Genomic DNA, 55,537 nt, shown 5'->3' on the forward strand with positions numbered 1-55,537 from the left:
GTGTCGCTGGCTCTCTGGCAACAGTGTCTGGATACCCTGCAGGACGAGTTGAGCTCACAGCAGTTCAACACCTGGATTCGCCCGCTCCAGGCGGAGGAAGGCGATGGGGGAGAGCTGTGCCTGCTGGCACCCAATCGTTTCGTGCGTGACTGGGTGAGCGACAAGTTCGCCAAGCGGATCAGCGAACTGTTGCGTGAGCTGTCGCCGGCGCGGCCGCCCAAGGTGGTGCTGAGTGTCGGCAGCCGACGTGCCGCGCCGCGCCCCCAGCCACGAGAGCTTGGTACGCCGGTGTCGGCAACTCCGCGTCGACCGGCGGCCCCGGCCGTGCATACCCGGTCGAGTGGCGAAATGGTCGACGAGGCCGAGATCGAGGCCAGTCGGGAGGAGCCGACGGCCCGGCGGCCAGGTGGCGAGCGTCAGGTCCAGGTGGAGGGGAGCCTCAAGCACACCAGCGGCCTCAATCCCAACTTCACCTTCGAGACCTTCGTGGAGGGCAAGTCGAACCAGCTGGCCCGAGCCGCCTCCCGACAGGTGTCGGAGAACCCTGGTGGTGCCTATAACCCGCTGTTCCTCTATGGCGGGGTGGGCCTGGGCAAGACTCACCTGATGCATGCCGTGGGCAACGCCCTGGCCGGACGCCGCGAGAATGCGCGCGTGGTCTATCTGCACTCCGAGCGCTTCGTGGCCGACATGGTCAAGGCGCTGCAGCTCAACGCGATCAACGACTTCAAGCGTTTCTATCGTAGTGTTGATGCCCTGCTGATCGACGATATCCAATTCTTCGCCGGCAAGGAGCGCTCACAGGAGGAGTTCTTTCACACCTTCAATGCCCTGCTCGAGGGCGGTCAGCAGATGATCCTGACTTCCGACCGCTATCCCAAGGAGATCAGCGGCGTGGAAGAGCGCCTCAAGTCCCGCTTCGGCTGGGGCCTGACGGTAGCCATCGAGCCCCCGGAGCTCGAGACCCGAGTCGCCATCCTGATGAAGAAGGCCGATCAGGCCAAGGTCGACCTGCCCCATGATGCCGCCTTCTTCATCGCCCAGAAGATCCGCTCCAATGTGCGCGAGCTGGAAGGGGCGCTGAAGAAGGTGATCGCCGACTCTCACTTCATGGGCAAGCCGATCACCCAGGACTTCATCCGCGAATCGCTCAAGGACCTGCTGGCCCTGCAGGACAAGCAGGTCGGGGTCGACAATATCCAGCGCACCGTGGCCGAATACTACAAGATCAAGCTCGCCGACCTGCTCTCCAAGCGCCGCTCGCGTTCGGTGGCGCGCCCTCGCCAGGTCGCCATGGCCCTGGCCAAGGAGCTGACCAACCACAGCCTGCCGGAGATTGGCGATGCCTTCGGGGGGCGCGACCACACCACGGTGCTGCACGCCTGCCGCAAGGTGAAGCAGCTCCAGGAGGAGAGCTCCGATATCCGCGAGGACTACAAGAACCTGCTGCGGCTGCTGACCAGCTGATCGCTCTGCCCTCCGAGACACCGCCGGCTTGTGGTTTAATGGTCGCTATGCCGTTCGGCCGGACCCCTGCCGGCTGCAACCCTTCAGGACAAGACGTGGAGCCGACATGAAATTTTCCATCTCCCGCGAAGCGCTGCTGCGACCGCTGACGCTGGTGGCCGGCGTGGTGGAGCGCCGCCAGACCCTGCCGGTCCTTTCCAACGTACTGATTCAGGTAGGGCAGGAGGAGGTCGCGCTGACCGGTACCGACCTGGAAGTGGAACTGATCGGGCGCACCGTGGCCACTCGGGTGGATGAGCCAGGCGGCGTCACCGTGCCGGCCCGCAAGCTGATGGATATTTGCAAGTCGCTGCCCGACCAGGCCGAGATCCAGCTCTCCCTGGAGGAGGGCCGGGCGGTGCTGCGCAGCGGGCGTTCGCGCTTCACGCTTTCCACCCTGCCGGTCGCGGAGTTCCCGAGCATCGAGGACAGCCAGGGCAGCACCGAGCTGAGCCTGCCGCGGGGCATGCTCAAGCACCTGATCGACGCCACCTCCTTCGCCATGGCCCAGCAGGATGTGCGCTACTACCTCAACGGCATGCTCCTCGAGATGCGTGACAACCTGATCCGTGCGGTGGCGACCGACGGTCACCGACTGGCGGTGTGCTCGCGGCCGGCCGAGCTGCACGTGGCAGCGCCCCAGAAGCTGATCGTTCCGCGCAAGGGCATCCTCGAGTTGGTGCGACTCCTCGATGACGGCGAGGACCCGGTCAGCCTGACCCTGGGGGCCAGCCACATCCGCGCCCACACCGGTGACTTCACCTTCACCTCCAAGCTGGTCGACGGCAAGTTCCCCGACTACGAGCGCGTGGTGCCCCGCGGTGGCAACAAGGTCTTCATCGCCGACCGTGCCGTGCTGCGCCAGGTGCTGTCACGTACCGCCATCCTCTCCAACGAGAAGTATCGTGGGGTGCGTCTCCATCTCGAGGAGGGCAACCTCAAGGTGATGGCCAACAACCCCGAGCAGGAAGAGGCCGAGGAGAACATCGTCATCGAGTACAGCGGAGACTCCCTGGAGATCGGCTTCAATGTCGGTTACCTGGTCGATGTGCTCAATGCCATCGATGAAGATCGCGTGCAGATGACCCTGGCGGATTCCAACAGCAGTGCGCTGATGGAGGAGCCGGGTGGCGGCGATGCCCTCTACGTCGTCATGCCGATGCGGTTGTGACCCACCCAGGGCGGCCCGAGCGGGCCGCCGCGTTCTACCGCTCCCCCCATGCCTCTTGATCATCTCGTCTTCCATGGTCTTCGCAATCTGCAACCTGTTGATTTGAAACCAGGTTTTCAAGTCAATCTGATCGTTGGCGAGAATGGCAGTGGCAAGACCAGCCTGCTGGAAGGCATCCATATCCTGGGAATGGGGCGCTCCTTTCGCACCCGCAACATGCGCCATGTCATCGCTCATGATGGCGATGAGCTGATGGTTCATGGGCGGCTTGCCGGGGAGCCTCCGGTACCGTTCGGCGTCCGTCGAAGGCGCAGCGAGGACGAGCTGGAGATCCGCCTCTCCGGCGAGCGCGTCGGCCGTCTATCGCGCCTGGTAGAGACGCTACCCCTACAGCTGATCAACCCCGATGCTTTCCGACTCCTCGAAGGTTCCCCGGCCGGGCGCCGCGAATTCCTGGACTGGGGAGTGTTTCACGTGAAACACGACTTCCTGGAGGCCTGGCAGCGGACCCGCCGTGCGCTGAAACATCGGAACGCTCTGCTGAGGCATGGTAGAATGGACGCTGATTCCATGGCGGCCTGGGAGCGAGAGCTGGTGCACTGGAGCGAGCGAATCGATGCCATGCGCGCCGCCTGGGTCACCGCCTTTCTGCCGGTCTTCGAGGAGACCCTCAATGGCCTGTTGCCGCTGAAGGATCTTCAGTTGCGCTACTCCCGCGGCTGGGATCGACGGAGATCGCTGGGCGACCTGCTGCGGCAGGGGCGCGACGTCGATCGCCAGATGGGATTTACCCAGCAGGGCCCGCAGCGGGCGGACTTGGCCATTCGCCTCGGCAAGCGCCCCGCTATCGAGGTGCTCTCCCGTGGGCAGCAGAAGTTGGTGGTCAGTGCCCTGAAGCTGGCGCAGGGGCGGCTCCTGGAGGCCAGTACGGGACGCCGCTGCGTCTACCTGATTGACGACCTTCCGGCGGAGCTGGACGATTCGCATCGGCGACTGTTCTGCCGCTGGCTGGAAAACATGCGCTGCCAGGTGTTCATCACCACCATCAACCACGATGCCCTGGCGGATCTGTGGCAGGCCGAGACCCCGGTCGAGATGTTTCACGTGAAACGCTCGGCGTCCGGAAGCGGCAAGTTGCTGCCACTGGAACGACAGATTTCATGACGGAGCAGTGTCAATGAGCGAACAGGCCTACGACTCAACGAGCATCAAGGTACTCAAGGGGCTGGATGCCGTACGCAAGCGTCCCGGCATGTATATCGGGGATACCGATGACGGCACCGGGCTCCATCATATGGTGTTCGAGCTGGTGGATAACTCCATCGATGAGGCGTTGGCCGGATACTGCAGCGAGATCCGCGTTATCATTCATCCCGACGAATCGATAACGGTGAGCGACAACGGCCGCGGGATCCCGACGGATATCCATGAGGAGGAGGGGGTTTCTGCCGCCGAAGTGATCATGACGGTGCTCCATGCCGGTGGCAAGTTCGATGACAACTCCTACAAGGTCTCCGGTGGCCTGCATGGCGTCGGGGTCTCGGTGGTCAACGCACTCTCCGAGGAGCTTCGCCTGACGGTGTGGCGTGCCGGTGCCGTCTACGAGCAACTCTATCGTCACGGGGTGCCCCAGGCGCCGCTGTCGGTGGTAGGCAAGACCGAAAAGTCTGGTACCCGGGTGCACTTCCGCCCCTCGCCACAGACCTTCGGCAATATCGAGTTCCATTTCGATATCCTGGCCAAGCGTCTTCGCGAGCTCTCCTTCCTCAACTCCGGGGTGGCGATTCGCCTGATCGACGAGCGCTCCGGCAAGGAGGAGCTGTTCCACTATGTGGGCGGCCTCAAGGCCTTCGTCGACCACCTCAACACCAACAAGACGGTGCTCAACCCCGTCTTCCACTTCAACGCCGAGCGCGAAGATGGTGTCGGGGTGGAAGTGGCGATGCAGTGGAGTGACTCCTTCAACGAGAATATCTTCTGCTACACCAACAACATTCCGCAGCGCGATGGGGGTACCCACCTGGCGGGCTTCCGCGCCGCATTGACCCGTACCCTCAATAGCTACATCGAGTCGGAGGGGCTGCTGAAGAAGTCGAAGATCAGCACCGCTGGCGACGACGCCAGGGAAGGGTTGACGGCGATCATCTCGGTGAAGGTGCCGGACCCCAAGTTCTCCTCCCAGACCAAGGACAAGCTGGTCTCTTCCGAGGTGAAGACGGCGGTCGAGCAGGAGATGGCGCGCCTGTTCGGCGAGTACCTGATCGAGAGGCCCAACGAGGCCAAGGCGATCGTCAACAAGATGCTCGATGCCGCCCGCGCCCGTGAAGCGGCACGCAAGGCGCGTGACATGACGCGCCGCAAGGGGGCGCTGGATATCGCCGGACTCCCGGGCAAGCTCGCCGACTGCCAGGAGAAGGACCCAAGTCTCTCCGAGCTGTTCCTGGTGGAGGGTGACTCCGCAGGTGGCAGCGCCAAGCAGGGCCGTGACCGTCGTACCCAGGCGATCCTGCCCCTCAAGGGCAAGATCCTCAACGTCGAGAAGGCCCGCTTCGACAAGATGCTCTCCTCTGCGGAAGTTGGCACCCTGATCACCGCCTTGGGTTGCGGTATCGGTCGCGAGGAGTTCAATCCCGACAAGCTGCGCTACCACTCGATCATCATCATGACCGATGCCGATGTGGATGGCTCGCATATCCGCACCCTGCTGCTGACCTTCTTCTTCCGTCAGATGTCCCAGCTGATCGAGCGTGGTCATGTGTTCATCGCTCAGCCTCCTCTCTACAAGGTGAAGCGCGGCAAGCAGGAGCTCTATCTCAAGGATGAGCAGGCGATGACCGACTACCTCACCACCACGGCCCTGGATGGTGCGCGCCTCTACGTCAACGCCGATGCCCCGGGGATTAGTGGTGCCCAGCTCGAAGCGCTGGTCAACCAGTATCGAGATGTCATGCGCCGTATCGATCGTCTGTCGCGGGTCTATCCCAACGAGGTGCTGCGCAAGATCGTGCATGCGGCGCCGCTCGACGGCGAGGCGAGCCTACGTGACAGGGTCACCATGCAGAACTGGATCGAGGGGCTGCAGAGGGAGATGGATGCGTTGCTCGCCTATGAGGGCGGTCCGCGCTATACCTTCCGCCTCGAGGACGATAGTGAGCGAGGTCTCTTCTTGCCGGCGGTGACCCTTGCCGCGCATGGCGTGGCCACCGACTACGTGTGTGGCGTCGACTTCTTTACCAGTGCCGATTATCGGGCCATGACCGGCCTGGGGGAGACCCTGGACGGGCTGCTGGAGGAGGGGGCCTACGTTGCTCGCGGCGAGCGTCAGCGCAGCGTGGCGAGCTTCTATGACGCTCTCGAGTGGCTGATGAACGAGGCGCAGCGCGGCCTCTCGATCCAGCGCTACAAGGGCCTGGGCGAGATGAATCCCGACCAGCTCTGGGAGACCACCATGAATCCCGAGACGCGGCGCATGCTGCGGGTCTCCATCGAGGATGCCGTTGGTGCCGACATGATGTTCAACACCCTGATGGGTGACGAAGTCGAGCCGCGGCGTGACTTTATCGAGCGCTTTGCCCTGGTGGCCAATCTCGACGTATGATGCCATGTTTCACGTGAAACACGCTTGAGCGCCAAGCGAAAAGCCCGCCATCGATGGTTCGATGGCGGGCTTTTTCGTCGAGGGCCGCCTTGAGTGGCGATCTTGCTGGGCCTGGTGCCTCGTTATCCCTCTCGAGCCAGTAGCCAGTCGGCGAATTCGCCCAGATCTTTGAAGACGTGTGCCTTGCTATCCGCTGTCGTCAGCTCCGGATGTTTGGCGAGTGTCGTTTCCCCCTTGCCGCTGCGTACCAATACCGGCCGGCAACCCATGGCGTCGCCTGCCTGCAGGTCACGCAGGCTATCACCCACCATCCAGCTTCCGGACAGGGTGGCAAGCCCGAGGGTATCGCGAACCTGCTCCAGCAGCCCGGGAAGCGGCTTGCGGCAGAGGCAGTCGTCATCCGGGCCATGCGGGCACCAGGCGATGTGGGCGATCTGGCCACCGGCTTCGGCAACCAAGCGGTGCAATTCGGCATGCATCTCGGACAGGGTGGCCTCGGTATAGTACCCGCGGGCAATCCCCGACTGGTTGGTCGCCACTGCCACCGTCCAGCCGGCCCGGCTCAGCCGAGCGATGGCGTCGATGGCGCCGGGGTAGGGGATCCACTCCGCCAGTGACTTCACATAGTCATCGGAGTCGTGATTGATGACGCCGTCGCGGTCCAGGATCACCAGGCGTTGGGGGGAAAGCATCCGATAGGGCTCCTGTGTCTGGTGTATAGGGGAGTGTTTCACGTGGAACATCACCTGCCAAGGAGCAAGGAGCAAGGAGCAAGGAGCAAGGAGCAAGGAGCAAGGAGCAGGGAGCAGGGAGCAGGGAGCAGGGAGCAGGGAGCAGGGAGCAGGGAGCAGGGAGCAGGGAGCAGGGAGCAGGGCATCGCCGCGAATGGTGACATATGCCGCTGGCTCTGTTGTGCTTGTCCTCGGGCGTGATGTTCCACGTGAAACATCGTTGGGTACAGCAGTACATCCTTGATGGACGGCATGTTTCATGTGGAACACCCCAGCCATGAAAAAGGCCGGCAGCTGTTGCTGCCGGCCTCGATGGTGCTGTGGGGGTGCGGTTACTGCTGGAGTTGCGCGATATCGGCAACCTCGAGGAACAGTGCACGCAGGTCGGCCAGCAGGGCGAGGCGGTTGCTGCGCACGCCTTCGTCATCGGCCATGACCATCACCTGGTCGAAGAAGGCATCCACCGGCTCGCGAAGGCCAGCCAGAGCGTCCAGGGCCTCCTGGTAGCGGGCCTCGGCAAACAACGGTGTGACGATGTCACGGTGGGCGTTGACCGCCTCGTGCAGGGCCTTCTCGGCAGCCTCCAGCAGCCGGGTGGTGTCGACGGCACTACCCACCTCGTCGGCCTGCTTGGCGAGGATGTTGGAGACACGCTTGTTGGCGGCGGCGAGGGCAGCGGCCTCCTCACGGCCGGCGAAGGACTGTACCGCGCGCAGGCGACGGGCGAAATCCAGCGGGCGCGTGACCGGGCGAGCGCGCACCGCCAGATAGGCCTCGGTAGAGATACCCTCGTCATGTCCCCAGGCGCGGAAGCGGTCGAGCATGTAGTCCAGCACTTCATCCACCAGCTTCTCGGCGTAGGGAAGCTCCTGATGCTGGGCCGCGGCCAGGTCGAGCAGTTCGCGCAGGTCGAGGTCGAGCTCACCCTTGATCAGGATGTTGAGGACACCGATGGCGGCACGCCGCAGCGCGAAGGGATCCTTGGTGCCGGTGGGGCGGGCGCCGATGCCGAAGATCCCGGTCAGGGTGTCGAGACGGTCGGCCAGGGCCAGCGCCTGGCCGGTACGGCTCTGCGGAATGGCATCGCTGGCGAAGCGCGGCAGGTACTGCTCCTCCATGGCCTGGGCGACCTCGGCGGGCTCGCCATCCTGGGTGGCATAGTAGCGCCCCATGGTGCCTTGCAGCTCGGGAAACTCGAGCACCATCTCGGTGACCAGGTCGCACTTCGCCAGTTCGGCGGCGCGGCGTGCATGGCTGGCCTCGCCATCGATCTGGCCGGCAATGAAGGCAGCCACCGCGGCGCTGCGGTGTGCCTTGTCGGCAAGGGTGCCGAGCTGTTTCTGGAAGACCACACCGGCGAGCTCATCGGTGCGCGAGGCCAGGCTGCGCTTGCGGTCGGTGTCGTAGAAGAAGACGGCATCGGCCAGGCGCGGACGGATCACCTTCTCGTTGCCTTCGATGACCCGCGAAGGGTCGCTGCTGTCGATGTTGGAGATGGTGATGAACAGCGGCTTGAGGCGGCCCTGGTCATCGAGCAGGTGGAAGTACTTCTGGTTCGCCTTCATCGAGGAGATCAGGCACTCGGCGGGCACCTCGAGGAAGCGTTCATCGAAGCTGCCAGTGAGTGCCACGGGCCACTCGACCAGACCGCTGACCTCGACCAGCAGAGTCTCGTCGATCACCGCGCTGGCTTCCTGGACCTCGGCCTCGGAGAGCACCTGTTCGCGGATGCGCTCGCGGCGTATGTCACGGTCGGCCAGCACCCAGGCCTGCTCCAGGCTGGCGAGGTAGTCGTCGGCATGCGCCAGTTCGATGGCCTCGGGAGCATGGAAACGATGGCCGTAGGTGGTGCGGCCGGCCTCGAGGCCTAGTGCCTGAGCCGCGATGGTCTCGCTGCCGTAGAGCACAACCAGCCAGTGCACCGGGCGGGAAAATTCCACCCGCGAGGCGCCCCAGCGCATGTTCTTGGGTACCGGCAGGGAGGCCACGGCCTTCTGCAGGATATCCGGCAGCAGGGCGGCGATGGTCTCGCCCTGCTGCTGTTCGCGGTAGCCAAGCCAGGTGCCCTTGTCGGTCTCCAGGTGGATCAGCTGATCCACGTCGACACCACAGGAGCGGGCGAAGCCCTCGGCGGCCTTGGTGGGCTGGCCATCCTTGAAGGCGGCCGCCAGTGCCGGACCGCGCTTCTCCACCTCGCGATCGGGTTGCCTGTCGGCCAGCGCCTCGATGCGCACCGCCAGACGGCGCGGCGTGGCATAGGCGCGAACCTCGCCATGGGCGACATCGGCCTCGCGCAGGCCGCGATGCAGGCCATCGGCCAGAGCATCGGAGAGGGTGTCGATGGCATTCGGGGGAAGCTCCTCGACGCCCAGTTCAACCAGTAGGGTGTTGGCAGCCATGCTCAAGTATCTCCCTGTTCAAGCAGTTCGCGGCGCAGCGCCTCGGGGGCCAGCGGGAAGCCGGCGGCCTTGCGCGACTCGAAATAGGCGTGGGCCACGTCACGCGCCATGGTGCGTACGCGCAGGATGTAGCGCTGGCGTTCGGTCACCGAGATGGCGTGGCGGGCGTCGAGCAGGTTGAAGGTGTGGGAGGCCTTGAGCACCTGTTCGTAGGCCGGCAGCGGCAGGTTGGCCGCGAGCAGCCGGGCACAGTCACGCTCCTGCTGATCGAAGGCGCCGAACAGGAAGTCGACGTCGGCGTGCTCGAAGTTGTAGGCAGACTGCTCGCGCTCGTTCTGCAGGTAGACGTCGCCGTAGGTGACCCGCGAGCCATCCGGGGCGATGGTCCATACCAGGTCGTAGACGCTGTCCACATCCTGCAGGTACATGGCGATCCGCTCGAGGCCGTAGGTCAGCTCGCCGGTCACGGGGAAGCACTCGATGCCGCCGGCCTGCTGGAAGTAGGTGAACTGCGTCACCTCCATGCCGTTGAGCCAGATCTCCCAGCCGAGCCCCCAGGCACCCAGGGTAGGGGATTCCCAGTTGTCCTCGACGAAGCGGATGTCATGGACCAGCGGGTCGAGCCCCAGGCGCTCGAGGGAGCCGAGGTAGAGCTCCTGGAACTCGGCGGGGGAGGGTTTCATCACCACCTGGAACTGGTAGTAGTGCTGCAGGCGGTTGGGGTTCTCTCCATAGCGGCCGTCAGTAGGGCGGCGCGAGGGCTGCACGTAGGCGGCGTTCCAGGTCTCGGGGCCGATGGAGCGCAGGAAGGTCGACGGATGGAAGGTGCCGGCACCTACCTCCATGTCCAGCGGCTGCATCACCACGCAGCCCTGTTCGGCCCAGTACTGCTGGAGGGCCAGGATCAACCCCTGAAAGGTCGAGACGTCTGCCGCCGACCCGGGGGCCGAGGTCGACGTAGGTGTCGAGAGTATCATTGGGAAAAGCACCGTTGGCCATGAATTCACAGGGCGTCAAGTATACAATCACCGGAAGATCGGTTATAGGCGCACGCCCCGAGACAGAGGATTCTCATCCATGATCGTAGTGACAGGCGGGGCCGGCTTCATCGGCTCGAATCTGGTCAAGGCACTCAATCAGCGCGGCCATCAGGACGTGATGGTGGTCGACGACCTGCGCGACGGAACCAAGTTCGTCAACCTGGCCGACTGCACCCTCGGCGACTATCTGGACAAGGACGACTTCCGCCGCCGGGTGGAGGCCGAGCTGCGCGGTGAGCACTCGCAGTTGCCGAAGATCGAGGCGATCTTCCATGAGGGGGCCTGCTCGGATACCACCGAGTGGGATGGCCACTTCATGCTCGATAACAATTTCGAGTACTCCAAGGTGTTGCTGCACTTCTGCCAGCAGCGTGGGATCCCCTTCATCTATGCCTCGTCGGCGGCCACCTATGGTGGCAGCGAGGTATTCGTGGAGGCCCCGGAGCACGAGAGACCGCTCAACGTCTATGGCTACTCCAAGCTGCTGTTCGACCAGTATGTACGCGCCCACCACGATTCGTTTCGCAGCCAGGTAGTCGGCTTCCGTTACTTCAATGTCTATGGCCCCCGGGAGCAGCACAAGGGCAAGATGGCCAGCGTCGCCTATCACCACCACACCCAGATCAGTGCCGGGCAGGAGGTCAGGCTGTTCGGTGCCTGGGACGGTTATGAGGCGGGCATGCAGAGCCGTGACTTCGTCTATGTGGGCGACGTGGTGGACGTGAATCTCTGGTTCCTCGACAACCCCGAGGAGTCCGGCATCTACAACCTGGGCAGTGGGCGCGCCGAGCCCTTCAAGGCCATCGGTGAAGCGGTGATCGACTACTACGGCCGCGGGGCCATCGAGTACATCGATTTTCCCGAGGAGCTGAAGGGGCGCTACCAGAGCTACACCCGGGCCGATATCTCGCGGCTGCGCGAGGCCGGATACGACCGCGAATTCCGCACCGTGGCCGAAGGGGTGCGCGAATACCTGGAGTGGCTGAATGGTTGAGTCGGCCACGCTGGGCAAAGTGGCGAGCGGCGAGCGCATCCTGGTGGTCGGCCCCTCCTGGGTCGGCGACATGGTGATGGCCCAGAGCCTGTTGATGACGCTACGCGCACGCCATCCCGGGGTAACGCTGGCCGTGATGGCGCCGGGCTGGTCGTTGCCGATCCTCGAGCGCATGCCCGAGGTAGATGAGGCGATCGCTCTGGACGTGGCACACGGCCAGTTCGGCTGGGCGACGCGGCGCGCCGTGGCCCGCTCCCTGCGCGGCCGCTTCGATCGTGCCATCGTGCTGCCGCGCTCCTGGAAGTCAGCGCTGGTGCCCTTCCTGGCGGGAATTCCTCACCGGGTCGGCTTTCACGGTGAGCAGCGTTTTGGGCTGCTCAACCAGCGTCGTCGCCTCGACAAGCACGCGCTCGACCAGACGGTGAAACGGTTCGTCTCGCTGGGACTGCCTGCCGATGAAGCGGCCACGGGCAGCTTCACGATACCCCAGCCCCGACTGGAGGTGGATGCCGGCAACCAGGCCGAGCTGCGCGAGCGACTGGGCCTCTCCTCGGCCCCGGCCATCGGCATGATGCCCGGAGCCGAGTACGGTCCCGCCAAGCAGTGGCCGCTGGAGCACTTCCGCACCCTTGCCGAGCACTTGGTGGCCGATGGCTTCGAGGTGCGCGTGCTGGGTGGGCCCAAGGATGTCGAGGCGGGAGATGCCATCGCCGGGGGCCTGGCGGGTGCCCATAACCTGTGCGGCAGGACGCGTCTGGCCGACGCGGTGGACCTGCTGGCCGACTGCGAGCAGGTGGTCACCAACGATTCGGGCCTGATGCACGTGGCGGCGGCGGTGGGGACCCGGGTGCAGGCGCTCTACGGCTCCTCCTCGCCGGCCTACACGCCGCCGCTGACCGGCAACGCCGAGATCCACTACCTGGCCGTGGAGTGCTCGCCCTGCTTCGAACGCGTCTGCCCACTCGGACATACTCGCTGCCTGACGGAAATGACTCCCGAACGCCTGCTCCGGGCCATTCACTCTGGGCGAGCGACCATCGCCAAGGTCTGATGCCGACGACGGCATGACCGGGGTCGCCTCGCAGGCCCCATCATCGAGGGCATCCAGGATCTAGCGGGGGGCGGCCTGACCGCTTTCCTGCTGTCTGCTGTCGGGTATCAGGCCTTCCCACAGGCGTTGCTGCAGGGCCGTCTCCTCGTGCATGCGTGCCGCCAGGTCGGCCAGGCCATGCTGTTCCACCAGGGTCGGTTCTGCGCTGAACAGGGAGACGCCTAGCCCTGCGCGGTGACGGTCGATGGTGAAGCCCATCGCCTCCAGGAGGGTGGGAAAGAGATCGATGGTGGCCGCCTGTCGCCGGGTGCGCTGCCCCGCTTCGATGCCTTCACCCAGCAGCATGAAGGTGTTGTCGCGCTCACTGGCGATCAGCTGCTCCCAGGCCGACACGCGCATCGTCAGGTGGTCGCTGGCGATCACCACCAGCGTATTCTCGAGCAGCCCCTCGCCTTCGAGTCGGTCGATCAGGTCGAAGGCGAGCCAAGCCGAGCACTCCACCGAATAGAGAATATCCTCGCCGTCGAACTCGCCCTGGCGCTCCAGGCAGGCCTGGGCCGGATAGCCATTGGGCGCGTGACCGGTGATGCTCAGGCTGATCACGCCCCAGGGGCCCGCATCTTCCTCGTCCAGGCGGCGGATCTCCTCGATGGTGAAGTCGTAGAGGCTGTCGTCGAAGAGCCCCCAGTCGTTGACGTAGTCGCTGTCCTCGAGGCGTGATTCGAGTTCGGCGCGGCCCATGACCCTATCGAAAGCGTGGCCCCGGTAGAAGATTCCCTTGCCGGCAAACTCGGTGCTGGCCCCGCCCAGGAAGCTGAGGCGGTAGCCCTGTTCATCCAGCAGATCGCCCAGGCAACGAATGCCGGGTACCACACGCCCCAGCGGTTCGAACTGGTTGTCGTGGAGCAGCCCCGCCGGCATCAGCGGGGTGCCGCACTGGCTGGCGATCATGCCGGCCATGGTCCAGCCCGTGTTCTCCAGCTGGCGCACCCCCTCGAAGACGTGGCCGCGGCGGCCCAGGGCGTCGAGGAAGGCATAGGCATCACCGAAGCGCGTGCGATCGCCATAGGTGCGCTCGATGCTCTCCAGGTAGAGCAGCAGCAGGTTGGGAGGGTCTTTCGGTGCCTGTTCGACCGTGGGGGCCACGTAGCGGCGGTCCAGCCAGGCCCCGTCATCGGTGACGATGGCCGCACTGCGTTGCCCCATGCTGTAGAACAGCGGGTTGCTGACGATCAGCACCAGCACCAGCAACCTGTCGGCGAGTCGCCAGCGGTGGTCGCGGCGTGCCAGCCAGGTGAAAGCGGCCAGCAGCGCCAGCATCGCCAGGGTATAGAGCGCCGCCGCCAGAAGGCGGCCGCTACCGCCGTGCTCGGCGATCCCGGCCTGCAGGTGGAAGAAGATCGCCCCGATCTCGACGATGCCGAAGCTCTCGGCCAGATAGACGTAGACGCCCCACAGGCAGAGAGGCACCAGCGACCAGGGCCAGACCCTAACTGGCGGCCTGGGGTTCGCCGGCTTGCCCCAACGCAGCAGCCAGCCCAGACCCAGCCAGGCGCCGGCGATAGGCACCAGGCTCCATACCGGCAGCACCGCCACGGTGACGATGGCGTAGCCAAGGCAGAGCCCGATCACGAGCAGGGCCCACCAGCGGGGATGGTGGAAGTAAGAAAAGGTTCTTCGCAGACTGGCGTGAAAGCGAAGCAACCTTAGGCAGAGGCGGGATAGAGAAACGGCGGTAAATCCGAGTAAACTGATGTTCACCACAAACCCCAGCCTACGGATACCGCCGTTGCCATGGATGCTACCCCGCTCTGCCTGTTCTGGAAAGGTTTCACCGTCGCCCATCACGAATTCCTGGATGAGCAAACACTACGGCTCCAGTTGGCGCCTGATGACCTGATCCCGCCAGTCTGCAGCGGCTGTGACCATGCCTGCTTTCTCGTCCATGACGTGCATCACCGTCGCGTCCGAGAGGCGCCGTTGCTGATCTACCGGGTGGAGCTGGAGGTGCCGGTACGTCGCCTGCGCTGCCCCGTCTGCGGCCCGACACGCGAGCGCATTGACTGGTTGCCGGGTCGTTCACCGGTGACCACCACGCTGCGCCAGTGGGTGGAGCGTCTGGTCGAGTTGCTGCCGATCCGGCATGTCGCCGACTTGGTCGGCCTGCACTGGCATACCGTCAAGGCCATCGATAAGCAGCGCCTACAGCGTGACCTGCCGGCGCCGGACCCGACGCGGCTGCGTCGCCTGATGATGGACGAGTTCGCCCTCCACAAGGGGCACCGCTACGCCACGGTGATTGCGTGTGCCGACACCCAGCAGGTGGTGTGGATCGGCGAAGGTCGCTCCCGGGAGGCGATCCGCCCGTTCTTCGAATGGTTGGGTGATGCGCGACAGCAGATCGAGGCCGTCGCCATGGACATGAACGCGTCTTTCGATCTCGAAGTGAAGGACCAGTGCCCTAACGCCGAGGTGGTCTACGACCGCTTCCATGTCGTGGCCAAGTACGGGCGTGAAGTGATGGACCGGGTGCGCGTCGATCAGGCCAATCAGCTGCGCGACGACAAGGCGGCCCGCAAGGTGATCAAGGGCAGCCGCTGGCTGCTGCTGCGCAATCAAGACAACCTCAAGCCTGAGCAAGCGGTGAAGCTGGAGGAACTGCTGGCCGCCAATGCCTCACTGACCAAGGTGTATCTGCTCAAAGACCAGCTCAAGACACTGTGGTTTGCCGAGGACGAGGCGACGGCACGCAGCGGTTGGCAAGAGTGGGCCGGTATGGCGTTGAGCAGCGGTATCGACGCCTTGGTGCGCTTCACCAAGAAGCTGGAGCCCTACTTGGATGGCATCGTATCCAGTGCTCGCCACCGGCTAAACACCAGCGTGCTGGAAGGTATGAACAACCGAATCAAGGTCATCAAGCGGATGGCCTACGGGTACCGCGACACGGCGTACTTCTTCCTGAAGATCCGTGCCGCGTTTCCCGGCAAAATGCGATGAACCTAAGAAAAGGGGGTGGACTGGTTCATGGCGGTTTCGGCTTTTGGTTATCCTGTCAGCTTACCAACTCTTGGTCCTACCTCGCAGCGTCACGATTCACGTTTATGGTGACGACTGGGGCCAGCGCTTACACTGGTTTTTTTCATTCCCATGCTGGAAGGAGTGTCGATGTCCATCGCTGCCGTGTTGATCGTCAAGAACGAAGCAGAGCATCTGCGTGCTTGCCTGGAGACCCTGGGCTGGGTCGACGAGATCGTGGTGGTAGATGCTGGCAGTGATGACGCTACTTGCGCTATTGCGCGGGAGTTTACCGATCACGTAGTGGTAGAGGATGATTGGCAGGGTTTCGGTATGCAGCGCCAGCGAGCCCAGACGCTGGTGGTGAGCGACTGGATTCTGATGATAGATGCCGACGAACGCGTCAGCCCGGCGCTGAGGGCCAGCGTACAGGCGGCGGTCGGCGAGGGCATGCCGGCGATCTACACCGTGTCGCGCCTATCCTGGTGCTTTGGCGCCTACATCCGGCATTCCGGCTGGTATCCGGATCGTGTCGCCCGGCTCTATCCCCGCGGGCGTGCGGGCTACAATGACGCCCTGGTGCACGAGAAACTCGAGAATCCCCAGGCGCTGCCTGTGCGCCCCTTGCAGGGGGATCTGCTGCACTACACTTACCGCGACCTGCGCCACTACCTCGAGAAGTCGGCCCACTATGCCCAGGCCTGGGCCGAGCAGCGGGCCGCGCGAGGGAAGCGCGGCAACCTCGCCGCCGGCATCGGGCACGGTATCGGTTGCTTCCTGCGCATGTACCTGCTCAAGGCGGGGTTTCTCGATGGCCGCCAGGGACTGCTGCTGGCACTGCTTTCGGCCCACTCCACCTTCGCCAAGTATGCCGATCTCTGGGTCAGGACCCGGACCGCCCCTCCACCGGAAGATGGCGCAGCAGGCCGCTGATTGCCTCCGCAGCGGCAGTGATATCGATGCTTGCCATGTCCTGCTCGCCGGCATCCGCGGGCGGGCAGAAAGCGAGGCGGTGAGCTGCCCGGTTGCAGGTCTGCCAGCGCAGCGGGGTGGCAGAGCGTCGCGAGGGATAGAACCCGGCGGTGGCGATATCCAGGCAGCCGGCGATGTGGAGCGGGCCAGTGGAGCCAGCGATGAAGAGGTCTGCCGCCGCCAGCGTCTGGGCGAAGTCATCCAGGCCGGCCCGCGGCGGCAGGCGATGTGCCTCGAGGCCGGCCTTGCGCAGCGGTGCCAGGATCGCCTCGGCGGTGGGCTCCTCTCCGGGACCGGCGGTCAGCACCCACTGGGCACGTTTCTCCATCGGCAGGCCGGTATCCACCTCCTGCACCAGCCGCACGTACTGCGCGGGGGAGAGGTTGACCGCCGAGCCGCCGCTGCCTCCGTGCAGGAACCCCCAGGGCCGCGCCGGGTCGAGGGCCAGCTCCTCGGCGATGCGCCGACGCTGGGCCCGGCGCTCGCCTTCCGGGAGGGGCCACCAGGGCGGCTCGGGGGCGGCGGCTGGGGCAAGGTCGAACTCGCCCAGCAGCGCCTCGGCGAGCTCGACGTTGTAGCGGTACTCCGGCTTTTCCGAGCGCGACCTGCGCTGCACCACCCTTCGGTTGTAGAATAGCTGCGCCCACTTGGTGGCGGGCGCCAGGCGCAGCGGGATGCCCGCGCGCCAGCCCAGCCAGCCGATGCGCGGCGTGGAGAAGAGGGTGAGCAGGGCGTCGAAGCGTGCTGCCTTCACCTCAACCAGCAGCCGGCGCTGCTCGACGCGGGAGGCGCCATCGCCCGGGTCGATCAGCACCTCGTCGATCCAGGGGCAGAGGCGCGCCATGGGCGACGTATAGGCCGGCACCAGCACGCTCACATGGGGGGCGGGGCTTGCCGCCTTGAGACGGGCCAGGGCCGGCCAGGCGAGCATGAAGTCGCCGAGCTTGTCATTGCGAACCACCAGCAGGCGCGGCGCGGCGCCCCGGGCGGTGGAAGTAGCAGTCATGCGGGCTCCCGAGCCCCAATACCGGAAGGAGTGATCGTGTCGCACAAGGTTCTACACGTCTGCCTCTCCAGCGGCTGGGGCGGACTGGAAATGTATCCGTCACGGATTATACCCGAGCTGGCCCGCCAGGGGTGGCAGGCCCATGGCCTGGCCCTGGCCGGCTCCCGGGTTGCCGCGAGCTTCCGCGAGGCCGGCGTCGAGCCGCTGCTGGTGCCCTCCCGAGGGCGTGCATTGTTGGCCGTGCCGAGCCTGCTGCGCTACTTGAGTAAGCACGATATCGGCGTGATCCACTGCCACAAGTCCAGCGACCTGCGCCTTGGCGCGTTGCTGGTGACGCTGCGCCCCTCGCTGCGACTCTTCTTCACCGATCATATGGGAGTCACCCGTCCCAAGAAGGACCTCTACCACCGCTGGGCCTACGGCAAGGTTACCCGGCTGCTTTCCATCAGCGAGGCGACCCGCAGGCGCAACCTGGCGGCCTTCCCCCTGCCTCCCGAGCGGATCCGGCGGCTCTACCTGGGCATCGATCCGGCCCCCTATGCGCCCCGTCTCGATGACGAGGCGCGTCTTGCGCTGCGCCGGGAGCTGGGCGTGTCCGATGGCGCTGTGGCTATCGGCCTGCCTGGCCGGCTGACACCGGGCAAGGGACAGTGCGTCTGGCTCGAGGCTTTGGCTCGGCTGAGCGAGACGCACCCCGGTATCGCTTGGCACGGAGTGCTGATTGGCGGCGTGATGGCCGCGGAGGGCAGCAATGAAGAGTACGTGGCCGAGCTTCGCCAGCGCGTGGTCGCGCTGGGTCTCGAACCGCGTATCACCTTCGCTGGCTTTCGATGCGACCTCCCGAGGCTGTTTGAGGCGCTGGATATCGTCTGTGTGCCCTCGCGGAACGAAGCCTTCGGGCTTACCGTGATCGAGGCCATGGCCGCCGGCAAGGCAGTCGTGGGCAGCAACAGCGGAGCAATCCCCGAGCTACTTGGTGGCTCGACCGGCCGGTTGGTCGCACCCGATGATACTCAGTGCTGGGCGGAGATGATGGCCGAGCTGGCCGCGGATACCACGCTCCGATCGCGACTGGGAGGGGCTGCACGCGAGAAAGTATTGAAGGACTTTACCCTACCAAGCCATGTGACCAATTTGGTCGAAGAATATTTAGCTTAGTCATGCAGTCGAGAGATGGCTTTCGAGGTGGACTTATGTTGGATGAGTGATGTAAATGCAAATTAGGTGTAGGGACCAGAATGATGGGTAAAATAAAAAGATGCACTGCGATGCTTGGCGATAATGCTGGTAGAGTAGCAACTGGATATTAAAAGAGGGATGGGCTGATGAATCCAGTAAGAGAATGGAGTGAGGCCTTGTCTCTGTATACGAGTTTAGCTGTATTCCTGTTGGGTGCTCTATCTCTGGTGGCGCCCAGCGGATATTCGCTGGGCGCGTTGATGCTGGTTATGGCTGTGCCCGGTTTGGTTATGCTCCGCAGAAAGGTTGCTTTGCATGGTGCAGATCTAGCAGTGATGTGCGTGATGCTTGCGTATGCGTTAGTGGGCGTTATTTGGGCTTTTGGCCTTGGCAGTGGTTTGCGAGATATTGATAAGCCCATACGTTTTGCTTTTGCAGTGCTGGCACTGATGGTGGTGATTTCCTATCCTCCTCGTCTAGCTTGGTTATGGGCGGGAGTTTCAATAGGGGCGATAGGTGCTGGTAGCTGGGCTGGTTGGCAGAAGCTAGTTGAAGGTATCTCTCGGGCAACAGGTCATACTCATACTATTCAGTTCGGTAACATCAGTATGTTGCTAGGATTGATGTGCTTGGCGGGACTTGGCTGGGCTATACTCCAGCGCCATCGCCTCGTGTGGTTGGGGTTGCTGATTTTGGGCTCGGTACTCGGTGTGTCGGGCTCTATTTTTTCCGGAAGTCGAGGTGGCTGGGTTGGAGTGCCCTTCATGCTATTGGTTTTGTACCGTGCTTATGGCCGGCAAATACCGAGGAATTGGCGAGTGGGGCTGCAGATATTGGTGGCGATGGTATGCTTAATGGTGATCATGATTCCCCAGACTGGTGTGCTAGCGCGAGTTTTGGAGGCCTTTAGTGATATCGCCCTCTATTTTTCAGGTGAGAACTTGGTTACCTCAGTGGGGCTTCGTTTCGAGATGTGGCAAGGAGCAACGCAGCTTATCGCCGAGCGACCACTGCTGGGCTGGGGGGAGCAGGGGTATCATACAGCTATGAAGGAGTTAGCCTATGGAGGTGCCATACACGTTGACGCGGCCCGCTATGGTCATGCTCACAATGAGTTTCTTGACGCATTCGCCAAGCGAGGAGTGATAGGTTTGGCTGTTCTACTGGCGCTCTATCTGGTGCCGCTTCGTCTCTTTGTGGCTCAGTTGCGGGTGTCGGATTTGAACCAGCGCTCACTGGCTGCTGCTGGGACACTGCTATGCGTGGCTTATATTGATTTTGGGCTTTCTCAGACATTTCTTGAGCACAACAGCGGAGTGATGATGTTTGCCTTTCTGATGGCCGTGCTGTGGGGGAGTTTGAGCGCTTTGATGAACTCTCAAACTTTTTGTTCTCTTGCTGGCTCTACAACTGATGTGCGGAACAATCTATGATTGGTAGATCAAAGATCGGTAAAACGGCGGTCCTCTGTTTCTCGCCAAGTGGGGGTGGCATGGAACACGATGCCGCCTTTATGGCCGAAAAGATTAACCAATATCTCGGCGAATGCCTTCTGATAGTTCGGCGTGGTACTTGGCTTGAGAGTTTTGCTAAAGATAATGAAGTTCCCAGCGTTAGTATTTCCTTTCGCGGAAACTTTAGTTTTCAAGCAATTCGTCAACTTCGGCGCTTATGGCATCGCGAAGAGATTCGCAATGTTATCTTCCTGGGTTCCTCGGAGATTCGCTCGATCCATTTCAGTTTATCTCCTCCAGTGGAGCGCTTCATTGTGCGACATGGCACCACTAAGAGCTCATCCAAAAAGGATATTGTGCATCGCCTCATCTGGTCACGAGTCACGGCACACTGGTGTATAAGCGAACATCTCAAGCGTAATGTTGAAGCACTGTTTCCCGTGGGGCGCGCCAAGGTTTTCGTTAACTATGTGGGTTTGGGTGATAAACTGACTTGTTTGCCGCATGCCAAACCGCTGAGCTGGGATGATGATGTGTTGCGTCTAGTGCATGTGGGTAGGCTGGTGCCAGGCAAGGGGCAGCGCGATGCTTTGGAGGTGATTGCACAGCTGAACGCCCGTGGTGTACCAGCAACATTAACACTGTATGGCAGTGGGCCTGATAGAGCCGAACTGGAAGCACGAATTGAAAACCTCTTTCTGTCTTCAGTGATTACAATTGCAGGGCATGTGGTACACCCTTACCAGTACTTCAGTGACTTCCACGGGATTCTTTACCCCAGCTATGGTGAAGGCTTTGGTAACGCTTTCGTCGAAGGGCTGGCGACGGGAATGCACGGCTTTAGTTATGACAATACTGTATTTCCGGAATTGAAAGCACTGGGATTGGACTTTCATATGGTGCCTGATCGTAATATAGAGGCTCTAGTGGATGCTATCGAGAAGGTTTGGCAACGACGTGAGGCGCTGCCCGGAGGTAATGTGGTAAAGTGTCGGTCTTTGTTTTCAGCTGATCAGGAGATGGTAGTTCTTGCTGACTATCTGGTGTGAGAGTTGGCGATTGCACGCGGCTACAGCGAGCGCTTGGTGTTTGATTGGACATCTTTTTCCAGTGGCCTGACCACCGAGGTGGTGCGTTGCTGTAGGTTCCACTTTCCTTCGACCTTGTCGATGTACTGGAAGTACTGGTTAGTGAAACTGCCTTGGTTGACTGCATGGCGGTAGGACACTGTAGGTATCTTGTCGACTTCTAAAATTTCGTTGAAGACACCGGGACCAGTGATGTGGAAGACGTTGTTTAGTGAGGCCTCCTCGATATTTTTTACTATCTGGTCGATTAGCATCTTGAGCTTTGGGTTGCCAGGTACGCTTGCGATGAAGTAATTGCTGAGCTCTCCGCGGCGGGTGGTCACGTAGAGCTCCTCGCTTTTGTTGCCAATCACCCGAGAGAGCGGCCAGATCTGGTGGGCGTCGATGTCCAGATAGACGCCTCCAAACTTGTGCAGCACCAGCAGGCGCCACAGGTCAGCCTGGGCGGCACCAATCTGCAGCCGATCATAGTGTGGAAGGACATCAGGGTAGTGCTCGGCGATGAACTCCCGCCGAGCCTCGGTGATCATGAAGCGGTATTCGAAGCGCGGCGCCATAATCCGGTTGAACAGGTAGTTCAGGTACACCGGTAGTGTGACTCGGTTGGTGAAGTTGGTTTGCCAGATAATACGTGGTATGCGGCTCGGCTTGCTGTTTTCCAGCAACGGAGCGGCGCACTCCGGTAGTGTGAAGCGCTTGTCGGGGAGGCTCCAGTGGTAGGGATAACTGAGTACCTTGGTAATGTTGGCCGTCAGCTTGATCAGGCGGCTGGTGGCGACGATCAAAATTTTTTTCACGATAACCTCAGGTTTCAGACGGGTAGATACCCTGAACTTATGATTTTCCGATTCTTGGTGTGAACAAACGCTTAGCCGAGCGCGTAGCCCTTTCGAATCGCTGTCATGGCGTCAGGAGCCCCAAACTTTACCAGTGAGCGCTCGAGTCGCTCGAGGTTGCGTTCTTTCCAGGCGCCATCAGGGCGCAGCCGGCAGCGGTCGAGGTCGATCAGCCACACCTTGCCTCCTTCATCCACCAGCAGGTTGCGGGCGTTGAGGTCGACATGGTCGAGGCCGACGTCGTGGAAGCGGCGGATGGTGGCACCGACGCGTTGCAGCAGGTCGTCATCGGCTTCGCCGTTCTCCAGCAGGCTGGCCAGTGCGCGGGCACCGGGAATGCGCACGGTGATCAGGGCGGCTGAGTAGGTCAGGCCATGATGGCTGACATCGGCGGCCACCGGGCGGGGCACCGGCAGGCCGCGGGCATGCAGGTCTACGGTCAGGCGCAGCTCGCGGAAGGCGCGGGTGCGCTCCAGGCCGGTCCACAGATAGCGGGCTTCGCTGAGTCGCGCCATCAGGCCTCCTCGGCGGTAGGGGCGCAGTACCCACTCCTCGCCGTTACCGGCATTCAGGAACAGGCTGGCGCCGCGTCCCGGGGCCTGGCCGGTGATCCTTCCCTGCGCTTGCCACCAGCCGGGGTCGAAGGTTGACGGGCCGATTTGTGGCGCCTTGCCTGCGTCACATAAACTGTCCGCATCATATAGAATATGGGACTTTCCCGCTCTCAATGTTGCCAAGCGCATGAAGCATCCTCTGCCCGCCCAACCGCGCCACATCGGCGTGCTGCGACTCTCCGCCCTGGGCGATGTCTGTAACCTGGTGCCGACGATTCGCGCCCTGCAGCGCCAGTGGCCCGAGGCACGCATCACCTGGATCGTCGGCAAGGCCGAGCACAGTCTACTGGCGGGCCTCTCCGGGGTCGAGTTCGTGGTCTACGACAAGGCCAGTGGCCTTGCCGGCTTGCGCGCCCTGTGGCGCGAGTTGGCCGATACCCGCTTCGATGTGCTGCTGCACATGCAGCAGGCGCTGCGCGCCAGTGTGCTCTCCCTGGGGCTCAAGGCCGACGTACTGGTGGGCTACGACAGGGCGCGCGCCAAGGATGCCCAGCACTGGTTCACCCATCGCCAGATCTCTCCACGCCCGCGCGCCCATGTGCTGGAGTCCTTCCTGGACTTCGCCCGCCTGATGGGGGTCGAGGACCTGAACCTGGCGTGGCGCCTGGCGATCCCTTCCGCCGCCCGAGAGGAGGCGAGTGCCCTCACCGGGGGAGCGAGTTATCTGCTGATGAGCCCCTGTGCCAATCCGCGCTTGCGCAACTTCCGCAACTGGTCTGCCGAGGGCTACGCCGCCGTGGCCCAGCACGCCTGGGAGCAGCATGGCCTGTGCACGGTGTTGACCGGGGGGGGCAGCACCCAGGAGCGGGAGATGGGCGAGCGCATCCAGGCCCTGTGTCCGCCCGAAGCGGTGATCGACGCCATCGGTGGCACCTCGCTCAAGGCGCTGCTGGCGCTGATCGATGCGGCCCAGGCGGTGATCGCGCCGGACTCGGGCCCCGTGCATATGGCCAACGCCCTGAATACGCCCACCGTGGGGCTCTATGCCACCACTAACCCCGACCGTGCCGCGCCCTACCGCTGGCGTGACTTCGTGGTCAATCGCTATCCTGAGGCGGTACGCCGCTACCTGCACAAGGACCCCGAGGAGATCCCCTGGGGGCAGCGTGTCCGCCATCCGGATGCCATGTCACTGATCCGCGCCGATGACGTGATCGAGCGCCTCGAGGCGGCACTGCAGCACGCCATCGATCATCCCCCAGCCAAGGATGCCTGACGATGAGACTCGACCTGACTGCCCTGGAGCGCTCCCGCCTGCTGGTGGTGGGCGATGTCATGCTCGACCGCTACTGGCACGGCGGCACGTCGCGCATCTCCCCCGAGGCGCCGGTGCCGGTGGTTCGCGTCGAAGAGAGCGAGGAGCGCCCTGGCGGCGCCGCCAACGTGGCGCTGAACATCTCCTCCCTGGGCGCCCAGGCCGCGCTATCCGGACTGGTGGGTGATGACGATAACGCCGACCGCCTGGTAAGCCGCCTGGAGGCTGCCGGAGTGAGTACTCACTTCCAGCGCAGCCCGCGGGTACCCACGATTACCAAGCTGCGGGTGATGAGCCGCAACCAGCAGTTGATCCGCCTCGATTTCGAGGAGGGGCTGGGTGATGCGGACACCTCCGAGTTGCTGGAGCGGGTGGAGGCGGCGCTGCCGGAGTGTGACCTGGTGATTCTCTCGGATTACGGCAAGGGCACGCTGAACCGCGTCGAAGAGCTGATCCGCCTGGTGCGTGCCAGCGGCAAGCGGGTGCTGGTGGACCCCAAGGGCAGCGACTTCTCCCGTTACCGCGGGGCCAGTGTGCTGACGCCCAATCTGGCGGAATTCGAAGCGGTGATGGGACACTGCCGCGACGACGCCGAGCTGGCCAAGCGAGGTGAGGCCCTGCGCGCCGAGCTCGAGCTGGAGGCATTGCTGATCACCCGCAGCGAGAAGGGCATGACCCTGATCCGCGAGGGGCACGAGCCGTTGCACCTGCCGACTCGCGCCCGAGAGGTCTATGACGTCACCGGCGCCGGCGATACCGTGATCGGCGTGCTGGGCCTGGCCCTGGCCGCCGGCCACGGCTTCCCCGAGGCGATGACCCTGGCCAACCTGGCCGCCGGCCTGGTGGTGGCCAAGCCGGGCACCGCGACCCTCTCCATCGCCGAGCTCTACACCGCCCTGCACGGCGACAAGCTGGCCGAGTTCGGGGTGATCGAGGAACCGGCGCTCATCGAGGCGGTACGCGCCGCCCAGGCCCGCGGCGAGCGGGTGGTCATGACCAACGGCTGCTTCGACATCCTCCACGCCGGCCACGTCGCCTACCTGGAGCAAGCGCGCCGGCTCGGCGACCGGCTGATCGTGGCGGTCAACGACGACGCTTCCATCGCCCGGCTCAAGGGCCCCAAGCGGCCCATCAACCCCCTGGCGCGGCGCATGCAGGTGCTCGCCGGGCTCGGTGCCGTGGACTGGGTGGTACCCTTCGCCGAGGACACCCCCCAGCGGCTGATCGAGGCGGTGCTGCCCGATGTGCTGGTCAAGGGCGGCGACTACCAACCGGAGCAGATCGCCGGCGGTCAGGCAGTGCGCGACGCCGGTGGTGAGGTTCGGGTGCTGGGCTTCGAGGATGGCGTCTCCACCACGGCGATGATCTCCACCATCCTCGACCGCGAGAGCTGATGGGCTGGCCCCGGCTCGCCTACTCCACGGCGCTGCACCTGCTCGCTCGCCTGCTCTGGCGGCGCCTGCGCCGTGAGCATGGACTCACCGACCCCAGGCCATTGCGCCTGGGGAGGATTCCCGAGACCCCTCCCGACACACACATGCTATGGCTGCACTGCGCCTCGGTGGGCGAGGTGCAGGCGGCCCGCCCGCTGATCGAGGCGCTGCTCGAGCGCTATCCCGGCCACTCGCTGACCGTGACTACCATGACCGCCACCGGCGCCGAACGCGTGCGTGCGCTGGCAGACGGGCGCCAGGATGGCCGGCTGGTCCATCACTTCGTGCCCCTGGACTTCCCCCACGCTGCGGCACGCTTCGTCGAGCGCCTGCGCCCAGAGATCGCGCTGTTCTTCGAGACCGAGCTGTGGCCCAACCTGCTCCATGCCTGCCGCACCCGCGGCGTACCGGTGGCGGTGCTCAACGGTCGACTCTCCCCGCGAGCCCTGCGTGGCTATCGCCGGTTGCGCCCGCTGCTGCGCGAGGCCCTGGGCTGCGTCGACTGGCTGGCGGCCAAGTCCGATGAGGATGCCGCGCGCTTCGCCGAGCTCGGCATGGCGGCTGAGCGCACTAGCGTGGTGGGCTCGCTGAAGTTCGACATCGCACCGGAAGAGGGCGTTCAGAAGGTAAGTGAGCGCTTGCGCACACTGCTGGGGCGCCGCCAGGTTTGGGTGGCGGGCTCCACCCACGAGGGCGAGGAAGCGCTGCTGCTGGCCGCCCATGGGCGGCTGCGCGAGAGCTACCCCGAGGCGCTGTTGGTGCTGGTGCCGCGCCATCCCCAGCGCTTCGAGGCGGTGGCGAGCCTGTGCGAACAGGCCGGCCAGGCACCGGCCAGGCGCTCCCGGGGAGAGAGGCCCGAGGATGGCACCGCGGTCTACCTGGCAGACACCATGGGCGAGCTGCTGGCGCTCTATGGCGCCGCCGACCTGGCCTTCGTCGGCGGCAGCCTGGTGCCGGTGGGTGGCCACAACCTGCTGGAGCCCGCCGCCCTGGGCATCCCGGTGCTCACTGGACCGGAGCTGGCCAACTTCGCCGATGTGGCCGAGGCGCTGCGCGGCGCCGGTGCCCTGGTGGAGGTGGCCGACGAGAAGCGCCTCGCCGAGGCGCTGATCGCGCTGTTCGCCGACACGGCCGAGCGCCGTCGTCTCGGTGAGGCGGGGCGCGGCGTGGTGATGGCCAACCGCGGCGCGCTTGAACGTACCCTGAAGGGGCTGGACAGGCTGCTACTGGCGAAGTAAGTGCTTACTTCGTTTGCAGGGCCATCAGGCCGGTGTCAGGCGCTCCACGCCCTGGGCGGTGCCGAGCAGCAGCACATCGGCGCCGCGGGCGGCGAACAGGCCGTTGGTCACCACGCCGACAATGGCGTTGAGGCGCGCTTCCATGGCCAGCGGGTCGTCGATCATGAAATCAAAGCAGTCGATGATCTGGTTGCCGTTGTCGGTGACCACCCCCTCGCGGTAGACCGGGTCGGCACCCAACTTGACCAGCTCCCGGGCCACATAGGAGCGGGCCATGGGAATCACCTCCACCGGCAGCGGGAAGGCGCCGAGGCGCTCGACCCGCTTGGAGGCGTCGGCGATGCAGATGAACTTCTCGGCACAGGCGGCCACCACCTTCTCGCGGGTCAGGGCCGCGCCCCCGCCCTTGATCATATGCAAGTGAGCGTTCACTTCGTCGGCACCGTCGATGTAGAAGGGCACCGTGCCCACGGAGTTGAGCTCGAACACCTCGATGCCGTGGCCGCGCAGCCGCTCGGCGCTGGCCTCGGAGCTGGCCACGGCGCCGGCGAAGTCGTGGCGCAGCTCGGCCAGGCGGTCGATGAAGCGGTTGGCGGTGGAGCCGGTACCGATGCCGAGCACGGTGTCGCGATGCAGCTGGGGGCGAACCTCGGCGATGGCGGCCGCGGCGACGGCGTCCTTGAGCTGGTCTTGGGATAGGCCGGCCTGGGTCATGGGGCACTCTCCTTGGGTGTCGTGAATCGGCGGGATGGATGGGAAGGCGATGGGGCGACATTATAGGCCAGCGGGGACCGCGTGCCGATGCAGCTCGATCCAGCCTCGAGACTGCTCCCTGCGCCACTGGCTGGACGCCAAGGCTGCCGGAATGCTACCAATAGGGGTTGCCTCGCAGCGCAGCATGCGCGCTGCGTCCTCTCGCGTCACGCCTCTGGGATATCAGGATGCTCGAAGCTACCGTCAAGAAGATTCTCCAGGCCCGGGTCTATGAAGCCGCTCGGGAAACGCCGATCTCGCCGGCCCCCTTCCTCTCCCGTCGCTTCAACAACACCATTCTGATCAAGCGCGAGGACCTGCAGCCGGTCTACTCCTTCAAGATTCGCGGCGCCTACAACAAGATGGCCCAGCTCAGCGAGGCGCAGAAGGCCAAGGGCGTGATCGCAGCGTCCGCCGGCAACCACGCCCAGGGCCTGGCGATGGCGGCGAAGCAGATGGGCGTCAAGGCGATCATCGTGATGCCGCGCATTACCCCCGAGATCAAGGTGGCTGCGGTGCGTGCCCGGGGTGCCAAGGTGGTGCTCAAGGGCGACGCCTTCGCCGAGGCCGCCGCGCATGCCCAGACGCTGATCGAGGAGCGCGGCTACACCTATATCCCGCCCTTCGACGATATCGACGTGGTGGCGGGCCAGGGCACCATCGCCGTGGAGATCCTGCGTCAGCACGGCGGCCCGCTGGACGCCATCTTCGTGCCGGTGGGCGGCGGCGGCCTGATCGCCGGCGTGGCCGCCTACGTCAAGTACCTGCGCCCGGATATCAAGGTGATCGGCGTCGAGGCCGAGGACAGCGCCTGCTTCAAGGCGGCACTGGAGTCGGGCAAGCGGGTCACCCTTGATCAGGTGGGGGTGTTCGCCGAGGGAGTCGCCGTGGCTCAGGTCGGCAAGGTGCCCTTCGATATCGCCCGGGACCTGGTCGACGAGGTCATCACCGTCAATACCGACGAGATGTGTGCGGCGGTGAAGGACATCTTCGAGGACACCCGGGCGGTCTCCGAGACTTCCGGCGCGCTCTCCCTGGCCGGCCTCAAGAAGTATATCCAGCAGACCGGTGCCGAGGGGCAGACCCTGCTGTGCATCAATTCCGGGGCCAATACCAACTTCGACCGCCTGCAGCATATCGCCGAGCGCACCGAACTCGGCGAGCAGCGCGAGGCGATCCTCGCCGTGACCATCCCCGAGCGGCCGGGGAGCTTCAAGAAGTTCTGTCGCACCATCGGCAAGCGCATGGTCACCGAGTTCAACTACCGCTACGCCGACCCCGACAACGCCCATATCTTCGTCGGGGTGCAGGTGAAACCCGGTGGCGAGGACCGCCAGGCGGTGATCGACAGGCTACGCGAGGCGGGCTATCCGGTGGAGGACCTTACCGACAACGAGCTGGCCAAGCTGCATATCCGCCACCTGGGTGGCGGTCGTCCCAAGCAGCAGTTCGACGAGGAGGTCTACCGCTTCGAGTTCCCGGAGCGTCCCGGAGCGCTGATGAACTTCCTTACCAACCTGCCCCATGACTGGAACATCTCGCTGTTCCACTACCGCAACCATGGCGCCGCCTACGGCCGTGTGCTGGTGGGCATGCAGGTGCCCAATGGCGACCGCTCCCATGTGGAGGAGTACTTCGACGCCATCGGCTACCGCTACTGGAAGGAGTCGGACAACCCCGCCTATCGGCTGTTCATGGCCTGAAGCCTCTGCGAAGGCGCGGGTAAGCGCTGACTCGCGCCGGGAGGCTTGTCACCCGGCGGTTTCACGGCATGAACGTTGAGGCTCGGCGGTTGTCTTGGCGGCAGAGTCGGCCTATAGTCTGCGGCGTTGAATTTCTCATTACCCGGAGTCGACGATGAAGCGCAAGCCCGATGTGGTCATGGCCCTGGTGCTGCTGTTCGGTGTTGGTGTCGTGGCAACCGGTTATGCCCAGGCCCTGGTAGGAAACTGAACGCGAATTGCCGACCCCTGGCTGCAAGCAACGGGCCGATGCCAACTGGCATCGGCCCGTTCGTATTCTGGTCTCAAGGCCGTACCAGCCGAGCGTCGCTGACGATGGCGTCCAGCGGCACGTCCCACGGCTCCACCGGCAGCGAGTCGACCCGCTGACAGTCATGGGCCAGGCCGACCAGTCGCGGGCGCGGCCCCGGGTGACGGGTGAAGGCCAGGGTGCGGTCGTAGAAGCCGCCACCCATGCCCATGCGCTGGCCGGCGTCGTCGAAGCCCACCAGCGGCAGCAGGATCAGGTCCAGGGCCCAGGCCGCCAGGCGCCGGGCGCGATGGGCGCCATGACGGGTCTCGGGCTCGGGGATGCCGAAGCGGTTGCGGACCATGGGCGTATCGGCATGGTAGTGCACGAACCACAGGCGATTGCGTGACAGCGGCTTGAGCACCGGCAGATGAACCCGGGCGCCACGGTGCCGGAACCAGTCGATCAGGGGGGTGGGGTCGATCTCGCCGTCATTGGGCAGGTAGAGCGCCACGCGGCGGGCACGCTGCACTTCGGGCAGGCGGCGCAGCCTGAGGCACAGGTGTTCGCTGGCGCGTCGTCGCTGTTCGGGCGTCAGGGCGCGGCGGCGGCGGCGCAGTTCGCGACGCAACTCACGGCGTGAGCCATCGAAGCTCTCGAGAGAAAGGGGTGCGGCGGATGTCGGCATGAGAAGTGTCATGTGGACGAGGTTCCCCAGAGTGCCGCTGTCGTTCTGGCCCTTGAACCCAGTGGTTCAAGGTGGGTGGCCGCAGCCGAACCGTCAGGCTTTCCGACGCACGGACATGCACACGGGTCCGGCTAGCATATGGCCCCCTGGGTACTGCGCATAGGCTCGAGGGACGATAACGACTGGCAAACACCCCAGGGAACGCCTTCATCGTACCAGAGCCGGTGAGGGGCGGCCAATGGATTCCGGGGGCCGGGCTCAGCGCGGCTCCGGGGTGCCGGCCAGGGCCCGTTCCAGGCGCTCGCTCAGGGCGTCCAGGCTGCGCTCCCCCTCACGCTGGTTCTCCAGCGTCTCGAGCAGCTCATGGGTGATATTGAGCGCCGCCATGATGGCGATGCGCTCGCTGCCCAACAGGTTGTTCTGGGCGTGGATGCCGGTCATGGCGCGATCCAGGTAGCGGGCCGCACGCTCCAGCTTGGGCTCTTCCTCGGGGGAGCAGGCGATGACGTAGCTGCGTCCCAGCAGGGTGATCTCGGCGGTCGGCCGTGTTGCGTCGCTCATCGGGGGGCTCCGGCTCGACCCCGCGGGCCACGCTGGCCGCGCGTCCCTGGGGGCCGATGCGTTAACATCCAGTCAATACGGCATGGCCAGCCACTATAAGAGAGGCCTTCTCGAGCGGTCAACGCGCGGTGTCGATTAGCGCCCCGTCCCCGCCCGGCCAGCCACCGTCTATTCGGACACCATCCATACCAGGCACCAGGAGCCCCCATGTCCCTGATCGACGAACGCCAGGACTTTTCCACCATCGCCGACCTCTTCCTGCTCCACGGCAGCATGCAGTCACCGGCCTTCCTCGACGGGCAGCTGTGTGCCCGGCTCGCCATGCACGATATCGACCCCGCTGCCTGGCTGGAGGAGGTGTGCCTGGTGCTGGGCGTCGAGCAGCCGCGTGACGAGCCCTCCGCGGAGCGCTTCCTGGCCTGGCGCCGCCAGACCCTGGATGCGCTCTCCGGCGGCGAGCTCGGTTACGAACCGCTGCTGCCCGATGAGCTCTTCTCGCTGGCCGAGCGTGCCCGGGGCCTGAAGGAGTGGACCCAGGGCTTCCTGGAAGTGATCGAGGATGCCGGCGAGGCGCCCCGGGAGGCATGGTCCACGGCACTGCGCGAGGCGCTGGAGGATCTGCAGGGAATCGCCGCCATGCCCGCCGATCTCGAGGAGAGCGCCGAGAACGAAGGCGACCTCTTTGCCCTGGCCGAGCACGCCCGCATGGCGGCCATGCTGCTCTACACCGAGCAGCATCCCGGCAGGCCCCAGGTCGAGGATGCCGAAACCCCCACCCGCCACTGAAACACCATCATCGACAAGGAGTCCCCATGCTGCCCGAGACCCTGCCTCGCCCAGCGCCGATCGCCAATGCCGACTACCGACTGCGCCGCCAGGCGTTGATGGCCGCCCTGCCCGCCGACAGCGCCGTGCTGCTGCCCGGTGCCTCCCTGGTCACCCGATCGCGGGACAGCGAGTTCCCCTTCCGCCAGGACAGCGACTTCCACTACCTCACCGGCTTCCCCGAGCCCGATGCCCTGCTGCTGCTGCTCCCGGGGCGTGTCGAGGGCGAGAGCGTGCTGTTCTGCCAGGATCGTGACCCGACGCTGGAGGCCTGGACCGGCATCCGGTTGGGCGCCGAAGGAGCCGTCCGTGAGCACGGCGTCGACCAGGCCCTCGAGAACGCCGAGCGCGGCGAGCGCCTCGCGGCCCTGCTCGATGGTCGCCGCACGCTCTACCTGGCGCTGGACAGCGAGCAGGCGCTGGCGCTGGCCGAGGAGGTACGCGCCGAGCTGGTGTCGCGGGTGCGGCGCGGGGCGCGCCCCCCCGAGGCCTTCGCCGATGTGGCACCGCTGCTCCATGAGGCGCGGCTGGTCAAGAGCCCGGCGGAGCTGGCCCTGCTGCGGCATGCCGCGGAGATCTCGGCGCGTGGTCACATGCGCGCCATGCGTGCGTCGCGCCCCGGACTTGCGGAGTACCAGCTGCAGGCGGAGCTGGAGCATGAGTTCCGCTGGCAGGGCGGCAGCGGTCCCGCCTATGCCAGCATCGTCGGTGGCGGCGCCAATGCCTGTGTGCTGCACTACATCGAGAATCGCGCCCCGCTCAAGGACGGTGACCTAGTGCTGATCGATGCCGGGGCCGAGTTCGAGCTGTATGCCGGCGACATCACGCGCACCTTTCCGGTCAATGGCCGTTTCAGCGATGCCCAGCGGGCGCTCTACGCGGTGGTGCTGGGGGTCCAGGAGCGTGCGGTGGCCGCGGTGCGCCCCGGCACCACCCTGGCGGCGATCCACACCGAGGTGGTGCGCGGCCTGACCGAGGGGCTGATCCACCTGGGTCTGCTCGAGGGCGAGGTGCAGGCGCGCATCGATGACGAGAGCTACCGGCGCTTCTACCTGCACTCTACCTCCCACTGGCTGGGGCTGGATGTCCATGACGTGGGGCTCTATCGCCGCGATGGTGAACCCCGGCCGCTGGTCCCGGGCATGGTGCTCACCGTGGAACCGGGGCTCTACATACCCGCCGACGACGACATACCCGAGGCCTTGCGTGGCATCGGCATCCGCATCGAGGACGATGTCGTGGTGACCGACGAGGGACACGAGGTGCTGACCGCCTCCGTCCCGAAATCGGTAGAGGCTATAGAGGCGCTGTTGGCTGGTAAGTGATCGCTCCATCAGGTCTGCTTCTTTTTTTATGTAATATACATTATGAAATATTCAGCTGAGGTGGCGCCATGAGTCCCGGTACAACATCTCCTGTTACATCGGGTACGAAGACGGTGGATATCGCCATCGTCGGTGGCGGACTGGTGGGGGCCAGCCTGGCCTGTGCACTGGCACCGCTGATCGAGCGGCACGGGCTATCGGTGGCGGTGATCGAGGCGTCGCCCATCCTCGACCTGGCCTCCGCCCCCTGGCAGCCCAGCTTCGATGCCCGGGCCAGCGCGATCTCCCTGGGGACCGCCCTGCACTTCACCGACATGGGGGTGTGGCCGGAGATGGCCGAGGAGGCCGCCGCGATCCGCCGTATCCATGTCAGCGAGCGCGGCCACTTCGGTGCCACCCGCCTCGATGCCCGGGAGCTGAGCGTGGAGGCGCTGGGCCATGTGGTCCCCAATGCCTGGATGGGGCGTGTGTTGCACCGGCGCCTCACGGGGTTGCCGCTGGCCTGGTACTGCCCGGACCGGGTCGAGACGATCGAGCCGGCCGAGGGGGGATATCGCCTGGCGCTCGACTCTGGCGCCAAGCTCCAGGCCCGTCTCACGGTGCTGGCCGATGGCGGGCGCTCGGGGCTCAAGGAGCGCCTGGGCATCGCCAGCGATGCCCAGCCCTATGACCAGGTGGCGCTGATCGCCAGCGTCGAGATGAGCCGCCCCCACCAGGGGGTCGCCTGGGAGCGCTTCACCCGCGAGGGGCCGATCGCCCTGTTGCCGCTGCGCGGGCAGGCCATGGAACTGGTGTGGACCCACGCCGCGGGCGAGGAAAGGCGACGCCTGTCCCTCGCGGAGGGCGACTTCCTGGCCGAGCTGCAGGCCGCCTTCGGTGATCGCGCGGGCCGCTTTCGGCGCGTGGGCAGCCGCCACGCCTACCCGCTGAGTCTGGTCACGGCGCGAGAGACGACCCGGCCGGGGCTTGCCGTGCTGGGCAATGCCGCCCATGCCCTGCACCCGGTGGCCGGCCAGGGTTTCAACCTGGCGCTACGCGGGGTCATGGACCTGGTGGCCTCGCTGGAGGCGGGACTGGCGGCGGGACGACCGGTCGGTGATGCCGGGGTGCTCGAGGCATTCGATGCCCGGCGCGACGCCGACCGTCGCAACGTGATCCGCTTCAGCGACGGCCTGGTGAGACTGTTCGGCATCGACAGCCGGCTGCTCGGCCATGCACGAGCCGCCGGGCTGATCGGCCTCAACCTGGCCGGCCCACTGCGACGTGACCTGGCCAGGCGCGCCATGGGGTTGGAAAGGTGAGAGTTGGAGAGGTGAGGGCTGGAGAGATGAGTGCCGCACAGCAGGAGCATGAGGATGCAAGAGGGAGCAAAGGCATGAGGGATGAAGGCGGGGAGAGGGCAACCGGCCCGGGGGAAGATCACCATGAGGTGATCGTCGTCGGCGGGGGCATGGTGGGGGCCGCACTGGCGGTGCTGCTCGGCGAGGCGGGGGTCGAAGTGGCCCTGGTGGATGCTAGGCCCGCCCTGCTGGACCCCGAGGCAGTGGGGCGTGGCCGGCCGGCGCGCCGCGTGAGCGCATTGACGCCGGTCTCGCAGCGGCTGCTGGAGGGGCTGGGTGCCTGGCCGTGGATGGCGGCGCGGCGCGTGAGCCCCTACCGCTACATGCAGGTGTGGGACGCCGAGGGCAGCGGTGAGGTCGACTTCTCCGCCGACCAGGCCGGCCTGGCTGTGCTCGGGCATATCGTCGAGAACGACGTCACCCTGGCCGCCCTGGAGCGGCGCCTGGTGGCGCTCCCCTCGGTTCATCTCTGCCTGGGGGCCCGGGTCGAAGGGCTGGAGGGCGGCGCCGGGGAACGTCGCGTCCTGCTGGCCGACGGTCGGCGTTTGAGTGCCCCCCTGGTGATGGCCGCGGATGGCGCCCGCTCGCCGTTGCGCAACCTGGCGGGCATCGCCGTCAGTGAGCGCGATACCGGCCACGTGGGCTTGGTGACCACAGTGCGCGTCGCGGCGCCCCATGGCGAAGTGGCGCGGCAGGCCTTCCTGCCCGGCGGACCGCTGGCCTTCCTGCCGCTGGCGGTGGACGGGGACGAGCAGCACTGCTCCATCGTCTGGTCCACGTCACCCGCCGAGGCCGAGCGCCTGGCCGGCCTCGAACGCGAGGCGCTGGGGGAGGCGCTGGCGGCGGCCATCGACCACCGTCTGGGGCAGGTGACGGTGCTGGATGAGGCGGTGGGTTTCCCGCTGGTGCAGCGCCACGCCGAGCGTTATACCCTGCCCGGCTTCGCCCTGGTGGGTGACGCCGCCCACGGCATCCATCCCCTGGCAGGCCAGGGCGTCAACCTGGGGCTGATGGATGCCGCGGTGCTGGCCGAGGAGCTGCTGGCGGCACGCCAGCGGGGCGTGATGCCGGGTGACGAGCGGGTGCTAGCGCGATATGCCCGCCGCCGCCGCGGCGACAACGCCGGCATGCTGGCGCTGATGGACGGCTTCCGCCTGCTGTTCGGGGCGCGCCACCCGGCCCTGTCACTGGCGCGCAACCTGGGGATGAGTGGCGTGGATCGGTTGGTCCCGCTCAAGCGGCTGCTGCTGCAGCAGGCCACCGGCCAGCGTGGCCGGCTGCCTGCCAGTTGCCGCTGACCGGGGAAGCCGTTCAGCGGTCGCGCTGGCGAATCACATCGAGGGCCTTGAGCAGGTTGAGGGCCTCGCCTAGCTGGTAGTCATCGCGTAGCCGCTCGCTCAGTTCGGCCCTCTCCCGTGGGGCGTCCCGCGAGCCGAGGTGGCCCTCCAGATCGGCCTCGCGGACCCCACGGCCATTTTCGGTCACCTCCACTCGCCCCCGCACCACGCGGACATCCGGCTCGATGCCCTGGGCCTGGATGGAGCGGCCGCCGGGGGTGAAGTAGAGCGCCGTGGTGAGCTTGAGCCCCTCGCCGTTGCCCAGCGGCATGATCTGTTGCACCGACCCCTTGCCGAAACTCTCGGTGCCCATCACCACGCCGCGGCGCTGGTCCTGAAGGGCGCCGGCGACGATCTCCGCCGCCGAGGCGCTGCCGCCGTTGATCAGCACCACCAGGGGGACATCGGGGGCCGCGGTCCTGGCGTTCGCCGAGAAGCGCATCTCGGTATCCGGCAGGCGGCCCTCGGTATAGACGATCAGCCCCTCGTCGAGGAAGGCGTCGGCCACCGCTACTGCGGCCTGCAGCACGCCGCCGGGGTTGTTGCGCAGGTCGAGCACCAGGCCGTCGAGGTCGCCGTCGCGCTCCAGCTGGCGGATATGTTCGCTCACCTGGTCGCCGGTGCGGGTCTGGAACTGGCTGACGCGCAGGTAGCCGAAGCCGGGGGCCAGCAGCTCGCTCTTCACGCTCTCGGTGCGGATGTTCTCGCGCGTCAGGGTGACGCTGCGCGGCGAGCTCTCGCCCTGGCGCATGATGGTCAGCTCGATCTCGCTGCCCGGCTCACCGCGCATCAGGTCCACCGCCTCCTGCAGCGACAGGCGCTCGGTGGGCGTGTCGTCGATGCGCAGGATCAGGTCCCGGGCCTGCAGGCCCGCACGCGAGGCCGGGGTATCGTCGATGGGGGTGATCACCGTCAGCTGGCCATCCTCCATGCCCACCTCGATGCCGATGCCGCCGAACTCCCCCTCGGTCGACTCGCGCAGGCTCTGGAACGCCTCGCGGTCGAGGTAGGCGGAGTGCGGATCGAGCTCGCTGAGCATGCCGCGCATGGCGTTGCGCAGCAGGCTGGCGTCATCGACCTCCTCGACGTAGGCGCGCTTGATGCGCTCGAATACCTCGGCGAAGGTCTGGATCTCGGCCACCGGCAGCTCGTCATCGACACTCTGGGCCGATGCTGGCAGTGACAGCAGGGCCAGGGGCAGCGCCAGCAGGGTCAGCGGCAGCAGCCCGGTCAGCAGGCGCCGGGGGGAACGTGAGCGGGGAGACCTGCCCGAGTGAGGAAGCGCTGGGTGCATGCGAACTCCGCTGTTCCGAAACGGTGAGCGACCAGCATAGCCCGCCGCCGGCGTGCATGGAAAGCGACGCTCAGCGGCGGGCGATCCATGACTGGGGATCGATGGGGTCGCCGCCGCGGCGCACCTCGAAGTAGAGCGCCGGGCGTTGCTGACCGCCGCTCATGCCCACGGCTCCGATCACCTCGCCGCGTGAGACCGGGCGGCCAACCTGAGCCGTGAAGTGTTGCAGGTGGGCGTGGAGGGTCATCACCCCGTCGCCGTGGTCGATGATCAGCAGGTTGCCGAAGCCGCGCAGCCAGTCGGCGAAGACCACCCGGCCGGCATGCACGGCGCGTACCGGGCTACCTTCGCCGGCGAGGATCACGATGCCGTTGCGGTGCACCGCATCGCCGGCGCCGAAACGCGAGGCGATGTTGCCCTGGATCGGCCAGGGCAGCTCGCCGCGGGTGCGTTCGATGGCGGTGGAGGGCGGCGGTCGCTGCAGGCGGGCCAACTGCTCCTGCACCTCGCGCAGCACCTGTTCGGCGCGCTCGCGGTCCTGCTCCAGGGAGGCCAGCCGGGCCGCCTCGCCGCTGTGACGGCTGTCCAGTTCCGCGACCAGGGTGGCGCGTTCACGCATCTGCTCGGCCAGCTGGGTGCTGCGCTCGGCCAGTTCCGCGGCGAGGGCGTCGAGGCGCTCGCCGCGAGCCTCGAGCTCGAAGCGGGTCTCGGCCAGGGCCGCATCGAGGCGCGCCAGCTCGTCGAGTCGCTCGCGGCGAGCCCGGGCCAGGTGGTTGAGGTAGTGCTGGAGGCGATCCAGCCGCGCCGGATCGTCCTGGTTGAGCAGCAGCTTGAGCTGGGGCGAGCGGCCCAGGCGGTAGAGGGCGTCGAGCTGGGTATGGATGGCCTCGAGCTGGGCGGCGCGCTCGGCCTCGAGTTCGTCGCGGCGCGCCTGGAGGGTCTCCATCTCGGCACCCAGCTCGCGTCGCTCGGCCTGGAGCTCATCGAGTCGCCGGTGGGTGGCGGCCAGCGACGTCTCGATCGCCTCCAGCTGGCGCGCCGCCTCGTCGCGGGCCTCGCGGGTCGCCGATACGCGCTGGCCGGCCTCCTCGATGGCCTCACCGATGGCATCGAGACGCTCCTGCACGGCCTCTTCGCTGGGCTGGGCCGCAAGCGGCCCAGCCAGGCAGAGCATCAGCAGCAGCGTACCGAGGGAAGCGGCAGGCCTGGCCATCCGTCCGCTCAGTCGAACTCGATAAGGGCGTGGCCGCTCATCTCCTCGGGAATCGGCTGGTCCATCATCGCCAGCAGGGTCGGGGCGATGTCGCACAGGCTGCCGTCGTCGATCAGCCGCACCGAACGCTCGCCGACATGGATCAGCGGCACCTCGAAGGTGGTGTGGGCGGTCTGGGGGGCGCCGGTCTCGGGATTGACCATCTGCTCGGCGTTGCCATGGTCGGCGGTGACCAGGCAGGCCCCGCCGGCGCGCTGGATCGCCTCCACCACCCGGCCCACGCAGCCGTCGACGGTCTCGATGGCCTTGACGGCGGCGTCGAAGTCGCCGGTGTGGCCGACCATGTCGCCGTTGGCGTAGTTGCACACGATCAGGTCGAAGCGGCCCGAGTCGATGGCCTCCACCAGGCGGTCGGTCACCTCGTGGGCGCTCATCTCGGGCTTCTCGTCGTAGGTCTTCACGTCCCGGGGCGAGGGCACCAGGATGCGTTCCTCTCCCCGGTACTCCGCCTCGCGACCGCCGGAGAAGAAGAAGGTGACGTGGGGATACTTCTCGGTCTCGGCGATGCGCAGCTGGGTCAGCCCGCGGCTCTCCATGACCTCGCCCAGGGTGTTGTGCAGCGCCACTGGCGGGAAGGCCGCCGGTGCGGGGATGTCGGCGGCGTAGCGGGTCAGGGTGACCAGGCCCTCGGCGGCGAGCCGGGGATGTACGCGGCGCGTGAAGCCATCGAAGGCCTCATCGACGAAGGCCCGGGTCAGCTCCCGAGCTCGGTCGGCGCGGAAGTTCATGAACAGCGCGGCGTCGCCCTCCTCGAGGGTGATCGGCACGCCCGCCGGGCGCACGCTGGTGGCGGCCACGAACTCGTCGGTCTCGCCGCGCTCGTAGGCGGCGCGCAGCCCCGCCTCGGCGCCGGCGACCACGTGCTCGCCTACGCCCTCGGTGAGCAGGCGGTAGGCCTTCTCGACACGATCCCAGCGATTGTCACGATCCATGGCGAAGTAGCGGCCGATGATCGAGGCCACGAAGCCGTTGTCGGCGCCGACCAGTTCGGCGAGGCGCGCATTGGTGCGTTCGATGGAGGCCAGGGCGCTCTGGGGCGGCATGTCGCGGCCATCCAGGAAGGCGTGCACGAAGATGCGGGTGGCGCCGCGGCGGGCCGCCAGCTCGGCGACGGCAAGGATATGCTCCTCGTGGCTGTGCACGCCGCCCGGGGAGAGCAGGCCCAGCAGGTGCACCGCCCGGCCCGCGGCCGCGTCGATGGGCGCGGTCAGGATGGCGTTGGTGTCCAGGTCGCCATCCTCGATGGCCTTGGTGATGCGCGTGAAGTCCTGGTAGACGACTCGCCCCGCGCCGAGGTTCATGTGGCCCACCTCGGAGTTGCCCATCTGGCCGTCGGGAAGGCCGACGTGGCGGCCGTCGGTATGGATCAGGGTATGGGGGTGCTCGGCCCACAGGCGGTCCAGCACCGGCGTATTGGCGACCTCCACGGCGTTGTTGGCCGGGTCGGGGTTGTGGCCGTAGCCGTCGAGGATGATCAGGGCGACGGGGCGCGGGGGAGTGGCGGTCATGGGGGTGTCCTCGAAGCGTAGTAGGCGCGACCCTGTCCGGGCGGCGGCAGGGGCCTCTCGGGCGTGCCGATCCCGGCCCTCTCCGGGGGGGGATCTCGACGCGGAGCGTTCGGGGTCGCGGCAGGAATCGTCTTGCGGCATCATATCGCAGGCGGCATCGTGCGTCATGGCTCACCGTCGCCCGACACCCGCGGCGAGAAGGCCTGATTCGTCGGCGCCCACCTCGTGTATACTGGCGCCCGCTGCGCGCCGTCGCGCCCCTGTTTCCGTGCACCGAGACGAGAGTTTTCGCACCCATGATCGATCAGCTGTTTGAATTCGTGCAGAACCACCCGCTGCTGGTGGGCGCCTTCCTCCTGGTGCTGACCGCCTGGGTCTTCTATGAGGCGCGCAACAGCGCCGCTGGCGGCGTGACCTCCGGCGAGGCGACCCAGCTGATCAACCGCGAGGACGCGGTGGTGCTGGATACCCGCGAGGCCGGCGACTTCAAGGCCGGCCATATCGCCGGCGCCCGCAACATTCCCCAGAGCCGCATCGACGAGCGCATGGGCGAACTCGAGAAGGTCAAGGAGAAGCCGATCATCGTGGCCTGCAAGTCAGGCCAGTCCGCGGGTGTGACCGTGGCCAAGCTTTCCAAGGCCGGTTACTCTCGGGTGCTCAAGCTCAAGGGCGGCATGATGCAGTGGCAGGCCGATGGCCTGCCGGTCGTCAAGAAGTAGCATTTCCTATCGTACAAAAGGACCTTTCCCATGGCGGAAGAGAACAACCCGGGCGCCGACGGCCAGGCCGCCGGCCAGCAGGACAAGCCGCAGCTGCAGTTCGCCGTGCAGCGCATCTACGTCAAGGATATCTCCTTCGAGGCACCCAACTCGCCGTCGGTGTTCCAGCAGCCCTTCAAGCCCAAGGTGGGCCTGAACCTGGATACCACCAGCGAGAAGGTGGGTGATGGCCTCTATGAGGTGGTGATCAAGGTCACCGCCCAGGTGACCCACAGCGAGGAGGGAACCACCTCCTTCCTGGCCGAGCTCGAGCAGGCCGGCCTGTTCCGCATCACCGGCATCGAGGGCGAGCAGCTCGACCACACCCTGGGCGCCTTCTGCCCCAACGTGCTCTTCCCCTATGCCCGCGAGTGCATCGATAACCTGGTCAACCGTGGCGGCTTCCCGCCGCTGATGCTGGCGCCGGTCAACTTCGAGGCGATCTATGCGCGCAAGAAGCAGCGCGAGGCCGAGCAGGCCCAGGGCGCCGAGACGACCCAGTAACGCAGCACCGTGGCCCTGAAGTGAAGATCAAGCCATGATCAAGAGATCGCCGCGTATCCACGTCGCCGCCGACCTTCGTGTCGGCGGCGACGTCGTTCTGCCCGAGGGGCCGGCCCGCCATGTGGCTCGCGTGCTGCGCCTGGGCGAGGGGGCCGCGTTGCGGCTGTTCGACGGTGCGGGCCTCGAGGCCAGTGCGGTGCTGGTGGAGGCCTCGCGCAAGCGGGTGGTGGCGCGTATCGAGTCGGTGGCGTCCGGTACCGCCGAGTCGCCGTTGGCCGTGCACCTGGGCCAGGCGATCTCCAAGGGCGATCGCATGGACTATGCCATCCAGAAGGCCGTGGAGCTCGGCGTGGCCGCCATCACGCCGCTCTACACCGAGCATGGTGACGTGCGCCTCAAGGGGGAGCGGGAGGCGAAGAAACTCGCTCACTGGCAGGCGGTGGCGGCCAGCGCCTGCGAGCAGTGCGGACGCGCCGTGGTGCCGGCAGTGAACCCGCCACTCGCCCTGGCCGAGTGGCTGGCCGGGCGCGACGAGACGCTGCGCCTGGTGCTGCATCCGGATAGCGCCGGGGCGCTGGCACAGCAGTCGGCGCCCGCGAGCGTGGCGCTGCTGATCGGCCCCGAGGGCGGGCTGGCCGAGGGCGAGGTCGTGGCCGCCCGCGAGGCCGGCTTCGCGCCGCTCTGCCTGGGGCCGCGCATCCTGCGTACCGAGACCGCCCCGGTGGTGGCACTCAGCCTGCTGCAGTACCGTTTCGGGGACCTCGACGGGAACGGCTGACGCTGCCGCATCCCTCTTCGCCACCGCTCGACGCCGCCCATCCTTTGCCGGTCAGACCCCGGCGGCATCATCCATTTTTCAGGGAGCCCCCTCATGTCCGATTCACGTGAACCGCGCACGCCGCGCCCCGCCGCCGGGCGACGCTACCGGGCGCCGAGGTGTGACGTGGGCGAGGTGGCCTACCTGGAGGTGGTCACCGTCAACGACACCGGCGCCTTCCTCGACTGGGGGCAGCCCCGCGACCTGCTGTTGCCCTACGGGGAGCAGCGCTTCCGCCCCAGCGTCGGCAAGCGGGTGCTGGTGCGAATCTACACGGACCAGCAGGGGCGGCCGGTGGCCTCCCAGAAGCTGGAGCGCTTCGTCGCCGATGAGGCCGAGGGGCTCGCCGCCGGCGATGAGGTGATCCTGGTGATCGCCGAGCAGACCGACCTCGGCCTCAAGGCGGTGGTCAACCATCGCTTCTGGGGCGTGCTCTATCGTGATGACCTGACCCGACCGCTGCGCCGTGGCCAGCGCGTTACCGGCTACATCAAGCGCCTGCGTGACGATGGCCGCCTGGACCTCTCGCTGCTGCCCCCCGGCGAGGCGCGCCTGGACGTGGTGGGCGAGGCCGTGCTCAAGGCACTGCGCGAGAGTGGCGGCTACTTGCCGCTGGGCGACAAGAGCGACGCCGCCGAGATCAAGGCGCGCCTGGGGGTCAGCAAGAACGCCTTCAAGCAGGCCATCGGCCGCCTCTACAAGCGCCGACTGATCAGCCTTTCGCCCAACGGCATCCGGCTGGCGCCCGGCGGCGAGTAGCCGGCATACTGGCCCCATCCATACTCTTGACCGGAATCCGACCCATGAGTGAACGCGCGCTGAAGATCGGCGTGGTGATGGACCCCATCGCGGACATCACCTACAAGAAGGACACCTCCCTGGCCCTGCTGTGGGCCGCCCGGGATCGCGGCGCCACGCTGCACTATCTCGAGCCCGGCGACCTCTTCCTGCGCGATGGCCGCGCCTACGGCCGCCTGCGCGACCTCGAGGTGCATCGCGACCCCGGCCACTGGTTCGACCTGGGCGAGCCCGAGCCGCGGCCCCTGGCCGAACTCGATGTGATCCTGATGCGCCAGGATCCGCCGGTGGATACCCACTTCCTCAATGCCGTGCACCTGCTCGGCTTCGCCGAGCGCGATGGCGTGCTGGTGGTCAACCCTACCCGGGCGCTGCTGGAGTGCAACGAGAAGCTCTTCGCCCAGCAGTTCCCGCAGTGCTGTGCACCGACGCTGGTCTCCTGCAGCGAGCCCGAGCTGCGCGCCTTCCACGCCGAGCACGGCGACGTCATCCTCAAGCCGCTAGATGGCATGGGCGGCAGCGGGATCTTCCACGTCGGCCCCGAGGGGCGCAACCTGGGCGCGGTGATCGAGACCCTCACCGAGCGCGGCCAGCGCCAGATCATGGCCCAGCGCTACCTGCCCGAGATCAGGGATGGCGACACCCGCATCCTGCTGGTGGATGGTGAGCCGGTACCCTATGGCCTGGCCCGGGTGCCCATGGCCGGCGAGACCCGCGGCAACCTGGCCGCCGGTGGTACCGGGGTGAGCCGTGAGCTCACCGAGCGTGACCACTGGCTGATCCGCCAGGTGCAGCCGATGATCCGCGAGAAGGGCCTGATGTTCGTGGGCCTCGACGTGATCGGCGACTACATCACCGAGATCAACGTGACCAGCCCCACCTGCGTGCGCGAGATCGATGATCAGCGCGGCACCGATATCGCCGGCCTGCTGATGGATGCCATCGAGCGTCGTCTGGCAACGGCGCGAGGCTGAGAGGCGAGGCCGCCATGTCCCTGATCGCCGGCGACCCCATCCAGTATGCCCCGGTCACCCGGCCCTATCGGCGCTGGCTGGCCTGGTCGCTGGCACTGCTGCTGCACCTGGCGGTGATCGGCGTGGTGGCCAGCTGGCAGTTCGCCACCCCGCCGGCCGAGCGGAAAAGCCTCGATGTGGTGCTGGTGACCCGCGAAAGCGAGGCACCGGTGGAGGCCGAGGCCATCGCCGAGGTCGACCAGCAGGCCTCCGGCAGCGAGCAGGAGGAGGCACCGGCAGAGTCGCGCTCCGCCCCGGTGGAAGCCCCCGTTGCCTCACAGCAGGGGGCTACGGATGTCGACCCCGCCACGCCGGCGGAGCCCGAAGCGGCCGAACGCGTCGCCCCTGAGGCGCGCCCCGTCGAGGAGGCGCCCCCGGCGGCGGAAGCCGAGGCCGAGAACCCGATGCCGCCCACGCCCCGCGAGGCGCCCCAGGCGGCGGACGCCGAGGCCGAGCCCCAAGTTGCGGCACCCACCGCCTCGGGACGTGACCTGCTTGCCGACGCCACTCGCAGCATCCGTGAGCAGGGTCTCGCTCCCGAGTCGCCCGGCGATCCCGGTGCCCCCCGCCAGGCCGCCCAGCGTGCCGCCGAGGCGCGCTATATCGACGACTGGACCCGTCGCGTCGAGGCCTACGGCAATCGCGTGCATCCGGCGCCGCGTCATCTCCAGGGGCAGCTGCGCATTCGGGTGGTGATCGGCCGCGACGGCGAGTTGCGCCAGGCGGAGGTGATACAATCGTCGGGACATTCCGAACTCGACCAGGCGGCGTTGGATACCGTTAACGGTGCCGGCCCCTATCGTCCCTTCGATGCGGGCATGGGCAACCTGGACTCGCTCTCCATCACCCGCGTCTGGCGGTTCGGCCAAGGCAACAATTTCGGCGTGCGTTAGGACCGCCGGGGAGTCTCATGCAATCCGTGGAAAACTTCGGCCTGAAAGATCACTTCCTGCTGGCGATGCCGCACCTGGAAGATCCCAACTTCGCCGGCAGCCTCGCCTACCTGTGCGACCATGACGAGAAGGGCACCATGGGGGTGATCATCAACCGCCCCCTCGAGCTGACCCTGGAGGCGCTCTTCGAACAACTGGAGCTGGGCGGCGAGGAGAGCCCGCACCGCAACGCGCCGGTCTACTACGGTGGTCCGGTGCACAAGGACCGCGGCTTCATCCTGCACCGCGGCTCGAGCGCCGACTGGGATTCCAGCATCCAGGTCACCGAGGAGATCGCCCTGACCACCTCCATGGACATGCTCCAGGCGCTGGCCGCCGGTCGCGGCCCCGAGCACTTCCTGGTGTGCCTGGGCTGTGCCGGATGGGAGTCGGGCCAGCTCGAGGCCGAGCTGCTCGACAACGCCTGGCTCACCGTGGAGGGGCGCGGCGACATCCTCTTCGAGGTGCCGCCGGAGCAGCGCCTGGGCGCCGCCGCCGGGATCCTCGGCATCGACCTCAACCTGATGACCCGCGAGGCGGGGCATTCGTGAACCGGACGCGACGGATGGCAGGAGGGCGTTGATGGCCAGGCAGGGCGAGCGGTTGATCCTGGGCTTCGACTTCGGCACCCGACGTATCGGCGTGGCGGTCGGCAACGAACTGCTGGGCAGCGCCCGGGAGCTGGACCCGCTGCCGGCCCGGGAGGGAATTCCCGATTGGTCGCGGGTCGGGCGGCTGGTGGAGGAGTGGCAGCCGGACCTCTTCGTGGTGGGCCTGCCGCTCACCGCGGCGGGCGAGGAGCAGGAGATGAGCACGCGCGCCCGCAAGTTCGGCAAGCGCCTGTTCGGCCGCTACGGGGTACCCTGCGAGATGGTCGACGAGCGCGGCTCCACCGGCGAGGCCAAGCTGATCGCCCGGGAACGCGGCCATCGCGGCAGCTGGCGCGATGAGGGGGTCGATGGCATCAGCGCGGTGCTGATCGTCGAGCGCTGGTTTGCCGCCCGGGAGGGGCTGCCCGGCCAAGGGCCGGTGCAGCGCTGATGCCTCAGGCGGCGTCGGGACGCGTGAAGTCCTGCACCGAGACGCCGGCGAACTTCTCCAGGAAGAACACCAGGGTGGCGGGGTGGTGGAAGCGCTCCTCGAAGCTCTCGCGCTTGGCGTGGCGGCGGCGAGTCACGCTGGCGCGGAACCCGTCGCCGTCGCGGGTCACCGTGACCCGAGACTCGCGCTGCCCGTCACTTGCCTCGGCCTGCAGCGGGCCGTCACCCTCCTCCAGCAGCGCCTCCAGCCGCCGGGCGGCCTCGAGCTCCTCGGGCGTGGCCCAGAGGGCCTGGTCGCGGTCGCCGTAGCGATACAGGATCACCACCAGCAGTACCGAGAAGATCGCGCTGGCCAGCATCCAGGTGAGCAGCTCGCCGGAGAGCGACAGGTTGAGCACTGCCCACAGCTGCACCACGGCCGCCACCGCCAGCAGCGCCGCCAGGGGGCGCCACATGCGTGGATTCATGAAGCCGCGCTTGAGGATATAGCCCCACAATCCCACCACCGCCATGGCCCCCAGGGCCAGCTGAGCCAGCGACAGCGCGGTGCCGCCGCCGGCCAGCAGGGCGATGGCCCCGACCAGCAGCAGCACGGTGTAGAAGAGTGCCAGGAGCCGATAGGCGCGGTGCAGGTTCATGTCGTGGTGCCTCTTGCCGCCAGTGGGAAGGATCATCCCTCAGCATAGGCGAGCGCGGCGAAAGTGCGCGTTGCTTACAGTGCCGGGTCGTCAACGCCCACGCGCGGCGGCACGAACCAGCGTACCGGGCGCAGCTCCTGCTCGATCAGGTTGTCCACCTCCAGCAGGGTGGCGAAGATCGCCATGCGCACCGGGATGCCGTTGTCGGTCTGGCGGAAGATCGCCAGGCGCGGGTCACTGTTGAGGTCAACGTCGAGGTCGTTGGCCTCGGGTCGGCTGTCGCGGGGTAGCGGGTGCATGACCAGGGTGTCGCGCCCGCAGCGGGCGTCGAGGAAGGCGCGGTCCACGGTGAAGTCCCGGGAGAGGCTGAAACCCTCGCTCATCTCGGCGGTGAAGCGCTCCTTCTGGATGCGCGTGGTGTAGACCACGTCCACGTCGGCATAGTCCTGGGCCAGGCTGTCGCGCTGCTCGATGCGATGCCCCCGGGAGGCGACCAGGTCGACCAGGTGGCTGGGCATCTCCAGCCCCGGCGGCGCCACCAGGGTAATGCGCATGGGGGCATAGAGCGACAGCAGCTTGATCAGCGAGTGCACGGTGCGCCCGTACTTGAGGTCGCCGGTCATCAGCACGTGGGCGCCGGCCAGTCCCTTGCCCAGGCGGCTGAACTCCTTGTCGATGGTGTAGAAGTCGAGCAATGCCTGGCTGGGGTGCTCGCCGGGGCCGTCGCCGCCGTTGATCACCGGCACATGGGTGGCGGCGGCGAACTCTGCCACCGAACCGAGCTCCGGGTGGCGCATCACGATGGCGTCGCAGTAGCCGCTCATCACCCGGCTGGTGTCGTAGAGCGACTCGCCCTTGGCCATGGAGGAGAAGGTGAAGCCGGTGGTGTCGCAGACGCTGCCGCCCAGCCGGCAGAAGGCGGCGTTGAAGCTGACCCGGGTGCGGGTGCTGGCCTCGAAGAAGAGGTTGCCGAGCACCGCCCCTTCCAGCACTCGGGTGACCTGGCGCCGCTGGGCGATGGGCTCCATGCGGGCGGCGACCCGCATCAGGTGATCGACATCGTCGCGGGACAGGGAATCGACGGAGAGCAGGTGGTGACTCATCGGCGTGGCCTCGGCTGGGGCGAATGGACGGCCGCTAGTGTAGCGCCGAGGGCCAGCGGGTTCACCGGTTGTTGAATATGGTTTCATATGAAACTTTATATGATCTGGGTCAAGGTGCTTTCATGGCTCTGCCACGATACTCCTCACATGCCATTGCATCACGACAGGAGAGACGCCATGACAACCACAACCACACCCCGCACCGATGCTTCCCGCCAGCCGTGGTGGGCCCGTCTGTCAGAGCGTTGCTACCGGGCAACTACCCCGCGGCTGGTTCAGGACATGCAGCATGAGGCCGCAGGTACCTACGGCGAGATGCTCGAGGATCTGAATACGCCCCTGGATGCCCACTTCGAGCGTGAGATGGCGCGCCAGCTTCAGGACGGGCAGCCCTTCGGTTTCGTGCCGGCCAGGACCCTGATGCCGGTGATGATGCAGCGCTTTGGCCTCCAGGATGGGGAGCTGGCTGCCGACCCGGGATACGACGCAATGCGTGCTACCTGCAACGGCTGCCCAGTCGTTGGCAAGTGCTGGAAAGCCATGCGTGCCGGCGCCGATGTGGAAGAGTGCCGCAGCTTCTGCCCCAACGCCGAGGCGTTCGACAGTCGTGCCACACAGTAAGGCCCTAGCGGCCGCTTCTGAGAGCCCCGGCCTGATGCTGGGGCTTTTCGGTTCTGGTAGTCAGATTCGTCGACACAGCCCCAGCAGCTCTGCCTTGGAGCGCACCTCGAGCTTGGCATAGGCGCGCTTGCGGAAGGTCTCGGCGGTGGAGAGGGCTATTTCGAGCTCGGAGGCGGCTGTCTTGAGGGTATGGCCGTGTAAAAGGAGCAGACAGAGCTCTCGCTCGCGCTCGGAGAGTGTCTGGAGGGCTTCCGCGTCCTCGTGGCGGGCGGGCAGGGCGGCCGGTCGTGCCTGGCGGTAGTGGCGCCGGATCAGGCTGGCGATCAGAGGCGTTAGGGCCTGTAAGCCTTCCAGATCATGGTGGCTGAAAGGCCCGCGGGCCAGGTCCCGATAGAGGTTCAGGTAGTAGATGGCATCGGGGGCAGGGATCACTATGGACGCCTTGTCGGCCAGGTCCGGGAAGGCGAACAGGTGGCTGCGGTAGGCCGGTGACATGTCCTTGGGCATGGGGATCAGTTCGGCCTCTGCTCGCCCATCACCTGCCTCAAGCAGCTCGTGAAGCCTGGGATAGTTGGGGTCCTGACGGAACAGGCCGCCGGCGTAGAGGCGAGCGAGTCGCCCGGCAACCTTGGGATAGCGGCTGTTCTCCACCAGCAGGTAAGACATGGCGTCGCCGCGGGTATAGGCGAACAGGATGCACTGCTCGATGCCCAGGCTCCTGCGGAGCAGGGCGGTAAGGTGATCGCCGAACGACGCGTTGCCGAGCTCGGCCACACAGTCGGCCAGGATAGTCATGAGTGCCGGCCAGTCGGGTGCCTGGTTATCGGGTAGTCCAGTCGACATATCGGCTACTACCTTGGTCGAGGGGGAAGGGCCAGGCGTCCCCTTTTTCAGGGGACATGAGGGGAGGGTAGCACGGGGATACGCTGCGTCCACGTCAGACCACAAAAACCCCAACCCCTGCAGGAGGTGTCCATGCGACCCGCCGGACGCTCAGAGACCGACTCACTCTACTTCGATTACCCGTATTTCCCCTTTGTGCGTCCACCTGAACTGGAAGGTGAGGCTGTGCGCCACCCGGTAGCCATCGTGGGTGCCGGCCCCGTGGGAGTGACGGCCGCCCTGGAACTGGCCCGTCACGGCATCGCCTCCGTGGTGCTGGACGACAAGGACACCGTCAATGACGGCTCTCGCGCCATCTGCATCTCCCGCCACAGCCTCGAGATCCTGCAGAAGCTTGGTGTCGATGCGCCCTTCGAGCAGAAGGGATTGGGCTGGACCCAGGGGCGTACCTACTTCCGTGATCGTGAGATCTATCGCTTTCGCATGCCGCACTCCGATCAGGAGCGTTACTACCCGATGTACAACCTGCAGCAGCAGTACATCGAGCAGTTCCTGATCGACAAGGCTCATGCCAGTGATCTGATCGAGATGCGCTGGCAGAGCCGGCTCACCGGCGTCAGCCAGAGTGATGACGGAGCCATCCTGGAGGTGACCACGCCAGAGGGGGACTATCGGCTGGAGTGCGACTACCTGCTGGCCGCCGACGGCGGGCGCAGCCGGATTCGCGAGGCCCTGGGGCTCTCCCTGCATGGCCAGGCCTACGAGGGTCGCTATGTGATCGCCGACGTGCGTCTGAAGTCCGACTTTCCGACCGAAAGGCGTGCCTTCTTCCACTCCAAGGCGATGCCCGACACCACCATCCTGGTCCACAAGCAGCCCGACGATATCTGGCGCATCGACTATCAGCTGGCGTCGGGCGAAGACCCCGAAGAGGCAGTTCTCGAGGAGCGCATTCGTGAGAAGGTCGAGCTGATCGTGCGTGACGTGATGCACGAGCAGGGTGACTGGGAGCTGGAGTGGTGGAGCCTCTACAAGGCCTACACCCTGGCGCTTGATGACTATCGTCATGGACGCGTGTTGTTCATCGGCGACAGCGCCCACCTGGTACCGATCTTCGGCGTGCGCGGACTTAACAACGGCCTGGCGGACGCCGCCAATGCCGGCTGGAAGCTGGCGGCTGTCCTCAAGGGGCAGGCCCCGGATCGGCTGCTGGACAGCTACAGCCCGGAGCGCCGCGGTGCCACCCTGGATGTTTTCGCCAATGCCGGAAAGAGCACGCGTTTCATGACGCCGCCCACCCGCGGCCATGCGCTGATGCGCGATGCCGCCCTGGCGCTGGCCTACCACAACGACTATGCCAGCGGCTTCGCCAATCCTCGCCAGGTGACCCCCTATACCTATGCGGAGAGCCCGCTGACCCTGGCCGATGATCCCGCCTTCGAGGCCGGCCCCATCCCGGGGGCGCCGCTGATCAATCGCCGCCTGGGCGACGATGACTTCTTGCTCGATCATCTCGGCAGCGGCTTCAACCTCCTCCACTTCAGCGAGGATGGACGTATCGACGCGGGACTGGAGCAGACGCTCGACGACCTCCGCTCCCGCGGCCTGGATATCACCCTGCAGCGTGCGTCACGCACGCCGGGTGACGAGAAGACCCTGGTCGATGTGGATGGCAGCCTGTTCGCCGGCTATGGGGCCCGGCCCGGCAGCGCCTACCTGGTTCGCCCCGACCGTCACGTGGCGGCCCGCTGGATGGTGCTCGATCCGGCCGAGTTGACCGCGGCCCTGACTACTGCCCTGGGAGGAGAATGACCATGACCGATACCACACTGCCCTTCGCCGATCTCGAGCAAGTCTACGAACGACTGGCGAATACCCTGGATGAGCTCCCGGAAAGTGAGGAGCGCCACTTCCTGGCGCAGCTGGCGCTGGCGCTGGCGAATCGCGTGGCGGACGTCGGTCAAGTGATGGCTGCTATCGAGGAGGCGCAGGAGGGAACCCTCATCGATCGGGACAGCGCCTGAGCGATGTGGAGCAAGAGCTGGGCTGGACGCAGTGACCAGCCCATGCTTGGTAGGCGCTCAGTTCACCCTTGACGGCAACCTTCGCGAGAGTTGCCTGTGGCTCGGCTTCCCTGCCGTATGAGTGCCAGATAGGCCCCAAGCGAAACGAGCCCTCCCAGTGCGATGGCGATGGCCATGGTGCGTGAGGTGCCATCGTGGAACTGGCCGACCAGGGCGCCGCCCAGGGCGGCGATGGTCATCTGCAGGAAGCCGAACAGCGACGAGGCCGAGCCGGCACACTGCGGGTTCGGTGCCAGGGCGCCGGCCATGCTCTGCGGCATCACGATCCCGAAGCCGAACAGGAACAGGATGTGCGGGCCGATAACTGCCCAGGGCTGGTGGACGCCGCCTAAGGCGAGGAGCGCCATGATGGTGCCGGCAAGTGCACACATCAGGGTCGCCAGCATCAGCAGCCGGTCTCGCCCCAGTCGGTGGCTGTAATGCCCGCTGAACAGGGTGCCCGAGAAGAACCCCACCACGATCAGGATGAAGCCGACCCCGTACTGGAAGGGGGAGAGCCCCATGTATTCGATCAGCACGAAGGAGGAGCCGGAGAGGAAAGCGAAGAGGCCGGCGAAGCCACTGGCATTGATCAGGGTATAGCCGACGAAGCTACGCTGGGTCAGCAGCATGCGGTAGTTGGCCAGGATCACCCTGGGGGCCACCGACTGTCGGCGACCTGGTGGCAGCGGTTCGGGCATCAGCAGCGCCAGAATCAGCAGCATGATGGCGGCATAGACCGCCAGCAGCATGAAGACCGACTGCCAGCCGAAGAACAGCAGCAGCCCCGCCCCTACCACCGGCGCAAGCGCCGGGGCCATTGCCATGGTACTGGCCATGTAGGAAAGCACACGTCCAGCCTCGACCGGGCCGTAGATATCGCGCACTGCGGCGCGCCCCAACACCGGGCCGGCGGCACCCCCGAAGGCCTGCAGGAAGCGCCCCGCCAGCAGCCATTCGACAGTCGGGGCAAAGGCACACAGCAGGCTGGCCAGCAGGAACAGGGTGAAGCCGGCGATCATCACCGGGCGCCGCCCGAAGTGGTCGGAGATCGGTCCGCACAGCAGCTGGGCCATGGCGAAGCCTGCCATGTAGAGGCTAAGGGTCAGCTGAATCTGGTCGGGCCCGGTATTCAGCGCCTCGGCCATGGCCGGCATGGCCGGCAGGTACATGTCGGTGGCCAGAGGACCCAGGGCGGTCAGTGCGGCCAGGACGATGATGGTGGCAGGGGAAGTCAGCCGGAGCATGGGGTCCTCCTTGATCTTGTCGTGTCGTGACGTAAAAGCGGGCACGGTACGGCGTCATGCCGTATGCCGTGCCCGCTCGGTGGCGCCCGCCAGTGTCTATCAGGGGGCGTCCGGCTGCGCCTCCGGTGCCGCCTGCCGGAAGGCCGGCAGGGCACGACAGTTGGCGACGATGCGCTGGATCGTCGGGTAGGCCGATAGATCGCACTCGAAGCGTTCGGCGTTATACACCTGAGGCACCAGACAGATATCCGCCAGAGTCGGTGTATCGCCGTGACAGAAATCGTCGGTTCCGGCCTCGCTGGTGAGTAGGGACTCCAGCGCCTGGAAGCCCTCGGCGATCCAGTGGCGGTACCAGGCGAGCTTGGTCTCGTCATCCGCCCCGAGCTCGCCTACCAGGTGCTTGAGCACCCGGAGGTTGTTGAGCGGGTGGATCTCACAGGCTACGACCTGGGCCAGGGCACGAACCCGGGCACGCTCGGTGACGTCCGCCGGGAGCAACGGGGGGTCCGGGTAGCGCTCATCGATGTATTCGCAGATGGCCAGCGACTGGGTCAGGGTGACGCCTGCATCCGTGACCAGTGAGGGCACCATGCCCTGGGGGTTGCGCCCCAGGTTGGCGGCTTCCCGCTGCTCACCCTTGACCAGGTTGACAGGTGACTGGTCGTAGTCGATCCCCTTGAGGTTCAGCGCGATCCGCACCCGGTAGGCGGCCGACGAGCGGAAGTAGCCGTAGAGCGTGGTCATTATCGCATCTCCGCTGGCTTACCTGGATTCGTACTTGACGACCTGCTGGTCGATGGCGCCGAAGATGCTCTTGCCTTCACGGTCGAACATCTCGATGCGAACCCGGTCACCGAAACGCATGAAGGGGGTCTTGCTGTCACCGTGGAGGATCTTCTCCACCATGCGCACCTCGGCCAGGCAGCTGTAGCCCACGCCGCCATCTGCCACCGGCTTTCCGGGGCCGCCATCGGGGTCCGGGTTGGAGACGGTGCCGGAGCCGACGATGGCGCCGGCGCCCAGATAGCGGGTGCGAGCCGCGTGGGCCACCAGCTGCGGGAAGCTGAAGATCATGTCGGGACCGGCCTCGGGCTCCCCGAACTTCTCGCCGTTGAGGTGAACGGTCAGCGGCAGGTGCACCTTGCCCTCCTGCCAGGCATCACCCAGCTCGTCCGGGGTGACGGCGATGGGCGAGAAGGCGGAGGCGGGCTTGGCCTGGAAGAAGCCGAAGCCCTTGGCGAGCTCGCCGGGAATCAGGCCGCGCAGGCTGACGTCGTTGACCAGCATCACCAGCTTGATGTGCTTGGCGGCCTGTTCGGGGGTGACGGCCATGGGCACATCGTCGGTGACCACGGCGATCTCGCCCTCGAAGTCGATGCCGTGCTCCTCGCTGATCGCCTCGATGTCCTCGGTCGGCGCCAGAAACTTGTCGCCGCCGCCCTGGTACATCAGCGGGTCGTGCCAGAAGGTCTCGGGCATCTCGGCGTTGCGCGCCTGGCGGACCAGCTGGACGTGGTTGAGGTAGGCAGAGCCGTCGGCCCAGTGGTAGGTGCGTGGCAGGGGAGAGTGCAGGGCACTCTGGTCGAGGTCGAAGGCCCGCTCGGCCTTGCCGTCATTGAGCTCAGCGTAGCGGGCCTCGAGCTTGGGGCTAACGGCGTCCCAGGCCTCGATCGCCTGCTGGAGCGTCGGGGCGATGTCGGCGGCACTTACCGCACGGGAGAGGTCACGAGAGACGAGGATCAGTTCGCCGTCGCGGCCTTTCTTCAAGGTTGCCAGTTTCATTCGAATTCGGTCCTTTCGTCAGGGGCGGAGCCCGAAGGCCCCGCGTTGGTGCATCGGTCCGGCTCAGCGCTGATTTGGGGTGAAGTTGGAGCGCAGGGTCGACCAGACATCCACATAGTCGCGTTGGCGATACTCGGTGGCGAGAGCGGCCTCGGTGGGGTGATAGACATAGCGGCTCTCGAACATGAAGGCCAGGGTATCACCCAGATGTTGCGGCTTCAGTTCGGCGTTGGAGGCCTTGTCGAAGGTCTCGGCATCGGGGCCATGGGGCGACATGCAGTTGTGCAGGCTGGCGCCACCCGGCAGGAAGCCTTCGGCCTTGGCGTCGTACTCGCCGTGGATCAGGCCCATGAACTCGCTCATCAGGTTGCGGTGGAACCAGGGCGGGCGGAAGGTGTTCTCGGCCACCATCCAGCGCGGCGGGAAGATGACGAAGTCCAGGTTGGCCATTCCCGGGGTATCCGAGGCCGAGGTCAGCACGGTGAAGATCGACGGGTCGGGGTGGTCGAAGCTGACCGTGTTGATGGTGTTGAAGTTGGCCAGGTCATACTTGTAAGGCGCGTAGTTGCCGTGCCAGGCGACCACATCCAGCGGCGAGTGGTTCAGGCGCGTCTCCCAGAAGCGGCCGGAGAACTTGGCGACCAGCGAGAAGTCACCCTCGAGGTCCTCATAGGCGGCCACGGGGCTGAGGAAGTCACGCGGATTGGCCAGGCCATTGGCGCCGATGGGCCCCAGGCCAGGCAGCTCGAGCGGGCTGCCGTAGTTCTCGCAGATATAGCCGCGTGCGGCATCGACACCCTTACCCTTGCGCACCTGGAACTTGATACCGCGGGGGATCACGGCGATTTCGCCACCTTCGACGTCGATCTCACCGAACTCGGTACGCAGATGCAGCGCGCCAAGCTGGGGTACGATGAGTATCTCGCCATCCGCTGAGTAGAAGAAGCGATCGGTCATGTCCTCGTTGAAGGCATAGACATGCACCCCGACACCGGTCTGGGCACCGGCATCGCCGTTGACGGCGATGGTCAGCAGGCCATCGATGAAGTCGTTGGGCTCGGAGGGCAGCGGGGCCGGATCCCAGCGCATCTGGTTGGGGTCGGCGGCAGGCTTGTCCAGCGGCGAGGTATGGACCTGACGGTTCTCCAGCGGCTGGTAGGCGCTCTGCACCACCGAGGGGCGGATGCGGTAGAGCCAGCTCCTCAGGTTCTGGTGCCGGGGCGCCGTGAAGGCCGAGCCGGTCAGCTGCTCGGCATAGAGCCCATAGGGGCACTTCTGCGGCGAGTTCTGGCCTTCGGGCAGCGCCCCCGGCAGGGCCTCGGTGGAGAAGTGGTTGCGAAAACCGTTCTGATAGCTCAGTTGTTCAGCCATTGCTGTGTCCTCTTCGGTGCCTTTCGTTGTTTTGACGTGACCCGTTATCGCGTTTTCTCGGCGTCGCGGGTGGCAAGGGTCAGGGCTTCTTCCAGGACCTGCTGCTCACCGATGTGGTTGGCCAGCAGGAGGATGAGTCGCGCGTTGATCTGTTCGCTTTCTGCCTCGCTGCGCTCCCGATGGGCATCGGTCAGGGCTGCGTAGAAGGCATCCGGATCGGTGAAGTTCGGGTTCAGCTCAAGCCGTGACATGGGGGGAGGCCTCCTCTACAAGATGCTTTCCCAGAGCGCGATCGATGGCGGTTTCGACAGCACTGCGCTGGAACTCCGCCCATCTCGCCGTGATGTGCTGGTCGGGGCGGACCAGATAGGCAGCCCCCGGCCCCAGGCCATAGCGCTCGACGACCAGGCCATCGGCATCCTCCATCAGGGTGGTTCGCGGCAGGCCGCTCAGTGCCCGGGAAGCCGGCCCCAGGACTAATAGGTCCAGATATGGCTGCGACTCGAGTAGGGTCTCGAGTTCCGGTGCCAGCGCTTCGGCCTGGCTGGTCGC

The 55,537-nt window shown here is 66.0% G+C and carries 52 protein-coding genes and 1 other RNA gene (1 of these 53 cut by a window edge); 30 read left to right on the top strand and 23 right to left on the bottom strand.

Translation table 11 applies throughout. The features are described 5' to 3' along the window. From dnaA to gyrB, 4 genes are all read left to right on the top strand, one after another. Positions 1 to 1,467, top strand: a 1,467-nt coding sequence (gene dnaA, locus NFH66_RS00005; protein ID WP_349607338.1) for a chromosomal replication initiator protein DnaA, incomplete at its 5' end; no start/stop codon positions are given. A gap of 106 nt (positions 1,468 to 1,573) precedes the next feature. After that, positions 1,574 to 2,677, top strand: coding sequence for a DNA polymerase III subunit beta (gene dnaN / locus NFH66_RS00010; RefSeq protein ID WP_349607340.1), 1,104 nt, complete (start codon positions 1,574 to 1,576; stop codon positions 2,675 to 2,677). A gap of 48 nt (positions 2,678 to 2,725) precedes the next feature. Beyond that, positions 2,726 to 3,841, top strand: a complete 1,116-nt coding sequence (gene recF, locus NFH66_RS00015) for a DNA replication/repair protein RecF (protein ID WP_349607341.1) — start codon at positions 2,726 to 2,728, stop codon at positions 3,839 to 3,841. 13 nt (positions 3,842 to 3,854) lie between these two features. Beyond that, entirely contained in the window at positions 3,855 to 6,275 is a 2,421-nt protein-coding gene (gene gyrB / locus NFH66_RS00020; protein WP_349607342.1) for a DNA topoisomerase (ATP-hydrolyzing) subunit B, read from the top strand. Positions 6,276 to 6,397: 122 nt separating this feature from the next. Here gyrB and gmhB read toward each other — a convergent pair whose 3' ends face one another. From gmhB to glyQ, 3 genes are all read right to left on the bottom strand, one after another. After that, positions 6,398 to 6,967: a D-glycero-beta-D-manno-heptose 1,7-bisphosphate 7-phosphatase gene (gmhB, locus tag NFH66_RS00025; RefSeq protein ID WP_349607344.1), complete on the bottom strand. Its 570-nt coding sequence runs from the start codon at positions 6,965 to 6,967 to the stop codon at positions 6,398 to 6,400. Between the two features lie 371 nt (positions 6,968 to 7,338). Further along, positions 7,339 to 9,405: a glycine--tRNA ligase subunit beta gene (gene glyS, locus NFH66_RS00030; RefSeq protein ID WP_349607346.1), complete on the bottom strand. Its 2,067-nt coding sequence runs from the start codon at positions 9,403 to 9,405 to the stop codon at positions 7,339 to 7,341. A 2-nt stretch (positions 9,406 to 9,407) separates the two neighbouring features. Continuing rightward, positions 9,408 to 10,382 (bottom strand): glycine--tRNA ligase subunit alpha, encoded by a 975-nt coding sequence (glyQ, locus tag NFH66_RS00035; protein WP_349607348.1) that lies wholly within the window; start codon positions 10,380 to 10,382, stop codon positions 9,408 to 9,410. A gap of 100 nt (positions 10,383 to 10,482) precedes the next feature. Here glyQ and rfaD point away from each other — a divergent pair, with 100 nt between their 5' ends. Next, positions 10,483 to 11,439, top strand: coding sequence for an ADP-glyceromanno-heptose 6-epimerase (gene rfaD, locus NFH66_RS00040; protein WP_349607350.1), 957 nt, complete (start codon positions 10,483 to 10,485; stop codon positions 11,437 to 11,439). Beyond that, entirely contained in the window at positions 11,432 to 12,490 is a 1,059-nt protein-coding gene (gene waaF, locus NFH66_RS00045) for a lipopolysaccharide heptosyltransferase II (protein ID WP_349607352.1), read from the top strand. The genes rfaD and waaF overlap by 8 nt, the downstream gene beginning before the upstream one ends. 60 nt (positions 12,491 to 12,550) lie before the next feature. Here waaF and NFH66_RS00050 read toward each other — a convergent pair whose 3' ends face one another. Continuing rightward, positions 12,551 to 14,128, bottom strand: a complete 1,578-nt coding sequence (locus NFH66_RS00050) for a sulfatase-like hydrolase/transferase (protein WP_349611613.1) — start codon at positions 14,126 to 14,128, stop codon at positions 12,551 to 12,553. 156 nt (positions 14,129 to 14,284) lie between these two features. On the opposite strand from NFH66_RS00050, the gene NFH66_RS00055 reads away from it, so the two are divergent. Beyond that, on the top strand, positions 14,285 to 15,487 hold the full coding sequence (locus tag NFH66_RS00055) for an ISL3 family transposase (protein WP_349607353.1): 1,203 nt from the start codon (positions 14,285 to 14,287) through the stop codon (positions 15,485 to 15,487). 168 nt (positions 15,488 to 15,655) lie between these two features. Further along, a complete protein-coding gene (locus NFH66_RS00060) occupies positions 15,656 to 16,438 on the top strand; it encodes a glycosyltransferase family 2 protein (protein ID WP_349607355.1) in 783 nt (260 codons plus the stop codon). Here NFH66_RS00060 and NFH66_RS00065 read toward each other — a convergent pair. Then, positions 16,389 to 17,483, bottom strand: a complete 1,095-nt coding sequence (locus NFH66_RS00065) for a glycosyltransferase family 9 protein (RefSeq protein ID WP_349607356.1) — start codon at positions 17,481 to 17,483, stop codon at positions 16,389 to 16,391. The two genes, NFH66_RS00060 and NFH66_RS00065, sit on opposite strands and share 50 nt — an antisense overlap. 36 nt (positions 17,484 to 17,519) lie before the next feature. Between NFH66_RS00065 and NFH66_RS00070 the strand changes: the two genes are divergently transcribed. From NFH66_RS00070 to NFH66_RS00080, 3 genes are all read left to right on the top strand, one after another. After that, positions 17,520 to 18,641 (top strand): glycosyltransferase family 4 protein, encoded by a 1,122-nt coding sequence (locus tag NFH66_RS00070; RefSeq protein ID WP_349607357.1) that lies wholly within the window; start codon positions 17,520 to 17,522, stop codon positions 18,639 to 18,641. Positions 18,642 to 18,808: 167 nt separating this feature from the next. Continuing rightward, positions 18,809 to 20,095 (top strand): O-antigen ligase family protein, encoded by a 1,287-nt coding sequence (locus NFH66_RS00075; RefSeq protein WP_349607359.1) that lies wholly within the window; start codon positions 18,809 to 18,811, stop codon positions 20,093 to 20,095. Positions 20,096 to 20,154: 59 nt separating this feature from the next. Further along, the gene (locus tag NFH66_RS00080) at positions 20,155 to 21,165 is read left to right on the top strand and encodes a glycosyltransferase (RefSeq protein ID WP_349607361.1); all 1,011 of its coding nucleotides are present in this window, start codon (positions 20,155 to 20,157) and stop codon (positions 21,163 to 21,165) included. Between the two features lie 20 nt (positions 21,166 to 21,185). Here NFH66_RS00080 and NFH66_RS00085 read toward each other — a convergent pair whose 3' ends face one another. Together NFH66_RS00085 and NFH66_RS00090 are read right to left on the bottom strand one after the other, a co-directional pair. Continuing rightward, entirely contained in the window at positions 21,186 to 22,001 is an 816-nt protein-coding gene (locus tag NFH66_RS00085) for a glycosyltransferase family 32 protein (protein WP_349607363.1), read from the bottom strand. Positions 22,002 to 22,072: 71 nt separating this feature from the next. Further along, positions 22,073 to 22,783, bottom strand: coding sequence for a 3-deoxy-D-manno-octulosonic acid kinase (locus NFH66_RS00090; RefSeq protein WP_349607365.1), 711 nt, complete (start codon positions 22,781 to 22,783; stop codon positions 22,073 to 22,075). Between NFH66_RS00090 and NFH66_RS00095 the strand changes: the two genes are divergently transcribed. The 3 genes from NFH66_RS00095 to waaA are packed head-to-tail and all read left to right on the top strand — an operon-like array spanning position 22,782 to position 26,580. Further along, on the top strand, positions 22,782 to 23,870 hold the full coding sequence (locus tag NFH66_RS00095; protein WP_349607367.1) for a glycosyltransferase family 9 protein: 1,089 nt from the start codon (positions 22,782 to 22,784) through the stop codon (positions 23,868 to 23,870). The genes NFH66_RS00090 and NFH66_RS00095 overlap by 2 nt on opposite strands. 2 nt (positions 23,871 to 23,872) lie before the next feature. Next, complete coding sequence (hldE, locus tag NFH66_RS00100) at positions 23,873 to 25,303, top strand: bifunctional D-glycero-beta-D-manno-heptose-7-phosphate kinase/D-glycero-beta-D-manno-heptose 1-phosphate adenylyltransferase HldE (RefSeq protein WP_349607369.1); 1,431 nt, start codon at positions 23,873 to 23,875, stop codon at positions 25,301 to 25,303. Continuing rightward, a complete protein-coding gene (waaA, locus tag NFH66_RS00105; RefSeq protein WP_349607371.1) occupies positions 25,303 to 26,580 on the top strand; it encodes a lipid IV(A) 3-deoxy-D-manno-octulosonic acid transferase in 1,278 nt (425 codons plus the stop codon). Before hldE ends, waaA begins: the two co-directional genes overlap by 1 nt. A 24-nt stretch (positions 26,581 to 26,604) precedes the next feature. Here waaA and rpiA read toward each other — a convergent pair whose 3' ends face one another. Continuing rightward, complete coding sequence (rpiA, locus tag NFH66_RS00110; protein ID WP_349607373.1) at positions 26,605 to 27,294, bottom strand: ribose-5-phosphate isomerase RpiA; 690 nt, start codon at positions 27,292 to 27,294, stop codon at positions 26,605 to 26,607. A 227-nt stretch (positions 27,295 to 27,521) separates the two neighbouring features. Between rpiA and ilvA the strand changes: the two genes are divergently transcribed. Then, entirely contained in the window at positions 27,522 to 29,036 is a 1,515-nt protein-coding gene (ilvA, locus tag NFH66_RS00115; RefSeq protein ID WP_349607374.1) for a threonine ammonia-lyase, biosynthetic, read from the top strand. 323 nt (positions 29,037 to 29,359) lie between these two features. On the opposite strand, the gene NFH66_RS00120 is transcribed toward ilvA, so the two are convergent. The 3 genes from NFH66_RS00120 to NFH66_RS00130 all read right to left on the bottom strand — a co-directional run bounded on the left by NFH66_RS00120 (position 29,360) and on the right by NFH66_RS00130 (position 30,553). Further along, positions 29,360 to 29,992 (bottom strand): 5-formyltetrahydrofolate cyclo-ligase, encoded by a 633-nt coding sequence (locus tag NFH66_RS00120; RefSeq protein WP_349607376.1) that lies wholly within the window; start codon positions 29,990 to 29,992, stop codon positions 29,360 to 29,362. Between the two features lie 19 nt (positions 29,993 to 30,011). Then, a non-coding RNA gene (gene ssrS / locus NFH66_RS00125) (6S RNA) lies at positions 30,012 to 30,196 on the bottom strand. 54 nt (positions 30,197 to 30,250) lie between these two features. Then, on the bottom strand, positions 30,251 to 30,553 hold the full coding sequence (locus tag NFH66_RS00130) for a cell division protein ZapA (RefSeq protein WP_282042047.1): 303 nt from the start codon (positions 30,551 to 30,553) through the stop codon (positions 30,251 to 30,253). A gap of 207 nt (positions 30,554 to 30,760) precedes the next feature. Between NFH66_RS00130 and NFH66_RS00135 the strand changes: the two genes are divergently transcribed. From NFH66_RS00135 to NFH66_RS00150, 4 genes are all read left to right on the top strand, one after another. Further along, positions 30,761 to 31,339, top strand: coding sequence for a UPF0149 family protein (locus tag NFH66_RS00135; RefSeq protein ID WP_349607378.1), 579 nt, complete (start codon positions 30,761 to 30,763; stop codon positions 31,337 to 31,339). Positions 31,340 to 31,365: 26 nt separating this feature from the next. Next, on the top strand, positions 31,366 to 32,703 hold the full coding sequence (gene pepP, locus NFH66_RS00140) for a Xaa-Pro aminopeptidase (protein WP_349607380.1): 1,338 nt from the start codon (positions 31,366 to 31,368) through the stop codon (positions 32,701 to 32,703). Positions 32,704 to 32,771: 68 nt separating this feature from the next. Then, positions 32,772 to 34,004: a 2-octaprenyl-6-methoxyphenyl hydroxylase gene (ubiH, locus tag NFH66_RS00145; RefSeq protein ID WP_349607381.1), complete on the top strand. Its 1,233-nt coding sequence runs from the start codon at positions 32,772 to 32,774 to the stop codon at positions 34,002 to 34,004. A gap of 74 nt (positions 34,005 to 34,078) precedes the next feature. Next, positions 34,079 to 35,341, top strand: coding sequence for a UbiH/UbiF/VisC/COQ6 family ubiquinone biosynthesis hydroxylase (locus NFH66_RS00150; protein WP_349607383.1), 1,263 nt, complete (start codon positions 34,079 to 34,081; stop codon positions 35,339 to 35,341). Positions 35,342 to 35,354: 13 nt separating this feature from the next. Here NFH66_RS00150 and NFH66_RS00155 read toward each other — a convergent pair whose 3' ends face one another. The 3 genes from NFH66_RS00155 to gpmI all read right to left on the bottom strand — a co-directional run bounded on the left by NFH66_RS00155 (position 35,355) and on the right by gpmI (position 39,455). Next, positions 35,355 to 36,674, bottom strand: coding sequence for a S41 family peptidase (locus NFH66_RS00155; RefSeq protein ID WP_349607384.1), 1,320 nt, complete (start codon positions 36,672 to 36,674; stop codon positions 35,355 to 35,357). A gap of 70 nt (positions 36,675 to 36,744) precedes the next feature. After that, positions 36,745 to 37,887, bottom strand: coding sequence for a murein hydrolase activator EnvC family protein (locus NFH66_RS00160; RefSeq protein WP_349607385.1), 1,143 nt, complete (start codon positions 37,885 to 37,887; stop codon positions 36,745 to 36,747). A gap of 8 nt (positions 37,888 to 37,895) precedes the next feature. Further along, entirely contained in the window at positions 37,896 to 39,455 is a 1,560-nt protein-coding gene (gene gpmI / locus NFH66_RS00165; RefSeq protein WP_349607386.1) for a 2,3-bisphosphoglycerate-independent phosphoglycerate mutase, read from the bottom strand. A 296-nt stretch (positions 39,456 to 39,751) separates the two neighbouring features. Here gpmI and NFH66_RS00170 point away from each other — a divergent pair, with 296 nt between their 5' ends. From NFH66_RS00170 to ruvX, 8 genes are all read left to right on the top strand, one after another. Beyond that, positions 39,752 to 40,174: a rhodanese-like domain-containing protein gene (locus NFH66_RS00170; protein WP_349607388.1), complete on the top strand. Its 423-nt coding sequence runs from the start codon at positions 39,752 to 39,754 to the stop codon at positions 40,172 to 40,174. A gap of 30 nt (positions 40,175 to 40,204) precedes the next feature. Further along, positions 40,205 to 40,717, top strand: coding sequence for a protein-export chaperone SecB (gene secB, locus NFH66_RS00175; protein WP_161431738.1), 513 nt, complete (start codon positions 40,205 to 40,207; stop codon positions 40,715 to 40,717). Positions 40,718 to 40,751: 34 nt separating this feature from the next. Continuing rightward, positions 40,752 to 41,495, top strand: coding sequence for a 16S rRNA (uracil(1498)-N(3))-methyltransferase (locus tag NFH66_RS00180; protein ID WP_349607390.1), 744 nt, complete (start codon positions 40,752 to 40,754; stop codon positions 41,493 to 41,495). A gap of 93 nt (positions 41,496 to 41,588) precedes the next feature. Beyond that, positions 41,589 to 42,293, top strand: a complete 705-nt coding sequence (locus NFH66_RS00185; protein WP_349607392.1) for a CvfB family protein — start codon at positions 41,589 to 41,591, stop codon at positions 42,291 to 42,293. 44 nt (positions 42,294 to 42,337) lie between these two features. Beyond that, a complete protein-coding gene (gshB, locus tag NFH66_RS00190) occupies positions 42,338 to 43,306 on the top strand; it encodes a glutathione synthase (protein ID WP_349607394.1) in 969 nt (322 codons plus the stop codon). Positions 43,307 to 43,320: 14 nt separating this feature from the next. Beyond that, positions 43,321 to 44,238 (top strand): energy transducer TonB, encoded by a 918-nt coding sequence (locus NFH66_RS00195; protein WP_349607396.1) that lies wholly within the window; start codon positions 43,321 to 43,323, stop codon positions 44,236 to 44,238. Positions 44,239 to 44,255: 17 nt separating this feature from the next. Continuing rightward, positions 44,256 to 44,828, top strand: a complete 573-nt coding sequence (locus tag NFH66_RS00200; protein ID WP_232912975.1) for a YqgE/AlgH family protein — start codon at positions 44,256 to 44,258, stop codon at positions 44,826 to 44,828. 31 nt (positions 44,829 to 44,859) lie between these two features. Then, on the top strand, positions 44,860 to 45,318 hold the full coding sequence (gene ruvX / locus NFH66_RS00205; protein ID WP_232912974.1) for a Holliday junction resolvase RuvX: 459 nt from the start codon (positions 44,860 to 44,862) through the stop codon (positions 45,316 to 45,318). Between the two features lie 4 nt (positions 45,319 to 45,322). Here the strand turns inward: ruvX and NFH66_RS00210 are convergent, their stop codons facing one another. After that, a complete protein-coding gene (locus tag NFH66_RS00210; protein ID WP_349607398.1) occupies positions 45,323 to 45,955 on the bottom strand; it encodes a hypothetical protein in 633 nt (210 codons plus the stop codon). Between the two features lie 74 nt (positions 45,956 to 46,029). Further along, positions 46,030 to 47,058, bottom strand: a complete 1,029-nt coding sequence (locus NFH66_RS00215) for an aspartate carbamoyltransferase (protein ID WP_349607399.1) — start codon at positions 47,056 to 47,058, stop codon at positions 46,030 to 46,032. A gap of 177 nt (positions 47,059 to 47,235) precedes the next feature. Between NFH66_RS00215 and NFH66_RS00220 the strand changes: the two genes are divergently transcribed. Beyond that, the gene (locus tag NFH66_RS00220; RefSeq protein WP_349607400.1) at positions 47,236 to 47,679 is read left to right on the top strand and encodes a hypothetical protein; all 444 of its coding nucleotides are present in this window, start codon (positions 47,236 to 47,238) and stop codon (positions 47,677 to 47,679) included. Positions 47,680 to 47,739: 60 nt separating this feature from the next. On the opposite strand, the gene NFH66_RS00225 is transcribed toward NFH66_RS00220, so the two are convergent. Further along, positions 47,740 to 48,522, bottom strand: a complete 783-nt coding sequence (locus NFH66_RS00225; RefSeq protein WP_349607401.1) for a LuxR C-terminal-related transcriptional regulator — start codon at positions 48,520 to 48,522, stop codon at positions 47,740 to 47,742. Between the two features lie 132 nt (positions 48,523 to 48,654). Between NFH66_RS00225 and NFH66_RS00230 the strand changes: the two genes are divergently transcribed. After that, positions 48,655 to 50,334, top strand: a complete 1,680-nt coding sequence (locus tag NFH66_RS00230; RefSeq protein WP_349607402.1) for an FAD-dependent monooxygenase — start codon at positions 48,655 to 48,657, stop codon at positions 50,332 to 50,334. A 2-nt stretch (positions 50,335 to 50,336) separates the two neighbouring features. Then, positions 50,337 to 50,546 (top strand): hypothetical protein, encoded by a 210-nt coding sequence (locus tag NFH66_RS00235; RefSeq protein ID WP_349607403.1) that lies wholly within the window; start codon positions 50,337 to 50,339, stop codon positions 50,544 to 50,546. A gap of 62 nt (positions 50,547 to 50,608) precedes the next feature. Here NFH66_RS00235 and NFH66_RS00240 read toward each other — a convergent pair whose 3' ends face one another. The 6 genes from NFH66_RS00240 to NFH66_RS00265 form a co-directional block, all read right to left on the bottom strand. Further along, complete coding sequence (locus tag NFH66_RS00240; protein WP_349607404.1) at positions 50,609 to 51,832, bottom strand: multidrug effflux MFS transporter; 1,224 nt, start codon at positions 51,830 to 51,832, stop codon at positions 50,609 to 50,611. 99 nt (positions 51,833 to 51,931) lie between these two features. Continuing rightward, a complete protein-coding gene (gene maiA / locus NFH66_RS00245) occupies positions 51,932 to 52,576 on the bottom strand; it encodes a maleylacetoacetate isomerase (protein WP_349607405.1) in 645 nt (214 codons plus the stop codon). Between the two features lie 18 nt (positions 52,577 to 52,594). Next, the gene (locus tag NFH66_RS00250; protein WP_349607406.1) at positions 52,595 to 53,614 is read right to left on the bottom strand and encodes a fumarylacetoacetate hydrolase family protein; all 1,020 of its coding nucleotides are present in this window, start codon (positions 53,612 to 53,614) and stop codon (positions 52,595 to 52,597) included. Positions 53,615 to 53,677: 63 nt separating this feature from the next. After that, on the bottom strand, positions 53,678 to 54,985 hold the full coding sequence (hmgA, locus tag NFH66_RS00255) for a homogentisate 1,2-dioxygenase (RefSeq protein WP_349607407.1): 1,308 nt from the start codon (positions 54,983 to 54,985) through the stop codon (positions 53,678 to 53,680). 44 nt (positions 54,986 to 55,029) lie between these two features. Then, a complete protein-coding gene (locus NFH66_RS00260; protein WP_349607408.1) occupies positions 55,030 to 55,236 on the bottom strand; it encodes a DUF2783 domain-containing protein in 207 nt (68 codons plus the stop codon). Then, on the bottom strand, positions 55,223 to 55,537 hold the end of the coding sequence (locus NFH66_RS00265; protein WP_349607409.1) for an FAD-dependent oxidoreductase. The gene runs 1,398 nt beyond the window's last position; only the last 315 of its 1,713 coding nucleotides appear in the window; its start codon lies beyond the right edge, outside the window — the gene reads right to left on this strand; the stop codon is at positions 55,223 to 55,225. The genes NFH66_RS00260 and NFH66_RS00265 overlap by 14 nt, the downstream gene beginning before the upstream one ends.

The organism is Halomonas sp. H10-9-1, assembly GCF_040147005.1.
GTDB lineage: Bacteria > Pseudomonadota > Gammaproteobacteria > Pseudomonadales > Halomonadaceae > Halomonas.

Excerpts from the sequence above, each read along its gene's own strand:
- dnaN (WP_349607340.1), top strand. The coding sequence starts at position 1,574 with ATGAAATTTTCCATCTCCCGCGAAGCGCTGCTGCGACCGCTGACGCTG.
- recF (WP_349607341.1), top strand. The coding sequence starts at position 2,726 with ATGCCTCTTGATCATCTCGTCTTCCATGGTCTTCGCAATCTGCAACCT.
- gyrB (WP_349607342.1), top strand. The coding sequence starts at position 3,855 with ATGAGCGAACAGGCCTACGACTCAACGAGCATCAAGGTACTCAAGGGG.
- gmhB (WP_349607344.1), bottom strand. The coding sequence starts at position 6,967 with ATGCTTTCCCCCCAACGCCTGGTGATCCTGGACCGCGACGGCGTCATC.
- glyS (WP_349607346.1), bottom strand. The coding sequence starts at position 9,405 with ATGGCTGCCAACACCCTACTGGTTGAACTGGGCGTCGAGGAGCTTCCC.
- glyQ (WP_349607348.1), bottom strand. The coding sequence starts at position 10,382 with ATGATACTCTCGACACCTACGTCGACCTCGGCCCCCGGGTCGGCGGCA.
- rfaD (WP_349607350.1), top strand. The coding sequence starts at position 10,483 with ATGATCGTAGTGACAGGCGGGGCCGGCTTCATCGGCTCGAATCTGGTC.
- waaF (WP_349607352.1), top strand. The coding sequence starts at position 11,432 with ATGGTTGAGTCGGCCACGCTGGGCAAAGTGGCGAGCGGCGAGCGCATC.
- NFH66_RS00055 (WP_349607353.1), top strand. The coding sequence starts at position 14,285 with ATGGATGCTACCCCGCTCTGCCTGTTCTGGAAAGGTTTCACCGTCGCC.
- NFH66_RS00060 (WP_349607355.1), top strand. The coding sequence starts at position 15,656 with ATGTCCATCGCTGCCGTGTTGATCGTCAAGAACGAAGCAGAGCATCTG.
- NFH66_RS00065 (WP_349607356.1), bottom strand. The coding sequence starts at position 17,483 with ATGACTGCTACTTCCACCGCCCGGGGCGCCGCGCCGCGCCTGCTGGTG.
- NFH66_RS00075 (WP_349607359.1), top strand. The coding sequence starts at position 18,809 with ATGAATCCAGTAAGAGAATGGAGTGAGGCCTTGTCTCTGTATACGAGT.
- NFH66_RS00080 (WP_349607361.1), top strand. The coding sequence starts at position 20,155 with ATGGAACACGATGCCGCCTTTATGGCCGAAAAGATTAACCAATATCTC.
- NFH66_RS00095 (WP_349607367.1), top strand. The coding sequence starts at position 22,782 with ATGAAGCATCCTCTGCCCGCCCAACCGCGCCACATCGGCGTGCTGCGA.
- NFH66_RS00090 (WP_349607365.1), bottom strand. The coding sequence starts at position 22,783 with ATGCGCTTGGCAACATTGAGAGCGGGAAAGTCCCATATTCTATATGAT.
- hldE (WP_349607369.1), top strand. The coding sequence starts at position 23,873 with ATGAGACTCGACCTGACTGCCCTGGAGCGCTCCCGCCTGCTGGTGGTG.
- waaA (WP_349607371.1), top strand. The coding sequence starts at position 25,303 with ATGGGCTGGCCCCGGCTCGCCTACTCCACGGCGCTGCACCTGCTCGCT.
- rpiA (WP_349607373.1), bottom strand. The coding sequence starts at position 27,294 with ATGACCCAGGCCGGCCTATCCCAAGACCAGCTCAAGGACGCCGTCGCC.
- ilvA (WP_349607374.1), top strand. The coding sequence starts at position 27,522 with ATGCTCGAAGCTACCGTCAAGAAGATTCTCCAGGCCCGGGTCTATGAA.
- NFH66_RS00120 (WP_349607376.1), bottom strand. The coding sequence starts at position 29,992 with ATGCCGACATCCGCCGCACCCCTTTCTCTCGAGAGCTTCGATGGCTCA.
- NFH66_RS00130 (WP_282042047.1), bottom strand. The coding sequence starts at position 30,553 with ATGAGCGACGCAACACGGCCGACCGCCGAGATCACCCTGCTGGGACGC.
- NFH66_RS00135 (WP_349607378.1), top strand. The coding sequence starts at position 30,761 with ATGTCCCTGATCGACGAACGCCAGGACTTTTCCACCATCGCCGACCTC.
- pepP (WP_349607380.1), top strand. The coding sequence starts at position 31,366 with ATGCTGCCCGAGACCCTGCCTCGCCCAGCGCCGATCGCCAATGCCGAC.
- ubiH (WP_349607381.1), top strand. The coding sequence starts at position 32,772 with ATGAGTCCCGGTACAACATCTCCTGTTACATCGGGTACGAAGACGGTG.
- NFH66_RS00150 (WP_349607383.1), top strand. The coding sequence starts at position 34,079 with ATGAGGGATGAAGGCGGGGAGAGGGCAACCGGCCCGGGGGAAGATCAC.
- NFH66_RS00155 (WP_349607384.1), bottom strand. The coding sequence starts at position 36,674 with ATGCACCCAGCGCTTCCTCACTCGGGCAGGTCTCCCCGCTCACGTTCC.
- NFH66_RS00160 (WP_349607385.1), bottom strand. The coding sequence starts at position 37,887 with ATGGCCAGGCCTGCCGCTTCCCTCGGTACGCTGCTGCTGATGCTCTGC.
- gpmI (WP_349607386.1), bottom strand. The coding sequence starts at position 39,455 with ATGACCGCCACTCCCCCGCGCCCCGTCGCCCTGATCATCCTCGACGGC.
- NFH66_RS00170 (WP_349607388.1), top strand. The coding sequence starts at position 39,752 with ATGATCGATCAGCTGTTTGAATTCGTGCAGAACCACCCGCTGCTGGTG.
- secB (WP_161431738.1), top strand. The coding sequence starts at position 40,205 with ATGGCGGAAGAGAACAACCCGGGCGCCGACGGCCAGGCCGCCGGCCAG.
- NFH66_RS00180 (WP_349607390.1), top strand. The coding sequence starts at position 40,752 with ATGATCAAGAGATCGCCGCGTATCCACGTCGCCGCCGACCTTCGTGTC.
- NFH66_RS00185 (WP_349607392.1), top strand. The coding sequence starts at position 41,589 with ATGTCCGATTCACGTGAACCGCGCACGCCGCGCCCCGCCGCCGGGCGA.
- gshB (WP_349607394.1), top strand. The coding sequence starts at position 42,338 with ATGAGTGAACGCGCGCTGAAGATCGGCGTGGTGATGGACCCCATCGCG.
- NFH66_RS00195 (WP_349607396.1), top strand. The coding sequence starts at position 43,321 with ATGTCCCTGATCGCCGGCGACCCCATCCAGTATGCCCCGGTCACCCGG.
- NFH66_RS00200 (WP_232912975.1), top strand. The coding sequence starts at position 44,256 with ATGCAATCCGTGGAAAACTTCGGCCTGAAAGATCACTTCCTGCTGGCG.
- ruvX (WP_232912974.1), top strand. The coding sequence starts at position 44,860 with ATGGCCAGGCAGGGCGAGCGGTTGATCCTGGGCTTCGACTTCGGCACC.
- NFH66_RS00210 (WP_349607398.1), bottom strand. The coding sequence starts at position 45,955 with ATGAACCTGCACCGCGCCTATCGGCTCCTGGCACTCTTCTACACCGTG.
- NFH66_RS00215 (WP_349607399.1), bottom strand. The coding sequence starts at position 47,058 with ATGAGTCACCACCTGCTCTCCGTCGATTCCCTGTCCCGCGACGATGTC.
- NFH66_RS00220 (WP_349607400.1), top strand. The coding sequence starts at position 47,236 with ATGACAACCACAACCACACCCCGCACCGATGCTTCCCGCCAGCCGTGG.
- NFH66_RS00225 (WP_349607401.1), bottom strand. The coding sequence starts at position 48,522 with ATGTCGACTGGACTACCCGATAACCAGGCACCCGACTGGCCGGCACTC.
- NFH66_RS00230 (WP_349607402.1), top strand. The coding sequence starts at position 48,655 with ATGCGACCCGCCGGACGCTCAGAGACCGACTCACTCTACTTCGATTAC.
- NFH66_RS00235 (WP_349607403.1), top strand. The coding sequence starts at position 50,337 with ATGACCGATACCACACTGCCCTTCGCCGATCTCGAGCAAGTCTACGAA.
- NFH66_RS00240 (WP_349607404.1), bottom strand. The coding sequence starts at position 51,832 with ATGCTCCGGCTGACTTCCCCTGCCACCATCATCGTCCTGGCCGCACTG.
- maiA (WP_349607405.1), bottom strand. The coding sequence starts at position 52,576 with ATGACCACGCTCTACGGCTACTTCCGCTCGTCGGCCGCCTACCGGGTG.
- NFH66_RS00250 (WP_349607406.1), bottom strand. The coding sequence starts at position 53,614 with ATGAAACTGGCAACCTTGAAGAAAGGCCGCGACGGCGAACTGATCCTC.
- hmgA (WP_349607407.1), bottom strand. The coding sequence starts at position 54,985 with ATGGCTGAACAACTGAGCTATCAGAACGGTTTTCGCAACCACTTCTCC.
- NFH66_RS00260 (WP_349607408.1), bottom strand. The coding sequence starts at position 55,236 with ATGTCACGGCTTGAGCTGAACCCGAACTTCACCGATCCGGATGCCTTC.